This is a genomic window from Bradyrhizobium rifense (genome assembly GCF_008123425.1).
Taxonomy (GTDB): Bacteria; Pseudomonadota; Alphaproteobacteria; order Rhizobiales; family Xanthobacteraceae; genus Bradyrhizobium; species Bradyrhizobium rifense.
The window spans coordinates 56,540-111,471 of the sequence record NZ_VSSS01000015.1; the positions used below are offsets into that span (position 1 = coordinate 56,540).

56 protein-coding genes (2 of these 56 running past the window's edge) are annotated in these 54,932 nt (G+C 63.8%); 21 read left to right on the forward strand and 35 right to left on the reverse strand.

What is annotated here, in order from left to right:
- Together FXB40_RS08725 and FXB40_RS08730 are read left to right on the forward strand one after the other, a co-directional pair.
- Positions 1 to 138, forward strand: the 3' portion of a protein-coding gene (locus FXB40_RS08725; RefSeq protein WP_148771804.1) for an N-acyl-D-amino-acid deacylase family protein. 1,473 nt of this gene lie to the left of the window's left edge; only the last 138 of its 1,611 coding nucleotides appear in the window; the start codon falls outside the window, past its left edge; the stop codon is at positions 136 to 138.
- Positions 139 to 161: 23 nt separating this feature from the next.
- A complete protein-coding gene (locus FXB40_RS08730) occupies positions 162 to 545 on the forward strand; it encodes a RidA family protein (protein WP_148771805.1) in 384 nt (127 codons plus the stop codon).
- Positions 546 to 599: 54 nt separating this feature from the next.
- Here the strand turns inward: FXB40_RS08730 and FXB40_RS08735 are convergent, their stop codons facing one another.
- From FXB40_RS08735 to FXB40_RS08760, 6 genes are all read right to left on the reverse strand, one after another.
- Positions 600 to 2,867: a TonB-dependent receptor gene (locus tag FXB40_RS08735; protein ID WP_148771806.1), complete on the reverse strand. Its 2,268-nt coding sequence runs from the start codon at positions 2,865 to 2,867 to the stop codon at positions 600 to 602.
- Positions 2,868 to 3,009: 142 nt separating this feature from the next.
- Positions 3,010 to 3,408, reverse strand: coding sequence for a DUF2946 domain-containing protein (locus FXB40_RS08740; protein WP_148771807.1), 399 nt, complete (start codon positions 3,406 to 3,408; stop codon positions 3,010 to 3,012).
- A 140-nt stretch (positions 3,409 to 3,548) separates the two neighbouring features.
- A complete protein-coding gene (locus FXB40_RS08745) occupies positions 3,549 to 5,612 on the reverse strand; it encodes a hypothetical protein (RefSeq protein ID WP_148771808.1) in 2,064 nt (687 codons plus the stop codon).
- 7 nt (positions 5,613 to 5,619) lie between these two features.
- Positions 5,620 to 8,433, reverse strand: coding sequence for a DUF4159 domain-containing protein (locus tag FXB40_RS08750; RefSeq protein WP_148771809.1), 2,814 nt, complete (start codon positions 8,431 to 8,433; stop codon positions 5,620 to 5,622).
- Positions 8,430 to 9,374 carry a DUF58 domain-containing protein gene (locus tag FXB40_RS08755; protein WP_148771810.1) on the reverse strand — a complete coding sequence of 315 codons (945 nt, stop codon included), beginning with the start codon at positions 9,372 to 9,374 and terminating at the stop codon, positions 8,430 to 8,432. Before FXB40_RS08755 ends, FXB40_RS08750 begins: the two co-directional genes overlap by 4 nt.
- Positions 9,374 to 10,372: an AAA family ATPase gene (locus FXB40_RS08760; RefSeq protein WP_148771811.1), complete on the reverse strand. Its 999-nt coding sequence runs from the start codon at positions 10,370 to 10,372 to the stop codon at positions 9,374 to 9,376. The genes FXB40_RS08755 and FXB40_RS08760 overlap by 1 nt, the downstream gene beginning before the upstream one ends.
- 279 nt (positions 10,373 to 10,651) lie before the next feature.
- Between FXB40_RS08760 and FXB40_RS08765 the strand changes: the two genes are divergently transcribed.
- Genes FXB40_RS08765 through FXB40_RS08785 form a run of 5 tightly spaced genes read left to right on the forward strand, consistent with a single transcriptional unit; the run spans position 10,652 to position 14,249 of the window.
- A complete protein-coding gene (locus FXB40_RS08765; RefSeq protein ID WP_148771812.1) occupies positions 10,652 to 11,263 on the forward strand; it encodes a DUF1285 domain-containing protein in 612 nt (203 codons plus the stop codon).
- Positions 11,260 to 11,940 carry a CoA pyrophosphatase gene (locus FXB40_RS08770; protein ID WP_148771813.1) on the forward strand — a complete coding sequence of 227 codons (681 nt, stop codon included), beginning with the start codon at positions 11,260 to 11,262 and terminating at the stop codon, positions 11,938 to 11,940. Before FXB40_RS08765 ends, FXB40_RS08770 begins: the two co-directional genes overlap by 4 nt.
- Positions 11,937 to 12,203 (forward strand): DUF6111 family protein, encoded by a 267-nt coding sequence (locus FXB40_RS08775; RefSeq protein ID WP_148771814.1) that lies wholly within the window; start codon positions 11,937 to 11,939, stop codon positions 12,201 to 12,203. Before FXB40_RS08770 ends, FXB40_RS08775 begins: the two co-directional genes overlap by 4 nt.
- 22 nt (positions 12,204 to 12,225) lie before the next feature.
- Positions 12,226 to 13,482, forward strand: coding sequence for a CCA tRNA nucleotidyltransferase (locus tag FXB40_RS08780; RefSeq protein WP_148771815.1), 1,257 nt, complete (start codon positions 12,226 to 12,228; stop codon positions 13,480 to 13,482).
- Positions 13,479 to 14,249 carry a sulfite exporter TauE/SafE family protein gene (locus FXB40_RS08785; RefSeq protein ID WP_148771816.1) on the forward strand — a complete coding sequence of 257 codons (771 nt, stop codon included), beginning with the start codon at positions 13,479 to 13,481 and terminating at the stop codon, positions 14,247 to 14,249. Before FXB40_RS08780 ends, FXB40_RS08785 begins: the two co-directional genes overlap by 4 nt.
- A gap of 647 nt (positions 14,250 to 14,896) precedes the next feature.
- Here the strand turns inward: FXB40_RS08785 and FXB40_RS08790 are convergent.
- The gene (locus FXB40_RS08790) at positions 14,897 to 15,721 is read right to left on the reverse strand and encodes an outer membrane protein (RefSeq protein ID WP_187436740.1); all 825 of its coding nucleotides are present in this window, start codon (positions 15,719 to 15,721) and stop codon (positions 14,897 to 14,899) included.
- A gap of 300 nt (positions 15,722 to 16,021) precedes the next feature.
- Between FXB40_RS08790 and FXB40_RS08795 the strand changes: the two genes are divergently transcribed.
- A complete protein-coding gene (locus tag FXB40_RS08795) occupies positions 16,022 to 16,807 on the forward strand; it encodes a tetratricopeptide repeat protein (RefSeq protein WP_187436741.1) in 786 nt (261 codons plus the stop codon).
- A gap of 1,167 nt (positions 16,808 to 17,974) precedes the next feature.
- Complete coding sequence (locus FXB40_RS08805) at positions 17,975 to 19,048, forward strand: TauD/TfdA family dioxygenase (protein WP_148771927.1); 1,074 nt, start codon at positions 17,975 to 17,977, stop codon at positions 19,046 to 19,048.
- 484 nt (positions 19,049 to 19,532) lie between these two features.
- Here the strand turns inward: FXB40_RS08805 and FXB40_RS08810 are convergent, their stop codons facing one another.
- From FXB40_RS08810 to FXB40_RS08820, 3 genes are all read right to left on the reverse strand, one after another.
- The gene (locus FXB40_RS08810; RefSeq protein ID WP_246207468.1) at positions 19,533 to 19,781 is read right to left on the reverse strand and encodes a DUF3551 domain-containing protein; all 249 of its coding nucleotides are present in this window, start codon (positions 19,779 to 19,781) and stop codon (positions 19,533 to 19,535) included.
- A gap of 157 nt (positions 19,782 to 19,938) precedes the next feature.
- Complete coding sequence (locus FXB40_RS08815; RefSeq protein WP_347339752.1) at positions 19,939 to 20,334, reverse strand: DUF3551 domain-containing protein; 396 nt, start codon at positions 20,332 to 20,334, stop codon at positions 19,939 to 19,941.
- Between the two features lie 35 nt (positions 20,335 to 20,369).
- Positions 20,370 to 20,726, reverse strand: a complete 357-nt coding sequence (locus FXB40_RS08820; protein WP_246207470.1) for a hypothetical protein — start codon at positions 20,724 to 20,726, stop codon at positions 20,370 to 20,372.
- Positions 20,727 to 21,241: 515 nt separating this feature from the next.
- Here FXB40_RS08820 and FXB40_RS08825 point away from each other — a divergent pair.
- The 3 genes from FXB40_RS08825 to FXB40_RS08835 are packed head-to-tail and all read left to right on the forward strand — an operon-like array spanning position 21,242 to position 22,471.
- The gene (locus FXB40_RS08825) at positions 21,242 to 21,619 is read left to right on the forward strand and encodes a hypothetical protein (protein WP_148771822.1); all 378 of its coding nucleotides are present in this window, start codon (positions 21,242 to 21,244) and stop codon (positions 21,617 to 21,619) included.
- A 15-nt stretch (positions 21,620 to 21,634) separates the two neighbouring features.
- Positions 21,635 to 21,880: a hypothetical protein gene (locus FXB40_RS08830; protein ID WP_148771823.1), complete on the forward strand. Its 246-nt coding sequence runs from the start codon at positions 21,635 to 21,637 to the stop codon at positions 21,878 to 21,880.
- Between the two features lie 42 nt (positions 21,881 to 21,922).
- Positions 21,923 to 22,471 carry a methylated-DNA--[protein]-cysteine S-methyltransferase gene (locus FXB40_RS08835; protein ID WP_148771824.1) on the forward strand — a complete coding sequence of 183 codons (549 nt, stop codon included), beginning with the start codon at positions 21,923 to 21,925 and terminating at the stop codon, positions 22,469 to 22,471.
- A gap of 22 nt (positions 22,472 to 22,493) precedes the next feature.
- Here the strand turns inward: FXB40_RS08835 and FXB40_RS08840 are convergent, their stop codons facing one another.
- The 6 genes from FXB40_RS08840 to FXB40_RS50345 all read right to left on the reverse strand — a co-directional run bounded on the left by FXB40_RS08840 (position 22,494) and on the right by FXB40_RS50345 (position 26,422).
- Positions 22,494 to 22,973 (reverse strand): hypothetical protein, encoded by a 480-nt coding sequence (locus FXB40_RS08840; RefSeq protein ID WP_148771825.1) that lies wholly within the window; start codon positions 22,971 to 22,973, stop codon positions 22,494 to 22,496.
- The gene (locus tag FXB40_RS08845) at positions 22,970 to 23,545 is read right to left on the reverse strand and encodes a methylated-DNA--[protein]-cysteine S-methyltransferase (protein WP_148771826.1); all 576 of its coding nucleotides are present in this window, start codon (positions 23,543 to 23,545) and stop codon (positions 22,970 to 22,972) included. Before FXB40_RS08845 ends, FXB40_RS08840 begins: the two co-directional genes overlap by 4 nt.
- A gap of 110 nt (positions 23,546 to 23,655) precedes the next feature.
- Positions 23,656 to 24,747, reverse strand: coding sequence for a bifunctional DNA-binding transcriptional regulator/O6-methylguanine-DNA methyltransferase Ada (gene ada / locus FXB40_RS08850; RefSeq protein ID WP_148771827.1), 1,092 nt, complete (start codon positions 24,745 to 24,747; stop codon positions 23,656 to 23,658).
- Positions 24,748 to 24,891: 144 nt separating this feature from the next.
- The gene (locus FXB40_RS08855; protein WP_148771828.1) at positions 24,892 to 25,344 is read right to left on the reverse strand and encodes an ester cyclase; all 453 of its coding nucleotides are present in this window, start codon (positions 25,342 to 25,344) and stop codon (positions 24,892 to 24,894) included.
- Between the two features lie 518 nt (positions 25,345 to 25,862).
- Positions 25,863 to 26,072, reverse strand: a complete 210-nt coding sequence (locus FXB40_RS08860; protein WP_148771829.1) for a hypothetical protein — start codon at positions 26,070 to 26,072, stop codon at positions 25,863 to 25,865.
- Positions 26,072 to 26,422, reverse strand: coding sequence for a P63C domain-containing protein (locus FXB40_RS50345; protein ID WP_148771830.1), 351 nt, complete (start codon positions 26,420 to 26,422; stop codon positions 26,072 to 26,074). Before FXB40_RS50345 ends, FXB40_RS08860 begins: the two co-directional genes overlap by 1 nt.
- A 337-nt stretch (positions 26,423 to 26,759) precedes the next feature.
- On the opposite strand from FXB40_RS50345, the gene FXB40_RS08870 reads away from it, so the two are divergent.
- On the forward strand, positions 26,760 to 26,957 hold the full coding sequence (locus tag FXB40_RS08870) for a hypothetical protein (RefSeq protein WP_148771831.1): 198 nt from the start codon (positions 26,760 to 26,762) through the stop codon (positions 26,955 to 26,957).
- A 679-nt stretch (positions 26,958 to 27,636) separates the two neighbouring features.
- On the opposite strand, the gene FXB40_RS08875 is transcribed toward FXB40_RS08870, so the two are convergent.
- Positions 27,637 to 28,455: a DUF3658 domain-containing protein gene (locus tag FXB40_RS08875; protein WP_148771832.1), complete on the reverse strand. Its 819-nt coding sequence runs from the start codon at positions 28,453 to 28,455 to the stop codon at positions 27,637 to 27,639.
- Between the two features lie 324 nt (positions 28,456 to 28,779).
- Here FXB40_RS08875 and FXB40_RS08880 point away from each other — a divergent pair, with 324 nt between their 5' ends.
- Entirely contained in the window at positions 28,780 to 29,214 is a 435-nt protein-coding gene (locus FXB40_RS08880) for a GNAT family N-acetyltransferase (RefSeq protein WP_210352145.1), read from the forward strand.
- Positions 29,215 to 29,286: 72 nt separating this feature from the next.
- Here the strand turns inward: FXB40_RS08880 and FXB40_RS08885 are convergent, their stop codons facing one another.
- The 3 genes from FXB40_RS08885 to FXB40_RS08895 all read right to left on the reverse strand — a co-directional run bounded on the left by FXB40_RS08885 (position 29,287) and on the right by FXB40_RS08895 (position 32,237).
- Complete coding sequence (locus FXB40_RS08885) at positions 29,287 to 30,702, reverse strand: MmgE/PrpD family protein (RefSeq protein WP_148771833.1); 1,416 nt, start codon at positions 30,700 to 30,702, stop codon at positions 29,287 to 29,289.
- Between the two features lie 53 nt (positions 30,703 to 30,755).
- Positions 30,756 to 31,649 carry an isocitrate lyase/PEP mutase family protein gene (locus FXB40_RS08890; RefSeq protein ID WP_148771834.1) on the reverse strand — a complete coding sequence of 298 codons (894 nt, stop codon included), beginning with the start codon at positions 31,647 to 31,649 and terminating at the stop codon, positions 30,756 to 30,758.
- 189 nt (positions 31,650 to 31,838) lie between these two features.
- Positions 31,839 to 32,237 carry a nuclear transport factor 2 family protein gene (locus tag FXB40_RS08895; RefSeq protein ID WP_148771835.1) on the reverse strand — a complete coding sequence of 133 codons (399 nt, stop codon included), beginning with the start codon at positions 32,235 to 32,237 and terminating at the stop codon, positions 31,839 to 31,841.
- Positions 32,238 to 32,377: 140 nt separating this feature from the next.
- Between FXB40_RS08895 and FXB40_RS08900 the strand changes: the two genes are divergently transcribed.
- Positions 32,378 to 33,256, forward strand: a complete 879-nt coding sequence (locus tag FXB40_RS08900; protein WP_187436742.1) for a LysR family transcriptional regulator — start codon at positions 32,378 to 32,380, stop codon at positions 33,254 to 33,256.
- Between the two features lie 319 nt (positions 33,257 to 33,575).
- Here the strand turns inward: FXB40_RS08900 and FXB40_RS08905 are convergent, their stop codons facing one another.
- The 6 genes from FXB40_RS08905 to FXB40_RS08930 all read right to left on the reverse strand — a co-directional run bounded on the left by FXB40_RS08905 (position 33,576) and on the right by FXB40_RS08930 (position 37,233).
- Positions 33,576 to 33,788 (reverse strand): YodC family protein, encoded by a 213-nt coding sequence (locus FXB40_RS08905; RefSeq protein WP_148771837.1) that lies wholly within the window; start codon positions 33,786 to 33,788, stop codon positions 33,576 to 33,578.
- 316 nt (positions 33,789 to 34,104) lie between these two features.
- Entirely contained in the window at positions 34,105 to 34,845 is a 741-nt protein-coding gene (locus FXB40_RS08910; RefSeq protein WP_148771838.1) for an HAD family hydrolase, read from the reverse strand.
- Complete coding sequence (gene hemF / locus FXB40_RS08915; protein ID WP_148771839.1) at positions 34,836 to 35,735, reverse strand: oxygen-dependent coproporphyrinogen oxidase; 900 nt, start codon at positions 35,733 to 35,735, stop codon at positions 34,836 to 34,838. The genes FXB40_RS08910 and hemF overlap by 10 nt, the downstream gene beginning before the upstream one ends.
- Positions 35,732 to 36,106, reverse strand: a complete 375-nt coding sequence (locus FXB40_RS08920; protein WP_148771840.1) for a 6-pyruvoyl trahydropterin synthase family protein — start codon at positions 36,104 to 36,106, stop codon at positions 35,732 to 35,734. Before FXB40_RS08920 ends, hemF begins: the two co-directional genes overlap by 4 nt.
- 17 nt (positions 36,107 to 36,123) lie before the next feature.
- Positions 36,124 to 36,756 (reverse strand): 7-carboxy-7-deazaguanine synthase, encoded by a 633-nt coding sequence (gene queE, locus FXB40_RS08925; protein ID WP_148771841.1) that lies wholly within the window; start codon positions 36,754 to 36,756, stop codon positions 36,124 to 36,126.
- Positions 36,757 to 36,774: 18 nt separating this feature from the next.
- Entirely contained in the window at positions 36,775 to 37,233 is a 459-nt protein-coding gene (locus FXB40_RS08930; RefSeq protein WP_148771930.1) for a tRNA (cytidine(34)-2'-O)-methyltransferase, read from the reverse strand.
- Between the two features lie 279 nt (positions 37,234 to 37,512).
- Between FXB40_RS08930 and petA the strand changes: the two genes are divergently transcribed.
- From petA to FXB40_RS08955, 5 genes are all read left to right on the forward strand, one after another.
- On the forward strand, positions 37,513 to 38,043 hold the full coding sequence (gene petA / locus FXB40_RS08935; protein ID WP_027529194.1) for a ubiquinol-cytochrome c reductase iron-sulfur subunit: 531 nt from the start codon (positions 37,513 to 37,515) through the stop codon (positions 38,041 to 38,043).
- Positions 38,044 to 38,105: 62 nt separating this feature from the next.
- The gene (gene fbcH, locus FXB40_RS08940) at positions 38,106 to 40,169 is read left to right on the forward strand and encodes a cytochrome b/c1 (protein WP_148771842.1); all 2,064 of its coding nucleotides are present in this window, start codon (positions 38,106 to 38,108) and stop codon (positions 40,167 to 40,169) included.
- Between the two features lie 149 nt (positions 40,170 to 40,318).
- Positions 40,319 to 40,993 carry a dienelactone hydrolase family protein gene (locus FXB40_RS08945; protein ID WP_007607077.1) on the forward strand — a complete coding sequence of 225 codons (675 nt, stop codon included), beginning with the start codon at positions 40,319 to 40,321 and terminating at the stop codon, positions 40,991 to 40,993.
- A 307-nt stretch (positions 40,994 to 41,300) separates the two neighbouring features.
- Positions 41,301 to 43,466, forward strand: coding sequence for an anthranilate synthase component I (locus FXB40_RS08950; protein WP_148771843.1), 2,166 nt, complete (start codon positions 41,301 to 41,303; stop codon positions 43,464 to 43,466).
- Positions 43,467 to 43,475: 9 nt separating this feature from the next.
- A complete protein-coding gene (locus FXB40_RS08955) occupies positions 43,476 to 44,015 on the forward strand; it encodes an adenine phosphoribosyltransferase (protein ID WP_148771844.1) in 540 nt (179 codons plus the stop codon).
- Positions 44,016 to 44,031: 16 nt separating this feature from the next.
- Here FXB40_RS08955 and FXB40_RS08960 read toward each other — a convergent pair whose 3' ends face one another.
- The 9 genes from FXB40_RS08960 to FXB40_RS09000 form a co-directional block, all read right to left on the reverse strand.
- The gene (locus FXB40_RS08960; protein WP_148771845.1) at positions 44,032 to 44,364 is read right to left on the reverse strand and encodes a GIY-YIG nuclease family protein; all 333 of its coding nucleotides are present in this window, start codon (positions 44,362 to 44,364) and stop codon (positions 44,032 to 44,034) included.
- A 91-nt stretch (positions 44,365 to 44,455) separates the two neighbouring features.
- Positions 44,456 to 45,124: a P-loop NTPase family protein gene (locus tag FXB40_RS08965; protein WP_187436743.1), complete on the reverse strand. Its 669-nt coding sequence runs from the start codon at positions 45,122 to 45,124 to the stop codon at positions 44,456 to 44,458.
- Between the two features lie 62 nt (positions 45,125 to 45,186).
- Positions 45,187 to 45,939 carry a P-loop NTPase family protein gene (locus FXB40_RS08970; RefSeq protein ID WP_148771847.1) on the reverse strand — a complete coding sequence of 251 codons (753 nt, stop codon included), beginning with the start codon at positions 45,937 to 45,939 and terminating at the stop codon, positions 45,187 to 45,189.
- Positions 45,940 to 46,134: 195 nt separating this feature from the next.
- Positions 46,135 to 47,382, reverse strand: coding sequence for a M48 family metallopeptidase (locus tag FXB40_RS08975; protein WP_148771848.1), 1,248 nt, complete (start codon positions 47,380 to 47,382; stop codon positions 46,135 to 46,137).
- Between the two features lie 33 nt (positions 47,383 to 47,415).
- Positions 47,416 to 47,976 carry a LemA family protein gene (locus FXB40_RS08980; RefSeq protein ID WP_148771849.1) on the reverse strand — a complete coding sequence of 187 codons (561 nt, stop codon included), beginning with the start codon at positions 47,974 to 47,976 and terminating at the stop codon, positions 47,416 to 47,418.
- Between the two features lie 134 nt (positions 47,977 to 48,110).
- On the reverse strand, positions 48,111 to 49,088 hold the full coding sequence (locus tag FXB40_RS08985; RefSeq protein ID WP_148771850.1) for a small ribosomal subunit Rsm22 family protein: 978 nt from the start codon (positions 49,086 to 49,088) through the stop codon (positions 48,111 to 48,113).
- 58 nt (positions 49,089 to 49,146) lie between these two features.
- Positions 49,147 to 52,611, reverse strand: coding sequence for a chromosome segregation protein SMC (smc, locus tag FXB40_RS08990; protein ID WP_148771851.1), 3,465 nt, complete (start codon positions 52,609 to 52,611; stop codon positions 49,147 to 49,149).
- Positions 52,612 to 52,828: 217 nt separating this feature from the next.
- On the reverse strand, positions 52,829 to 53,485 hold the full coding sequence (locus FXB40_RS08995) for a DsbA family protein (RefSeq protein WP_148771852.1): 657 nt from the start codon (positions 53,483 to 53,485) through the stop codon (positions 52,829 to 52,831).
- 142 nt (positions 53,486 to 53,627) lie between these two features.
- Positions 53,628 to 54,119 (reverse strand): DUF721 domain-containing protein, encoded by a 492-nt coding sequence (locus tag FXB40_RS09000; RefSeq protein WP_148771853.1) that lies wholly within the window; start codon positions 54,117 to 54,119, stop codon positions 53,628 to 53,630.
- Between the two features lie 122 nt (positions 54,120 to 54,241).
- Here FXB40_RS09000 and mutY point away from each other — a divergent pair, with 122 nt between their 5' ends.
- On the forward strand, positions 54,242 to 54,932 hold the 5' portion of the coding sequence (gene mutY / locus FXB40_RS09005) for an A/G-specific adenine glycosylase (RefSeq protein WP_148771854.1). The gene runs 428 nt beyond the window's last position; the window shows 691 of its 1,119 coding nt (coding positions 1–691); the start codon lies at positions 54,242 to 54,244; its stop codon lies off the right edge, out of view.

Below are 54,932 nucleotides of genomic sequence, written 5' to 3' on the forward strand. Positions count from 1 at the left end.
GAGACCATCATGGACAAGGCGACGTTCGAGACGCCGACGGAAATGCCCGCAGGCATCCGTTCTGTCTTCGTCGCAGGCGAGGCCGTGGTCACAGACGGACGCAGCACCTTCGCGCGGCCCGGCCGGGCCCTGACATAATCACCACACACAGGACGAGACCAATGACGCTGAAACGATACGGCGCGACCGGCGGCACCGGCACCGGCGGCCAGCACCTTCCTTTTGCCCGCGCGGTCGAGGCCGACGGCTGGCTTTACGTGTCGGGGCAGACGCCGATGGAGAACGGCGAGGTGATCGAGGGCGGCATCATTCCCCAATCGCACAAGGCGATCCGCAACCTGCTCGCGATCCTGACTGAAGCCGGCTTCGAGCCGAAGGATGTCGTGCGTTGCGGCGTCTGGCTCGACGATCCCAGAGACTTTCAAAGCTTCAACAAGGTCTTCGCCGAATATTTCGGCGCCAATCCTCCGGCGCGGGCCTGCGTGGTCTCAAGCATGGTGGTGGATTGCAAGGTGGAAATCGACTGTGTCGCCTATCGCAGATGAGCCGCATTCTGCTGCGTCGGGGCCCGCAGGCCCCGACGCATGCAAGCCGCACAGCTAGAACCGCTGCGACATGCCGACATAGAAGCCGCGTCGCGGTCCGTATTGCGGGGCGAACACGCCGATGCCGGAGCCGTCGCGGATCTGGTAGATCGTGTCGAACGCATTGACCACGTCGAAGCGCACCGTCGTCGGCTTGTTCGGCGCGACGATGTTGAAGTCGTGCGACAGGCCGAAATTGACCTGCGTGTAGCCGGGCAGGTGATCGGTGTTGGCAAAGCCCGAGCGCAGGCCGCTTCCGTAGATCATCGACACGCTGAAGCGCGTGCCCTCCCAGAGATAGGAGGCGCCGGCCGATCCCGACAGCATCTGGGCGTGGTCGGTGTAGATGTAATGGCCCGAGATGTAGGCGAGCTCGTCCGCGCCGAACAGATACTGGTTCGAGACGACATTGGTCGCGATCTGCTTGGCCCAGGCGAGATTGGCGTAGGCGCTGAAATTGCCGTTGCGATAGGTCGACTTCAGCTCGACGCCGACATTTTCGGCGCGATCGTAGTTGAAGCCGCTCAGCACATAGGCCGCGCCGAACTGGCCGTCGTCGAGCAGATCGCGCGCCTTCTTGTAATAGGCGTCGGCGCCGACCTCGAGACCGGGGATCGGGTAGATCTTCTGGGTCACGCCGACGTCGAACACGTGCGCGCGCTCCGGCAACACCGGGCTGTTCAGCCCGACCTCGGGCGTCTGCGTGTTGGCCGGTGCACCGGGCGGGGTCACCAGCGCGAGATTGACGGGTGCGGCGATCACCTGTGAGGGCGGGGTGAAGGTACGCGCATAGCCGGCGTGGAACGTTGTGCCCTCGAACGGCTTCCAGGTCAGGCTGGCGCGCGGGCTGAGCTGGTTCGCATCGACATATTGGTACATCTGGTCGAAGCGCAGGCCGGCGTTCAGGGTCAGATTGTTGGTGATCTTCCACTCATCCTGGACATAGGTCCCGATCAGCCAGCCGGTCTTGGCGCTGGAATCGAACACCGAGAACGGCGCGTCGTTCGTTCCCGCCGTCGGGTCGGTGGGATCGGCCAGCGGCAGCACCGTCGTGCCGCTGTTGACCAGTGTCCGCTCCGCGCTCACCGACAGGCCGAAGCGCAGCGTGTGGGCATAGCCGATGCGCCAGGCGGTGTCCTGCTGGATGCCGTTGACCACGCTCTGGCGGTAGACGTCCGAGGAGACGCCGTTGAAGACGAGATCGCCGACCGGGTCGGGATAGAAGTGCAGCTGGCTGTACCGATTGAAGTAGGAGGTCTGGGTGTCGAACTCGCCGTTCGATGTCTGATAGGAGACGACGTTGAACTGGTTGAACTCGTTCTGGTGCTCGCCCAGCCGGGACGAGTCGAAATCCGAGACGCCGAACGCGGTGTTAGCAGGCGTCTGGCCGGGATTGTTCGGGATCTGGAACGTCGCATTCGACACGCCGCTCATGAAGGTGAGACGGCTGTTCGGATCGATCATCGTCGAGAGATAGAGAAATCCCTTTTCCTGGTTGGTGCGGTCGTGAATCGCATTGACCGACGGGGTCGGGTTCTCGATGCCGAGATTGTTCTGGAGAAAGCGGCCCGATAGGAAATACTGCGTCGGCCCGACGGTCCCGCCATACTCCACATTGGTGGAAATGGTGCCGTTGCTGCCGCCATAGACGCCGACGATTCCGGAATTGTTGAAGGCGTCGGCCTTGGTCTGGATGTCGAGCACGCCGGCGGTGCGCTGGCCGTATTGCGCCGGCAGCGCCCCGGTGAGCAGGCTCATGCTGCCGACGATGCCGGTGTCGAGGATCTGTCCGAACGCGCCGACGCCGTCGGGAAGCATGACGCCGTTGATGCGATATTGCAGATTGGCGTGCTCGTTGCGGACATGCAGGTCGCCGCTCGCCGCCGAATCCTGCGTAACGCCGGGGAACTGCAGCAGCACCTTGTCCAGCGAGGCATTGGTGCCCTGCGGCAGCGCCTCGATGGCCTGACGATTGAGCGTGTGGGCCGTGGCGCCGCCGGGCGGAAGCACGGATTGGCGTGCGGCGTCGAGCCGGTCGCTCTGGCCCTCGACGGCGGCTGGCGCCTCGGTCTGCGGCCGCGCCTGCGACGTTGAACGTCGCCTGTCGACGGCGACGCGTACCTTCGGGCGGCGCGGCGCCTGCGTTCGCTTGGGCGCATCGACTTCGACGCTGGGAAGCGTCGTGACGGGAGCCGTCGTCTGCGCCATGGCGCTGCCGCCGGGATAAAACAGCGTGAGTGCGGCGAGGCTCGAGCCCGCCAATATTGCTTTTGAAGACACCATTGTCCTGATTTCCGATCGCGCACCGCAGCTCTCTTCAGAGTTCTTGCAGGCGGTACGCGCCGTCGGCACGCGACGGATCAATTTCGATAGCCTTGCGGGATCGGCGCGCGGCCGATTCCAGAGGCAGCTCAATCGATGGGGATCAGGAGGCGGGAGGGGCGCGTGGCTGGAACGCGGTGGTGGCCGATTCCAGATGGCTGAATTCAGCGTCGGTGGTGCGGTAAAGCAGCTCGACCGCCTGCGGCAGCAACAGCAAAGGCGGCGTCGCGAACGTGACCGTGCCGGCCATCGCGACAAGTGCGCAGATCGCGCAATTGTCGTCGCCCGGCTGTTCGCGATCGGGGTTTGTCGGGGACTGCTTCTGGACCGCCGCGCGGCCGGCCGACGCGATGCTCTTGGCGCTGTCGGTCAGTTGGCCTTGCGCGAGCGGCGCGGCCTGCGCGAACCAGTGACTATGGCCGAAGGTCAGCGCGAACTGCACCAGCATCGCGAACAACGCGAGCCGGGCGCCGTGCCTGATATTCGACCGGAACCACTTCATCTGGAAAACGCCACCCCGCATCGCGAGGCGCCGACCGGGCGTCGCGATGTTATATTGTAACATCGCAGGAACAATGAACGGATGTCAACCGCCGCCGCAACGGCCCATGCGGACCGTTGCTCGATGTGTCGTTCGGGCAACTAACGCCCTTCGCGGACCCAGGTCGCGGCGAAGGCGCCGAGCAGCAGCAACAGGCCGATCAGGCCGGCGAAGATCGGCAGCACGCCGACGCCCTTGACGACGCTGGCGTCGCGCATCCGCACGCCCATCCAGCCATCGCCGGCGAAGGTGCTGGTCGAGCGCACCGGGACGATGCGCGGCAGCTCGACGCTCCCGCCATCGGCGATCCGTACCGCGCTGCCGCCGGTCGCCTGGGTCAGCGGCTTCAATGTCTCGGTGGTGGAGGTGACTTCCGAAAATTCCTTCGGATTGGTCGGGCCGACATTGATCAGCGCCTTCAGGGTGCCGTCGGTCGCCTGCCAGAGGCCGAGCTCGCTCGCGGGAAGGCTGGCGCGCCACTCGCCGGGATCGCCGGGGCTGAGCGTCAGATCACGCGAGACGCCGGAGGGCGAGGTCACGCTCACCGGCTGCACGCTGTCAGCCATGGTCTGGCGCACCACGATGAGATCCTTGCCCTGCACCTGGAGACGCAGCGCTTCTTCGTCGAGATCCGGCTGCTTCATCAGCCAGTGCGACATCCGCCTGAGCAGATCGAGATGCGGACCGCCGCCTTCATAACCGCGTGCCCACAGCCAGATGTGGTCGGACAGCAGCAGCGCGACGCGGCCCTCGCCGAAGCGCGACAGGAACAGCAGCGGCTTGCCGTCCGCGCCTGTCATCACCGGCGGGTTGACCGAATTGCGGGTCTCGACGGTGCGGAAGAAGCGGCTCCAGTGCGGCGGCTCGAACGCCGAGCCCTCCAGCCCGCGCGTCACGGGATGGCGTTTGCCGATGTCGGAGAGATGCGCATAGAACGGCTTCTCGGTGACGCCGACCGGCTCGGCCGGCAGCACCGTGTCGAGCGGCGTGCGCCAGATGCTGGTGTTTGAGGCATAGTCGGGGCCGGCCGACACCAGCACGGCGCCACCTGCGCGCACGTAGCGCGCGATGTTGTCGAAATAGGCGATCGGCAGCACGCCCTGGCGGGCGTAGCGATCGAAGATGATCAGCTGGAATTCGTTGATGTGCTGCTGGAACAGCTCGCGGGTCGGAAACGCGATCAGCGACAATTCGTTGATCGGCGTGCCGTCCTGCTTCTCCGGCGGACGCAGAATGGTGAAATGCACGAGATCGACGCTGGCGTCGGACTTCAACAGGTTGCGCCAGGTGCGCTCGCCGGAATGCGGCTCGCCGGAGACCAACAGCACGCGCAGCTTGTCCCGGACGCCGTCGATGGCAACCACGGCGCGGTTGTTCACCGGCGTCAGCTCGCGCTCGAGGGGCGAAGCCTCGATCTCGACGATGTTCGGTCCGGCATGCTTGATCTCGACATCGACGCTGGCGCTCTGGCCGCTTGCGAGCGTGCGCTCGTTGATGACCTCGCCGTCGCGGCGGACCGTGACCTTGGCGCGCTCGCCGGTGACGCCCTGGTCGTCGAGCTTGTAGGTGATGGTCTGGTTCTGGCCGACGATGCCGAAGCGCGGCGCCGCCGTGATCGCGATGCGGCGATCGCGCTCGTCCTTCTGTCCGGTGATCAGCGCCTGCACCGGCGCCTGGAAACCGAGCGCGGCGGCGTTGGCCGGGATGTCGTGCACGCGGCCGTCCGTGATCAGGAACGCGCCGGCGACGCGGTCGACCGGAACGTCCGACAGCGCGGAGGCCAGCGCGCCGAACAGCTTTGTGCCGTCGGTCTCGCCGTCGGCCTGTCCGGCATCGACGACGCGCACTTCAAGTCCCTTGATCTTCTTCAGGCTGTCGACCAGCGCCTCCTGGGCCTTCGCGGCTTCCTGGTTGCGCTTGCCGAAATTCTGGCTCGGGCTCTTGTCGACGACGACCGCGGCGACCGAGGTGAGGGGATCGCGGTCCTCGCGCGTGAAGGAGGGATTGGCGAGCGCCAGCAGGAACAGCGCCAGCGCAGCCACGCGCACCGCCGCGCCGCGCGCCCGCGCAAGCAGCAGCACGATCGCGATGACCACGATCGCAGCGAGCGCGATCCACAGGACGATCGTGGGAACCAGCGGCGTGAACGCGATGCCGTAATTCATATCGATCCTATTGCCCGAGACGTTCGATCAGGGCGGGTGCGTGCACCTGGTCGGCCTTGTAATTGCCGGTCAGCGTGTACATCACGATGTTGACGCCGGCGCGGTAGGCGAATTCGCGCTGGCGCGGTTCGCCGGGCGTCAGCGGCAGCATCGGCTGGCCGTCGGGACGGAGCGCCCAGGCGCCCGCGAGGTCGTTGGAGGTGATGATGATCGGCGAGACGCCGTCGCCGCCGCGCGCGGGCTTTTGTGCGGTCTCGTCGTCGTCCTCGCGCGGCAGCGCTTCCACCCAGGTCTGGCCCGAATTGAAGCGGCCGGGGAAGTCGCGCAAGAGATAGAAGGTTTTCGTCAGCACATGCTCGCGCGGCACCGGCTCGAGCTCGGGCACGTCGAGCGAGGACAGGATCTCGCGCAAGGCCTGCATGCCCGGCGTCTGCGATGCGCCGTTCTCGCCGGGCAGTGCTTCGACCGCATCGCGGGTGTCGAAGATCACGGTGCCGCCCTGCTTCATATAGGCGTCGATCTTGTTGATGGCGTCCTGCGGCGGTTTTGGCGCGCCCGGCACGATCGGCCAGTAGATCAGCGGGAAGAAGGCGAGCTCGTCGCGCGCGGGATCGATGCCGACGGGGTCGCCGGCCTCGAGCGCGGTGCGCTGCGCCAGGAACAGCGTCAGGCCCGACAGGCCGGCCTTGACGATGGAATCGACGTCGGCATTGCCGGTGACGACATAGGCGAGGCGGGTCTGCGAGGTCGACTTCATCGCGAACTCGTCCGATGCGCTGTCGGCGCGCGACGGCGTCGGCGACAGCACCGCGACGCCTGCGAGCACGAAGCCAAGCAGGATCATGGCAGGCGCAGCGCGACGGCGCACCAGCGCGGCAAGACCACCGCCGAGCAGCGCCACGATGATCGCGTCGACCAGAAACAGCGCGAGCGCAGTCGACAGCAGCCAGCCGCGCAAGTCCCGCGGCTCGGCATTGGTGTAGGTGGCGTGCCGGGCGCGCAGGCCCGCGGTGTTGAGGGCTGCGATGCGGTCGGCGTTGGCGAGCGTGTTCACGGCGAGCGGTCCTTCTGCCGGACCGTAGAAGCCGGGCGGATGATCCGGCGTGGCGCGGTCGCGATAATCAGCCGTCAGCGGCTTGGCGGTGGCCGGCGGCGGCCCGAATGCGCCGAAGCCATCGAGCATGCGCAGCGGCGCCAGCGTCTCGGCGGTCGCCTCAGTGGCAACGCCGGGGCCGGGCTTGGCGGTGTAGCCGGACATGTCGACGACACGCCTCAGCATTTCGACGAAGGTGCCCGACATCGGCAGATCCGACCAGCGCATGTCGGCGCTGACATGGAACAGGCTGACAAGGCCCTTGCCGCGATGCTCGCCGGTCACGAGCGGCGTGCCGTCTTCGAGCGAGGCCCAGCTCTTGGTGGCGAGCACCGCATCGGGCTCGGCCAGCACCTGCCGGCTCACGGTGACGTCCTTGGGCACGACGACGCCGGCAAACGGACCGTCGGCTGCGAAGGTGGCGAGATGCTGCGGCTTCTCCCAGGTCAGGCTGCCGCCGAGCGTGCGGCCGCCCTTGCGGAGCTTGACCGGGACGAGATCGTCTTCGGCCTGCGCCAGCCGGGGGCCGGCGAACCGCACCAGCACGCCGCCCTGGTCGATCCAGGCGTTGAGCCGTTCGCGCAATTCCGGCGCGACGGTGCCGACATCGGCCAAAATGATCATCGGCAGCTTCTGGTCGAGGAATTGGGTGATGCCCTGCTGCGGCGAGCCCTTGTCGGCGAGCCGCACGTCGGCGAACGGCGCCAGCGCGCGCGTCAGATAGAAGGTCGGCGCCAACAGCGGCTGCGCGGTCTCGCTGCTTGCGCCCGAGACGATGCCGATGGCGCGGCGCCGCCAGCGCTTGTCGAGCAGCTGCACCGCGCCGGCCGAACGCTCGCCGGATATCTCGAGCCGCGAGATGTCGTTGCGCAGCTCGACCGGCAGGTCGAACGCCGCCTCGGTTTCCTTGTCCTGCAGCCCAAACGTGAAGCGTGCCTCGCCGATCGGCGACGCTTTCTGGTCCAGCGCCCGCACGGTGCCGGCGGCAATGCCGCTGTCGGTGCGCAGCACCTTCACCGTCATCTTCGCAGCCGCATTTTCCGCCGCGACCAGCGCCAGCGGGGAGGAGGTGCCGCCTTCGAACACCGTCAAGCTGCGATCCCCGATGGTCTTGCCGAGGCCAGCCATGAACTCTTCGCCGCGGCCGGTGTCGACGCCGTCAGACAGCCAGGCGATTTCGCAGTCGCCGGTGGCTTTCAGGAAACGATCGATCGCGGTGAGGGTTTCAACGCGCTCGATCGAATAGGGCTTTGGCACGATCTGCCGCAGCGCAACGCGCGCCGCGCCCGCCGGCATCAGCGTGATGTCGCGGTTCGGCTCGGACAGCGGCACCAGCGCGATGGCGCGGCGGTCATTGTCGGCATTGGCGATCAACTCGTCGGCGGCCCTGATCCTGATGTCCCAGTTCGAGGCGGCGCTCCAGCCGTCGTCGAGCATGATCATCAGCGGCGCCTTGCTGGCGGCAAGGCCCGTCCGCGGATTCCAGATCGGCCCGGCGGCAGCGAAGATCACCAGTGCTGCGGCGAGCAGCCGCAGCGCGGTCAGCCACCACGGCGTCCGCGAGGGGGTCTCTTCCCTGGGGGCGATGTCGAACAGCAGGCGGGTCGGCGGAAACTCGATGCGGCGCGGCCGCGGCGGCATCACGCGCAACAGCCACCACAGCACCGGCAGGCTGATGAGGCCGATCAAGAGCAGCGGTTCGGTGAAGGCGAGCGGCAATCCCATCATGCGGCCGGCCCCGCCTTGATCGAGGTGGTGCGGGCGCCTGACTTGCTCACCTGCATGCCGGCATGGAGGAACAGCAAGAGCTCGGCGGCCGAGCGGTCGGTCGAATGCGTCGTGAACAGCCAGTCGAGCTTGTTGGTCTCAGCGCGAATCTGGTCGCGGTGCAGCGCCAGCCGCGCGGTGTAATCCTCCGCCCAGCTCTCGGCGCGGCCGGCGGTGATCACGCCAAAGCCTTCCGGCTCGACGAACTCGACGCGGCCCGAATAGGGAAACGATTCCTCGGCGGGATCGACGATCTGCACCAGCGTGCCATGCGCGCCGGAGCCGGAGAGCCCTGCCAGCGTGGTTTTGATCTCCGCGATCGGCGACCAGAAATCCGACAGCAGGATGGTTTCGGCCAGCGCCGCAGGCACGAAGGACGGCGGCAGGCTCAGCCGGACGGCATCATCATGCAGCATCGCCTGCGCCATCTTGTCGATGACGCTGCGGCTTGTGGTCGGCGCCATCAATCCGGGAATGCCGACGCGCTCGCCGCCCGCCACCAGCAGTTCGGCCAGCGCGAAGGCGACGATCAGAGTGCGCTCCAATTTGGATTCACGCGCGGTCTTGGAGGCGAAGGCCATCGACGGCGAACGATCGGGCCAGATCCAGACCGTGTGCGACGCTTCCCATTCGAGCTCGCGGACATAGAGATGGTCGTCACGCGCCGAGCGGCGCCAGTCGACATTCTGCGACGGCTCGCCCGAAACGAAGCGACGGTATTGCCAGAAATTCTCGCCGGAGCCGGCGCGGCGCCGGCCATGCAGGCCGTGGATGACGTTGGCGGCGATGCGGCGGGCCTCGAGCACCAGGCGCGGCAGCGAAGCGGCGAGCGTACGGCTTTCGCCATCGGCACGTCGGATCGCTACTGTCTCCTTCGCTGTGTGCCCGGTCTCTGCGGCCATCAACCGATCCGTGTCTTCAATTGCCGGATCACGTCCGGAATCGTGCGGCCTTCGGCGCGCGCCTGGAACGTCAGCGCCATGCGGTGCTTCAGGATCGGCTCGGCGAGGTCGAGCACGTCGTCGATCGAGGGCGCGAGACGTCCGTCGATCAGCGCGCGGGCGCGCACGGCGAGCATCAGCGACTGGCTGGCGCGCGGGCCGGGGCCCCAGGCGATGAACTTGCCGGTCTCGCCGCTGTCCGGACCCGGACGGGCCGCGCGTACCAGCGACAGGATCGCTTCAACGACGGAATCGCCGACCGGCAGGCGGCGAACCAGCCGCTGCGCCGTGATCAGCGCATCCGCGCTCATCGAGCCCTTGGCCAGCGTCTCCTCGGCGCCGGTGGTCTCGAACAGGATGCGGCGTTCGGCGTCGCGATCGGGATAATCGACGTCGATCTCCATCAGGAAGCGGTCGAGCTGCGCTTCGGGCAGCGGATAGGTGCCTTCCTGCTCCAGCGGGTTTTGCGTTGCGAGCACGTGGAACGGTTTTGGCAAATCGTGGCGCGCGCCGGCAACGGTAATGTGCTGCTCCTGCATCGCCTGCAGCAGCGCCGATTGCGTGCGCGGGCTGGCGCGGTTGATCTCGTCGGCCATCAAGAGCTGCGCAAAGACGGGACCGGAGATGAAGCGGAAGGAACGCTTGCCCGCGGTGCTCTCATCTAACACTTCGGCGCCGAGAATATCCGACGGCATCAAATCGGGCGTGAACTGGATGCGCTTGGCATCGAGACCGAGCGTGACGCCGAGCGTCTCGACCAGCTTGGTCTTGGCGAGGCCGGGCACGCCGATCAAGAGCGCGTGGCCGCCGGAGAGGATCGTGACCAGCGTGTTCTCGATCACGCGATCCTGGCCGAAGATGACAGACGCGATCGCGTCCTTCGCCGCACGCACCTGGCTCGACACCTGCTCGGCCGAACGGACGATGCCGTCTTCGAGTTTCTCGACACTTTCCGCCATCCGTTAGCTCCTTAAGCCTGCCACGCGGCTATCTTGCGTCGTCAAATGATCTCATCACGCTGCATCATGGGCCCTATGCTAGACTTGCAGGAAGGCCATGTATTCGTTGAATTAACCTATCCCCACCTTATCGGCTTAGGGTTATGTAGGGCATCACGAAGTGGCGAACTCCACACCGGACTAATCCGGGGGGGTGGAACCGCGCACCGATTTACAACGTAGACCTGCACCAATCGTGCCAAACGACATCCGTGCGAAATGACAAAGTCAGGGCAAACCATGGCGAACCAAGGGCAGAGCGCCGATCGTGGTCTTGAGGGGCTGACTGCCGCCGCCAAAAGTGCTGCCAATACCGAAGGCGCCAAAAAGGGATTGCCTCCGGTGCATCTGTGGAATCCGCCGTTTTGCGGCGATCTCGACATCCGAATCGCTTCCGATGGTACTTGGTTCTACATGGGCACGCCAATCGGGCGCCACGCGCTGGTCCGCCTGTTCTCGACCATCCTCAAGCGCGAAGGCGACAAGCATTTCCTCGTCACGCCGGTGGAGAAGGTTGGCATCCGCGTCGACGACGCACCGTTCATGGCGGTCGAGATGCTCAAGGACGGCGAAGACAACCATCGCGTGCTGAGCTTCCGCACCAATGTCGACGACTGGGTCACCTGCGACGCTGCGCATCGGCTGCGTTTCGAGCAGGCCAGGGACGGCGGGTTGACGCCCTATCTGCATGTCCGCGCCGATCTCTGGGCCAAGGTCACCCGCGCGCTCTATTACGATCTTGTTGACATGGGCGAGGAGCGGATGGTCGATGGCCAGCCGATGTTCGGCGTCGAGTCGGCCGGCGAGTTCTTCGCCATGGCCGACGCGGAGCAGGTGAGGGCCGCGCTTTGAACAAGCCTATCTCCAAAAGCGAGAAGAGCGAGCCGGTTGCTTTCCGTGCGGCGGATTTCTTTGCCCGCTCCAGAGCGAGGCTCGGCTTCGACGTTCCGCCCGGGCTGTTTGATCCGAATATCGTCCCCGCCTCCGGCGATCCCGGCACCGACAAGATGCTCGAGATCGTCGCGCGCGAGCAGCCGGTGCGCCCCGCAGCGGTGCTGATCGCGGTGGTCGATCATCCCGAGCCGACCATCCTGCTGACGCAGCGTTCGGCGAACCTCAACGATCACGCCGGACAGATCGCCTTTCCCGGCGGCAAGATCGACGCAACCGATTCCTCGCCGCTAGACGCCGCGCTGCGCGAGGCGGAGGAGGAGGTAGGGCTGTCCAGAGATTTCGTCGAGCCGATCGGCTATCTCGATCTCTATGGCACCGCGTTCGGCTTCCGCATCCTGCCGACGGTGGCCCGGGTGCGGCCGGGCTTTCAGCTCACCATCAACCATTCCGAGGTTGATGACGCATTCGAAGTGCCGCTATCCTTCCTGATGAATCCGGCGAACCACCAGGTGCACAGCAAGGAATTCCGCGGCATGGAGCGGTTTTACTATGCGATGCCGTTTGCGGAGCGCTACATCTGGGGTGCGACGGCCGGAATGCTGCGTGTGCTGTATGAGCGGATCTACTCATCATGATCCGGCCGGTCCTGACCGAGATCGGAATCTTCCTCATCCCCTTTGCCGTCTATGCGTTGTTCCTGGCCGCCACGCGGTCGGGCCTGTTCGTGCAATCGTCCTGGCCGATCACCGTCGTCGCGCGCCTGGTGCTGGCGGCGCTCGTGCTCGTCATCGCCGGACTGATTGGGTTAGCGCATTTCTCCGGCGCCGCGCCGAACTCGACCTACGTTCCCGCCCATATCGAGAATGGCAGGCTCGTGCCGGGCAGGGAAAAAAGCTGAATGGAAAGATAAGGGCCGGACGATGAGCGCGGAGCCGATACTTGCTGGTGCGCCCTGGCTGACCTCAGGCGGGACGGCGCGCGTCCTGCAACTGCTCAACGCCAATGGCGAGGAAGCGCGCGTGGTCGGCGGCACCGTCCGCAACGCGCTGCTCGGCCTGCCGCCGGGCGACACGGATATCGCGACTACGGCGCGCCCCGACGAGGTGGTGCGGCGCGCGAAAGCTGCCGGCATCAAGAGCGCGCCGACCGGTATCGACCACGGCACCGTCACGCTGGTCATCGACAGCGTGCCTTACGAAGTCACGACGCTGCGCGAGGACACCGAAACTTTTGGCCGCAAGGCCAAGGTCGCCTTCGGCCGCGACTGGGTGAAGGACGCCGAGCGGCGCGATTTTACGATGAACGGCCTGTCGGTCGATGCGAACGGCGTGGTCTACGATTATGTCGGCGGCATCGCGGATGCCAGGGCACGCCGCGTGCGCTTCATCGGCGAGCCTGACCAACGCATCGCCGAAGATTACTTGCGCATCCTGCGCTTCTTCCGCATCCATGCCGCGTTCGGCGCCGGCGAGCCCGATCGCGACGGCTACTTCGCCTGCATCCGCGGCCGCGCCGGCCTCGCGACGCTGTCGGCCGAACGCGTGCGCATGGAGATGCTGAAATTGCTGGTGGCGGGCGGCGCATCCGCAGCCGTGCTTGCCATGGCCGATGCCGGCTTGCTGCAAACGCTGATCGGCGGCGTCGCCTATACCGGTCCGCTGACGGCGATGATTGCGATCGAGCGTGCACTCGATCTGCCGGCAAGCAGCACGCGCCGCCTCGCCACGCTGACAGTGGCCGTGACCGAAGACGCCAAGCGCCTCGCGACCCGTTTGAGGCTCTCCAATGCGGAGGCCAAGGCGCTGGATTCCATGGGGCATCGCTGGTGGCGCTTCGCCACCAAGGACGAAGCCAATGCGCGGCGGCTGCTGTACCGTCTTGGTCCCGAGCGTTATCACGATCGTGTGTTGCTGGCCTGGGCGCGCAACGGCGGCGACGTGACCTCGTCTCGCTGGCGCGAGCTCGCAGAGCTGCCGCAACGCTGGACCGCGCCGAAATTCCCGCTGCGCGCCGCCGACTTCATCGCGCGCGGAATGGCGGAAGGACCCGCGCTCGGACATGTGTTGACACTCGCCGAGGACGCTTGGCTTGCGGCGGATTTTCCACTAGAGGAAACCGCACTCGCTGCCATCGCCGATCAAGCTGCGGCACGCATCAGCCGCGATGAGAAAACGTGACCATCGTTTCAGGCTTCGCCGACATCTCGATTTTTCAGCTGCTGCTGGTCGCGTTGATGGCGTTGTTTGCTTCGATCATCGGTGGTCTCGCCGGCTACGGCACCGGCGCGTTGATGCCGCTGGTGCTGGTGCCGCTGGTCGGTGCCGAGCCGGTGGTGCCGATCATTGCGATCTCCGCGCTCTTCACCAATTCCAGCCGTGCGATTGCCTACCTCCGCTATGCTGATCGCCGCCGTGCGCTGATCGTGCTCGCCTGCGCGGCCTTGACCACCGCGCTCGGCGCCTACGGCTACACGCGCCTCACCAATGCCGGAGCTGCGCTCGTGATCGGCACCATGCTGATCCTGAGCGTGCCGCTGCGCCGCGTGCTGCGGAGCCGCCAGGTCAAGATCGGCGACACCGGCCTCGCCGCGGGATCGGTCGGCTACGGCGTCCTGGTCGGCGGCACATCGGGCTCGGGCGTGATCCTGCTCTCGCTCTTGATGGCCGCAGGCCTCGAAGGCGCCGCCGTGATCGCAACCGACGCGATGGTCTCGCTCGGCACCGGTCTGATCAAGATCTCGGTGTTCGGCCTCGCCGGCGCCGTCACCGCACAGGTGCTCGCCTTCGCGCTGCTGATCGGCGGCATCGCCATCCCCGGCGCGTTCCTCGCCAAAGCCTTCGTCGAGCGGATGCCGGTGCATATCCACACGGCGATCCTCGACGTCGCGGTGATCACCGGCGGGCTGGTGATGATCTCGGCTGCGGCGCGGCAGCTGATCGGGTAGATGGCCCTGGCGTCAAGCGGGGTTGAGGCACCGATGCTATCGCAGCGCAAGCAAAAGCTGGTGCGCGATTCGGAACTTTCGGAAAATTACGAGGTAGACCGGATGGCCAATGGTAGGGAGTGCCGCCTGTAGTGCATTCTGACGTGCCTGGGCTGGTGAAAGCCCGTCAGCCCAGCAAATTGGCCTCAGCTCAGCAGCCCCGAGTTGGGGCCGATTTTTGCTGGCAATTGGCAGTGGGAATGGGCCACCGGTCATGGTGTCAAAGGATCTGCCCGAACAAGATTCCAGCGTGAGGCCTGGGAGGACAACCAATGTTCTGGGTATTTTGGGACACGATGCTCAAGCGTGTCCGTATCCACCACCAGGACTGCGGAGCGTGCCGAAACGGCCAGGGAATGCAGCAGGGAAGTATCCGCGTTGGCCGCGGCAGCACTTATTTCTGGGAGGAGTTTCCCAGCTATCCAGAGGCCCTCCGGAAAACCGAGCAGCTTCGCCGAGCGGGCATGATTGCTCAAGGCTGTCGTGTCAATTGCAGCCTTTGCCATCCAGAACGTGCAAACAAGGATTCGGCTTAAGGCGCATCAAGGACGCCTGTCAGACGCCGGCGTCACGTTCGGCGAGCAGCGGCGACGATGTCCCGTTCATCTCTAGAAATTGTAGTTCAGGCCGACGCGCACCAGATTGCCGTTGTTGTGAAATTTGTACGTGATCGTGTTGTTCGCATCGCCCGGAATCGGGGCGTAATCCAGGGTGAGGTTTCGCCTGCCAAGATCGTAATAGAGGTATTCGACCTTGGCTCTCCAATTGCTGGCAAATGCGTACTCCAGGCCGCCGCCCGCCGTCCACCCGACGCGAACCGACGACGAGCTGGCGCTGATCAGAAATGGGCCCGCGCCGTTCGGCACGCCAATGGTATAGATGCTGTCATCGACCTGGCCATAGGCGAGGCCAGCGGTCGCAAACGCAAGCAACCTGTTGTTCAGGGTCGTAAACCCGAGGCGACCGCGTACGGTCCCAAGCCAGCCCAGCTTCTGGGTCGCGGATTCGGTATTGGCGTCGATGAAGCCGCCGCCGATGAAAGGGGTCACCGGGAAGACGCGCGTGTCGGTCTTCTTCAGACCACTGTAGTTGATGTCGGCTTCAATACCCGCGACCCAATTTGACCCGAACTGGAAATTGTATCCAGCCTGAGCCCCGCCGGTGAAAGCGGTATCACGGACATTGAAGCTCGGGAATTGGCCAACGGCCTGGCGCCCGGAAAAGTCAACGCCGGTGGTCGTAAATGACAGCGGGTCCGCACGTGTGTCGTTCCATATGACGCCCACGTTGCCGCCCAGGTAAAACCCTGTCCAACTGTAGGCGACCGGTGCCGCTACCGCAGGCGCCGCCTTGTAGACGGGTGCAAGATCGGCCGCGTTGACCGATCCAGAGACCACAATCGTGGCGATAGCAGCAGAAATCCACGCCCGCACAGACCATCTCCCGTTAGCCCGTGAGCTTATCTAATCACAAGCACGCGACGATACCTGTGCACTTCAGGCAACACCCTGTGAAATACTGATGGAAAATCGAAGTTCCACTCGGCCATGGTTAACGAACCAGTCGAGCTGCGCCGCCGACCAAGGAGGCGGGGATCAGCGCCCAGGGGAATGGCAAACGGCTATCCCGGCTCCTCCCGTCGATTGCGGAAGCCACATGTGATGCAGATGCGCTCCACACTATGCCGGTTGTTTCCATGGCTGACCGTGATGGCTCTCGCGGGAGGCCCCACGGTGGCTGCCGCAGATGACGTGGACACCTGCGCTAGGCAATCCGGCGACGCGGCCATCGCGGCATGCTCCCGCGCCATTGCGTCGGGTGAGTTCAGCGGCGAGGAGCTTGCGAAAATCTACCTGAACCGCGGCGTCGAACATAGAAGCAAGAGCGAACTCGACAGCGCCATCGCCGACTACAGCGAGGCGATCCGGGTCGACCCCAGGCGCGTCGCTGCCTACTTCAACCGCGGTAACGCCTGGCAGGCCAAGGGCGAATTCGATCGCGCCGCCGCCGATTACAGCGAGACCATCCGGCTCGATCCTGGCCACGCCAGGGCCTACAACAACCGCGGCGTCACCTGGTCGGAGAAGGGGGCGGCCGATCGCGCCATCGCCGACTACAATGAGGCCATTCGCCTGGATCCGAACTACGTCGAAGCCTACAGCAATCGCGGCAACGCCTGGATCGCCAAGGGCGACCGCGAACGCGCCATCGGCGATTACGATTCTGCGCTCCGCCTCGATCCGAAATATGTCGAGGCCTACGACAACCGCGGCGACGCTTTCCTTGCCAAGGGCGATCTCGACAGTGCCATCGCGGATTACGACGAAGCGATCCGGCTCAATCCGAAGTTTGCCAAATCCTATTACAATCGCGGCGTGGCGCGCGAGAAGAAGCGCAGTCTGCCAGAGGCACTGTCCGACTTCGAAGCATATGGGCAACTCGTTCCGTCCGACCCGGATGGCCCGAAGTCCATGGCGCGCGTCAAGACAGAATTGAGCGCGATGACGGGGCGACGCTGAGGCTGGATGTGGCCGACGCGCACGCTGCCGGCACTCTGTCCGACCTGTGCTCACGACCCGAAGCGGGCATTCCGCACGGCTCGAAACGTTCGAGCCATGCTAACCTATGTCTCTGATGCTCCGCCGGGCGACGTGAACTAGCGGCGGCCCGATTGCTTGATTTCGGCTTGCCTGATTTCGGCTTGCTTGATTTCGGCGATGCGCTTTTCGCCGGGCAACTTGCCCCCGGCCAGCAGGCTGGTGCAAAGCCACCGAGATTCTCTGGGTTGCGCGCCAAGGAAAGCCTTGGTCTCTACGCACTCCGCGTAAGTGTTGTAGCTGAGCGTGTCTGTGCACGTTGGCGAGAAAAGACTATTGTCACCCCCTCCGGGATTATTGCTACATCCGACCCAGGGGGCGTTGCCGACCGGGAAACTTGTTTCGCAACCACCGTTGCAGCTGCGGGCTGCTCTCTCCAGCTTGGCAAGCCTCGCCAATGCTGAACCCGGCGCATACGACGGCGTTTGAGCTGATGATGAGCCGGATGTCCGGTGGTGGGAGGTCACGATCCTTGGCCCCTGCCTCGGAACAACAACAGTCGGTCTTGCCTTCGGTGCTTCGACCGAGACGGCGGGAAGCGAGGAGTTTGGTGTGGTTTGCGACATTGCCGTGCCGCTGCAAAGCAAGACAGTTGACAGGGTAACGAGGACTGACGGCACGGCGAAGCCAAATGACGATCGCATAAGGTACCTCCCCAAATCCGGGACGGAACAGCCGTCCCGAGACCAAAAGTTGTATCATAGCATTCCGCTACCAGCAATTCGGAGGGCGCCATGCCATCTGCGCCATCGACATGGCGGCCGACAGAGCGCCGCCCGCTTGCGCCGTTGCGATGTCGGCATCGCGCCCTTCTGTGACCTCCAGTGATGTCCGCTGGTGCGCCGTTGTTGGCAGAGAAGCGGGCGTCGAGTGTATTGCCATGACCGTGCACTCGGCTTGCGGCTGCGCTTCAGCGAGGGGCACGAGTCATTCGTTTGCGTTCCGTCGCAGATCTGATCTCAACGTTATGTGCGACGATTGCCCGGCCCATGCATTGTGCCTGGCCAAGTTGCAAACAAGCAGTCGGCACAATATCGTCGATGGTCCGACGCTCTTTCTGGCGATCAATCTGCTCAGGAAACAAACACCATGAATGTGGTCTCAGCGACCCGCGGGATCAATCGCCCTCCGGGGAAGATCGAAATCCCATCTGCCTGGCTAGGTGCCGAGATGAAGGCCAATACTGATCGATGGTTGATATCGCTTGCGGCCAGTGAGATCGCCGAGCTTGAGAACGCGGCAAAATCCTATCTTGGTCGAAGCAAGAAAATCGCCGACATCACCAGGGACAGCTTTCCGCTTCCTCATTTCGGCGCGCATCTGGAAGGGCTCAGGACAAAGCTGTTGACTGGCCTGGGCTTCGAAGTCATCCGCGGTCTGCCGGTGGCCAATTACAGCCAGGAGTTTGCGGCGACGATATTTTGCGGGGTGGGCGCGCATCTGGGATCGGCGCGGTCCCAGAATGCGGCGGGGCATATTCTCGGTCACGTCCGTGACGTCGGCGCCGATGCGAGAGATCCGAACACCCGGATTTATCAAACGTCGGAACGGCAGACTTTCCACACGGATTCGTCCGACGTGGTTGGGCTGTTATGCATTCGCGAGGCGATGGAGGGAGGCGATTCCCTCCTGGTCAGTACGACGACAATCTACAACGAGATGTTCGACAGGCATCCCGACCTTGCCGCTCTCCTGTTCGACACAATCGCGACAGACCGGCGCGGCGAGGTGCCGGAGAACGAAAAGCCGTATCTTGAAATCCCGGTGCTGAATTGGCACGCGGGATTCCTGACCGGGTTCTATCAGCGCCAGTATATCGATAGCGCACAGCGCTTTCCCGATGCGCCGAGACTGACGCCGGCTCACGTCGAGGCGCTCGATCTCTTCGACGCGCTCGCCAACGACTCCAGCTTGCATTTTGGCATGCGGCTTCAGCCGGGTGACATGCAGTTCGTCTACAATCATGCTCTGCTGCATGATCGGACCGGATTCCGCGATTGGCCCGATGCGAACCAAAAACGCCATCTGCTGCGCCTTTGGCTCAGCATGGAAGGTGACCGGCCGCTGCCTGATTGCTTCAAGCAGCGCTATGGCTCGATCGAGATCGGCAACCGCGGCGGCATTATCACCAAAGGGACCAGTCTCAACGTTCCGCTGGATTGATGGACTGGCTCAAGCGCCTACGGGCTGTGCACGCTGTTCAGAAACCGCTCCTTCTCGCCAGGTGCATAACCCTGACAAGCACCGTAATACGCTTCAGGTTTGTCGCAGTCCGGGGTGCCGGATCGGTCTTGGAGCGGCTGGCGAAGTGGCGCGTAGGCAAAGCTCGACGCGGGAGCCGTGTGCCGGTGACGCGCCGGCGCCGCGTTCGCAACGCCACACAGGGAAATCAATAGGCTCAAGGCCAAAACCGAACGCATCGCTTTTTTCTCCAGCTGCCCTTGTGTCCTTAACTAAGGCTAGGCTGCAGAGTCCCAACGGGTGTCGGCTTCACGACGGGTCACATCCCCGGCATCAGGGACCCGCACGGCGCGAGCGATCATGCGATTTGGCAAATGTCGCTTGCGATATCGCAGGCTGGTTATCCGGCGTATGACCCGCCGGTCCGTATGTGGAAGTCGTCTTTGCCGAGATCCAGCGATGTCAGCTATTGCGCCGTTCGGCGCGTTCGGGGCTGCGGAGCCTGCTGCTGGTTGAACCTCACGCGCGGGTTGATGTCGCAGTAGGTGTTCCACCGGCCGGATGACGAAGCCAGGCACTGTTCTCGCGTCGAATACATGCATTCGCCGGGACGGCCGAGCCCGCCGCCGAAGACGCACCAGGGATAGTCGCGCTCAGCGTGCGCTGCGGGAGCAAGCCCCGCCACCATGAAGACAACCAGCAAGGCGATCCGCATGAGATCCTCCATCATATCAGCCGAACGGCAGGTGCCGGACGCCGGATATCGCTAATGAATTGTGGCCTCAACAGCAAGCATCAACCCGGCGTTACACGACATCGTTCCTGACGAATTGCGAAAGCTCCGCGCGCAATTGCTGCCGCCGCAATCGCACCTATCGGAGACGCAGACCGCGGTCTGGAGGATACGGTGGCTGCGCGGACGGAGGTTGCACGTAAGGGTTCGCCACGCACATGGCGGACAGGCCCGCAGCGGTCGCTCTACACTCGTCCCACGAACTGTACCGGCACGAAATAGAGCTGGAACCGCCCCATTCCCACTTCTGAAGGCAAACCGGATAATTGCCGCCGAACCGTTGAGCTACGGCTGGAGCGGGCGCAGACATTGCGATCCAGATGATCAGGAGAATGGGAAGCGCGCGCATCATGCGACTCCGAGGATTTGCGGATCTCAGGGCACTGCGAACCACAGAGATTTTCGGCTTTCCGGGCACGGCGGCAATACTAGGCCGCGCTCCTCCGCAGCCGCAACAGCAAAAGCAATAACGCATGCACGTCCCTGCCTCCGATGGTTCGTCTGCCGCTCCTATTCGATCGTTGCATTCACCGTCATGACCGACCTGCCTGAGCCGTATGGACCCTTTCCCTCACCATAGATGGCGAACGTATCGTTGCCCTTGTAGCCGGATGCCGCGGTGTACCTGAACGTCGTTACGTTGATCTGTCTCAGCGTCCCGTGCGCGGGCTTCTGGGAGACTCCCGAGTTATGCATCGCTCCCGGAAGTCGCATCGGGAAATTGCACGTTTCGCCCGGCCTGACCGCGAAGTAGGCCGTCATGTCGACGCCAAACACGGATGGATTCCCGGTGACCCGGCACTCGGAGACGGCGAAGGCCGCAACCGGCGTCAGGCTCATGACAGCAGCGACAGCCAACGCCCGCATGCTCGTCTCCCGTGAGGATGAAGTGGCATCCGCGGGCAATTGATCCCGAAGCGTCGGGAGAACCATTGATTTGAATCAACATGCCGACCGGTGTCGACCAGGCGAGACGCGGGTACGATCTCAAGCGCGCCTGCTTATCGTCCTCGTCCGTGTGGCCAACAGACCACAACCGCCGACACCGTCTCCATGCCCGGGGATCTCGGACTTGGGCCCGCCTGGAGCATTCCATCGGCGCGCACCACCACTTCGGAATGTGGCGACACGGCAGCCCGCTCGAGCAGCTCGCGCAGCCTGGGATCCAGACCATCCCCACGCGCGGCCGCAATCGCATTGAAATTGGTCAGTGACATGATGCCTCGGCTCCCTTGCTGATCAAGATGGGAGCTTGGATCGACCGTTGCCGGGGGCCACTCCGGATCCTGCTCTCAAATCGAACTCGCCCGGAATTTGAAGCGAAGAAGCGGAGTGCCGGCGAGGCGCCGGCGCGCTATGCGCCACGGGAGGAGAGGCGCGATATGACGATCGACATCGAGATTCAAAGACTGGTCAATTTCGAGACGGCGACCGATGGAACTGCGGTCAAGCTCATCGTAGCCGACGTCGCGAACCGCGAGATCGGCATCATCCTGAAAATCGAGACGCTGACGGCTTTGCTGATGACGCTGCCCGCGATGGCATCGAGCGCCGTCAAGCGCGCCCATAACGACCCGAGCATGCGGATCACATATCCGCTCCGCGAATTCGAGATCGAGTTCGGGCCCGACAACCTCCGAATTCTGACGATCGGAACGCCTGATGGCTTCGAGGTCTCGTTCAGCCTCACCGAGGATCTCTCGCTGGAGCTCGGCCAGGCCCATCTCAACGGCGCGGGACAGCGCGCCAAAACCCACTAGCAAGACCCATCAGCAATGAGTTTCTCGCCCCTCAATTTCTACACGTTCGCTGCAGCGCGCGGACAATTCCTGAGACCCGATGTCCAGGCGCTCCTCAAGGAGGCGCCGGTTGGCCTCTTCGCCGATCTCCTCGCCCCGCACGACCCGGATGTCCGCCGCGAGGCCGAAGCCCTGAGGACGCGGCTGGATGCGCTCTTGTTTGCGCAGCCCCGGCCCCAGGCGCTCCCGCTCGCCTCCAACGTCGTTCGGCTCCGTCCATAGTTCGCATCGGCCTCGCCGAACCAGCCCCAGGAACTCCCTCACATGTGCAGTGACAACACGTCCGACCTCCATGGCCGCAACGACTACGTCCAGTACGTGTCAGCCAAGTGCTCGCTGGGCTTCGTTCTGACCGCCGTCTCGCCGGATGGGATCTGCTCGATCCTGTTCGGCAACACCCGTGACGAGCTCGACAAGGCGATCCGATCCGAGTTTCCGGACAGAGACCCGACTTACGGCGGCTACGGGCTCGACGGAATCGGCGCCCAGACGGTCAATGCCGTCGAGGCACCTCGCGCGCAGATCAGCGTGCCTCTCCGTCTGGTCGGAACGGCCGCGCAGGTTCGCGTCTGGCAGCTGCTCCAGAGCGTTCCTGCCGGCGATATCATCACCTACGAACAGATCGCGCAGCGGCTGGGTGCGCCGCATACTCCTGAAACGGTCAGTCTCGCGTGTCTCGCAAACAGGATCGCTGTCGCCATTCCCTGCCATCGTGCCGTAGTTAGTCGTTGCGATATCGGCCCGTATCGGTGGGGCGTTGAGCGAAAGCGCGCGCTGCTCGATCGCGAGCTGCGTCTCCCTGTCGAATTATGAATGCGATGGAAAGCGCGCGCGTTTACAAAGGGCGCCGCCGCTGTTCGATAGATGCGAAGTCGATCACCCGAGCGTTCTCATCTGCTTGCGTCTGTGCGGCCTGCTTGCCCGGTGACAGCGCGAACTGCCGTTCCATGGTGCGCCGGCCGGTCGGATCATGGTCTTCCACGCTCTCGATATCCGTCACCTCGATGGCGATGATCGGATTGGCCGCGCTCGCCATGCCGGTGGCGTCGACAAGGGGCTGCAAGACGAGGCGGGGCGTGTCGGGATTCGCCAGGGCGATGCTGAGCAGCTTCTTCAACGGCCAGCGAAGATGGACCCAGTGTTTGACGATGATCGACCAGTCGTGACCGTCCTTCAGCGCGCCGTTGAGAAGGCCGTTCGACAGCGGATCGTGCGGAAAGACGCCGAGACTGTTGGCGATATCGATGGCATAGGCTCCCTTCGGCAGCAGCACGAAGAGACCGATTCTGTCGCCATCCATCCTGACGAGTTTCATGCCTCGGTCTCCTTCCGAAGCAGGTCGCGCTTGCGCGCGATGCCCCAGCGATAGCCTGCGAGCTCGCCATCCGCGCGGATGACCCGGTGGCAGGGAACGGCAAGCGCGATCGGATTGGCGGCGCAGGCGTTCGCCACCACGCGGGCGGCGACCCGCGGATAGACATTGTTGATCAGCCGGGCGAGATGCATGTAGCTCATCGTCTTGCCGACGGGGATTGCGCGGATCTGCTCCCAGATGCGGAGCTGAAGCGGAGTGCCGCGCATGTCGAGCGTCAAGTCGAGGCCCACGGAGGGTGTCCGCGCATAGCGGGCCACCTTCGCGAGATCGTCGTGAACCATGACCTCGTTCGCAACCAGGGTTGCCTCGGGAAAGCGTGTGGCGAGATCCGCTTCGAGCTCGGCCGTGTCGTCGCCGAGCAGAATCGCACAGACGCCCTTTGCGCTGCGGGCGAGCAACACCTTGCCCAAAGCAGTGTCGGCAATCGCGAAGAAGAGAATGTCGGTCGCCGTGTTGGCGGGCTCGACGGTGGCTCGGCGCCGCAAGGCGGCTTCGGATGTCATGAGGTTCATGATGTCGCTCCTGAGTTGTCCTCATGATCGAAGCTACGCGCACGCGCGGCTGTCCAAACTCCGTTGTTTGCTTTCAAATTGAGAAAAGCTCCAACGACCTTGCGCGTGGCTCAGGCGGTTCGCGAGGCTTCCCTGTCCAGCAGGGCGCGCTTGCGGTCCACGCCCCAGGCATATCCGGAGGTCGACCCGTCATTGCGGATCACGCGGTGGCACGGAATCGCGACTGCGATCTTGTTCGCCGCACAGGCGCCGGCGACCGCGCGCACTGCGTTCGGAGACCCGATCCGCTGCGCGAGCTCGGCATAGCAGACCGTCTGGCCTGCGGGGATGTCCTGAAGCGCCTGCCAGACCCGCTGCTGGAAGGCCGTGCCGCGAATATCGAGCGGCAGATCGAGACCGATCTCGGGCTCTTCGACAATGCCGACCACGCGCGCGACCATCGCCTCATAGTCCCGGTCAGCGCCGATCAGACGCGCTTTGGGGAAGCGATCCTGGAGATCGTGGACCAGCTCCTCCGCGTCGTCTCCAAGAAGAATCGCAACGACGCCCTTCCTACTCGATGCGACCAGGATGGGGCCGAGAGAACTTTGACCGACCGCGAACCTGATCTCCTCGTTCGCGCCTCCGGCGCGATATTGCGATGGCGTCATGCCGAGCATCCCTGTCGACTTCTCGTAGAACCGCCCGCTCGAATTGAAGCCGGCGTCATACATCGCCTCGGTCACGGAATTGCAGGACACCAGACCTTCACGAACTTTCCTGGCACGGAATTCGGCGGCATAGCTCTTCGGCGTCAACCCGGTGGCGGCCTTGAAGACTCGATGAAAATAGCCGGGGCTCAAGCCGGCTGTACCGGCCAGCTGCTCCAGCGACGGCTGCTCCTCGCTCGTCTCGATGATGCGGCAAGCCTTGGCGACCAGCGTGGTGTTTTCGGCCTCGATCGAGGGGCCGTCCGGATTGCAGCGCCTGCAGGGTCGAAAGCCGGTCGCCCTCGCACCCGCCAGGCTGTCGTGGAGCTGGACGTTCTTCGGGTTTGCCGTGCGCGAAGGACAGGACGGCCGGCAATAGACCCCCGTCGTCGAAACCGAATACCAGAATTGGCCATCTGCCGCCTTGTCGCGCGCCAGGATGCGGGCCCATCGCGGGTCATCCGCGACCGGCAGGGGCATCTGCTTCCGGAACTGAAGGGTTGCTGCGGTCATAGGCTCCAGTCTCCACGAACCCGCAGACGGTGCCACCCGATTTCCGACGGCACAGTCCGGTGCTCCAAAAGCAGACGAGGCCCGCACGATGTGCGGGCCCCGTTCAACGAGATCGGCTGTGCCGATGGTGCGGACGCGTTCCGATCAGGCTGCCGCCTTGAGCAACCCGAGCTGGGTCAGCGCGGTGACGCCGTCATCGAGACCGATCTCCTCGACGATCCTGCCGTCGATCACCTTGAGCACCGTGGTGCCCGTGAAGCGCATCTTGCGGCCGGTCGCAGCCGGCAGGCCGCCGATCAGGAAATCGCCGAACGCGGGGCCGGTGTGGGTGCCGCCGCCTTCCCATTGACCGACGACATAGTCGCCTTCGGCGATCAGGTCCGCGGTGCCCCAGAAATTGAGATCGGGAAACGCGGCGCGGAAATCCGTCATGAACGCCTTGATGTCTTCACGGCCGCGACGCGGTTCATGCAGCGAATATTTGAGCAGCATGTCGGGCGCGGCGATCTCGTCGATGACGCCGAGATTGACGGTCTTGCCCCAGAATTCGGTGAACCAACGACCGACGACGGCCTTGTTCTCATCTTGCTTGCTCATCGAAAAACACCCTTCATTTGCAGGAATCATCGATCGACTCTCGATCGCTGCAATGTCTAGGCGTTGCTCTCGCGCATCAAACTCCGGTTCTTGCCCTGAAATTCGAAAATGGCCTGATCTTACAGATGACGGCGAACTGATCTCTCGCGCGACCGGCGAGGCGAGCACGATGTTTGCGAGAGAACTCAACGAAAGTCCGCTGTTGCCCATAGCCGACGTACAGCAGGCCATCGGCCGATGTCAGCTTGTGACCCCCGAGCGGGACTTTGACCGTTCTCATTCCGTGCTGGGGACGCCGTTTGTTCCCATCCACGGACGAGTACTGTCGTATTTAACCCTCTGTGTCCTAAGTTGATTTTGTAAGTGTCCTAGTTTGTTCGCAAACCGCCACAACCTGTTCATGCGTGTTTAGGATTAACTCGTTCTGGGGGTAGCGAATAAGAGCCGTGGCGTTCCGCCAGAAGAACACCCTGATTGGCAGTCTCTTTCGGGCGAAGCCTGTTTCCGACCTCAGTGGCCTAGTTTGGATTTGAAGGGGGCCTGTTTTGAGAACGATTGGACCTGATCAACAGCGATATGGGCAGAGCAACCGTCAGAGCTAGTATGGGCAGACCAATCGTCACCACAGCAAAAACCGCCGGGTTGACGGTGCCGAACAGCCACATAAAGAATATTACCAATTCGATCACGGCCAAGCCGATCAAACGGCCCTTCATTGCTGTGTTCATCATTGACCTCCCAAGGCCGCCTCAGTTGGCGGCCTCGCCCTCTGGCGGCTTGTAGTCGTCCGGGAAGGGAAGCACGTAGCCGCCAAATGCTCGCGAAGCTTAGGATGCCCCACGTCCTCAGTGAGTCTCTGGAAAAGCTTGTTCTTATAGTCGCCGCCGGGCGTGCGCGGAGTCAGGCGCTTCAACTCCTCCCACACGCCGGGAGCCAGCCGCTTGTAGACAATATTGTTTGTCCAATGACCGATAACTCCGGGCCTGCCAGAGCTTTCAGTGTAGGGTCCTAATCCGCCTCTGCGAGTGTCCAAATGAGCTTGCCGATCAACAAAGGTCTCGACTTCACGCCAGCGCAATGGATCGCAGCTTGGACCGGGTTTTTCCTAGGGGCTGGCCTCTCTCATATTCTTGTTGTGCAGGGTTACCTTTCTCGGAATTGGGCCATTATCCCGGTCATCATCGGGTTCGGGGCACCCCCCGCTATCGTCAGATGGCTCAAGTCGCGTAAGCGCGACGTGTCCTAATCCGACGGCCAGAGTGTCCTAATTAGGACAGCACCCACGGACGGTGCTATTTAACCCGTGGTGTCCTAAGCTATCCTGAAGTGTCCTAATTTGTTCGGGCAGCTCTCCCTTGCGAAGCTTACCCGCTAAGCATTAGCTTACTCAGTGCCTGACAAAGCAGGAGGTCGCGATGGGATATCTTCTGTTTTCCGTGACGGTCTTCGTGTCACTGTTGATCGTCGACTACCTTGCGCGCAAACGCGGTTGGAACCGGGACCGATGGGGGTTGGCGGCTTTAACGCTCGGGCCACTTGCGATTCCGCTGGTTTACTTGGTGGACGCGGCCAGCGCTCTCAGGAAGATGATGATCAATGCCCTGAGGCCCTAAAGGCGAGAACATCGTTCTTGCTTGGGCGTATAAGGCCGCTTCAGTTGGCGGCCTCTTTCATTTCAGCCCACGTTGACTTCGGCTTTGGTCCATCGCAACGATTGGCGCGGTATGGCGTGATGTCCGGAGTTGGTGGCAAATCGGAAGTAGCTGCCTAACTAACACGTCACGTCATGTGCTATGCACCAGTCCGGGCCATTTTCGGGGGCGGGTCTCCCCTGTATCTTCGTTGTTTGCCATCGATAGCCGCGACCGAGCATGCACTGTTTGAACGCAGCGGTGTCCGCAAGGCCTCGAATGTCACCAGTCTGGCTATAGCAAAAATCGAGCGCGGCTTGTGAGACAGCGGCACTGCGCGGGTGCCCGTGCGGCCTGATGAGATCCCGGTAAACCTCATTTACAACTTGGCCGGCGCTCGCAGTCACGCAGCTTGCGAGCAAAAGGACTAAAATAATCATCGCTCGTCGCATGGCTCGCAACCCCTGCCTTTTTGAATGACCTCGATAGTTGGTCACGTTCAGCGCCGCACTGGTTCGAACCTGTCAATGACAATCTGGAAAGCCAGGCGCGCGACAGGCAACATTCCGAACCGCATCGCATGCCGCCTTTTGGCCCTTAGCGGACTGATCAGAGCCTGTTGGGCTGTGGCGGCTTTTGACACATCAGCGACATGAGCCCGTCAGTCACGGGGGGCCGATTGATCGGGTAACCGCAGTTCGCTATTCTGGATGTCAGATAGGTCTCCCCGAAATTCTAGACGACCAGCGCGGGCAAGTGCGCGGGCACGCGCGCACAAGACTAGATCGCCAGTCTGTAGCACTGACGTCTCCCAAGATTCTGAGAGTACTTCTCCAATGATCCTTGCCGCCTTTTGCCATTCAGGCGTTGCGCACGACAACAGGAGCGGGTCGAAGAATGAAAGCGGCGCGGACGCAAGTTCACCTTCGCTGAGGATGCGCAGTGGTGCATTTTCGGTCCTAAGGCGTCCCCATAATTGTCGATACTGGGCGCGTAGGACCGCAGTGAGTGCTTCAGTGCGGTCAAGCAGTTCGTTTTGGAGGATCTCGTGTGGAGACGATATTCCGAGGCTAATTGCGAGGTGTCGCTCGGTCAGCCTTGCGCTATTTCCTGCCACCATGACGTCGGTGAGATCGACAACCTCGATTGGCTCTTCGTCAAGCCGCCACAGCCACTCAAGGAAGCCCGCATATTCTTGTGCTGATCGTCGCGACAGCCACGCGATCCTTCGACTGCTAGCTGACAGCGCCGCGGGCCAGAAGGAAGTTGCTTCGCTGACGACGTTCTCCCAGCCCGCATAGTCGAGTTCCGTTTCAACCCACTTCCTGCGCAACTCGGGATCGGGTGGGTTGATCGGGCCGAAACTGAGGGAGTCGGAAAGGCCGACCACGCGTTCGTCGCGGCCTGCCTGTCGCAGTGCGTCGCGCAGGCAAGCCGCCGCGGACGAATTGAACACGATATGAAGCGTTGAGGCAGCCATTGCGAGCCTCTCCCGAATGTTGCGGTTCTGCCATTCTAGAATAGCGTGCAGTCACGTGTGCACATTTGCCACAATCTAAAATTGGTAAAGAGAAACAAAAAGCTCATGTCTGCCTTTGCCCATCAGAGAAGTAGCGCCAGCCCGAGCGAACCGTTTAACCGCGGAGGCTGATACGTCTTATTAAGATCTAGTAGGCGCATCTCGAGCCTCAATTTCAATGCGGATCGACGCGCCAAATCGTTAGGCTCGCGGATGAACAACGTCAGCGACCCAAAGCATACTCTGCCCAGCCGCGATGCCAAGTGTGTCAAGAGGAGATGGAAATTGACGACCATAGTTGAGATTCGGGCCACCGATCCGCTCATGTCGGGGGTATATGCCCTGCGACGCGAAGTGTTCGTCCTTGAACAAGGCGTCCCGGAAGAACTTGAAGTCGACGAGAACGACAAACTCGCGGTTCATCTTGCCGCACTTTCTGATGGCCACGTCATTGGGACGCTGCGCATTGTGCGCCATGAGCACACGGCGAAGATCGGCAGGATGGCGGTATCGGCGAATTCACGGAAAAAAGGGATCGGAAGGGAGTTGATGGAGTTCGCCGCGGCCGCCGCCTCCAGCGCCGGCGCCCAGGAAATTATTCTGGCAGCGCAATTCACGGCACGCGAGTTTTATGGACAGCTTGGGTACATACAAGAAGGAGCGATCTTCGACGATGCAGGCATATCGCACGTGATGATGCGCAAGAAACTTCGGCGTTGAGTCCGGGTCACCAGCGGCTCCTCCCGTTCTTCCTAATTGTCTCGGATGCGCGCGCGGAGGCGAGAAATTCGATTAGTCGACGCGATCGAGCAGGTTCATCAGGTCCTTCACGCGAATGCTCTCCAGCGAGCGCACAGCAGCCGCGATTTCCTTGCGCAGTCCTTCGTCCGCGCGATCGGCTGCGAGATCGTCGAGCTTCGCCACGATTTCATCCCAGGTGAATGGCCGCGTCGCGAACCCAGGGTAGTCGTTCACTTCATGGGTGTACGACTTGCCGCTCGTGAGCCGGACGGTGATGCGACTCGGCGTCTCACTCGGGTAGCGAGTGGTGAAGCCTTCGTCCGGTCTAACTTGGACCTTTCGGAGGAGCTTCTGGACGTCCGGTTTCGCAATCCGCTCGGGTGCGAGCTGTGCCGGCTGGACGCTCCCGTCGAGGAGCGCGACGGCCAGAAGGTAGGGGAGACTGTGGTCCGCCTGTTCCTTGGTGTGAACGTCAGTCTTCGGACCGAATCTTCCACCGCCCATGAAATCGTAGGCGTCCTGGAAGGCGTCATTCTCGATGCTCTCGACCTGCGCCGGATCGATTGCGTGGGCGTTACGCAGCTCGAGCATGCAATGGATCGATGCCTGGCCAGGAACCGCGGTGTTGTAGCTCTTCAGGGCGAGTCGATCGAAGGCGTCGAGCTTCACGCAGTCCCAATCGATTCGGATCTGCTCCCCGAGTGCTTGAGCCAAGCCATCCGTTCCTTCGACGACGTACCTCGGGCCCGTCACGCCGCGTGACGCCAACAAGACCCCATGGAAACACCCCAGTGCCAAGTGGGAAGACGAGAGACCCTTCCATTGCGAGATCGGCGTCGTTCGCGCGACGAGCAGTGGAATGAAGTCGCCACAGATCCCGAGGGCCGCTGCCGTCTTTTGGTCGTCGAGGCCGAGCGCTTTGGACAGTCCGGCTGCGAGCGAATACGAAAGTTGTGTGGTGAGGTCGAACCCGTGGGCCATGAACGGCACCGACGCGGTGAGCTGCGCTTCGACTTGATAGGCCACCGCCAACGCGGTCAGGAAATCCTTGCCCGAAAGATCGGCGTGCTCGCCGGCGGCGAGGATCGCCCCCGTATTGTCCGAGGGGTGGCACAGCCCGCCTCGGGCGAGATAGCTGTCCATGAAATCGACGTATCGGATGAGCGCCGTATTGTAGAACGCCGCATAGACGGGGTTGGCACGGCCACCGCCGACCAGCGTGCAGCGGCCGCCTGGACCGCCGAGTTCATCGGCTTGCGCGCGGCACGCTTCGATCGGTGGCGCGCCGAGCGCATTGATGGCGCACGCCACTGCGTCGAGGATGCTCACCTTGAGTCGCTCGCGCCGCTCGGCAGTCAGGTCGTCGTATTTCGCGCGCAAAGCAAAGCGTGCGATGCCATCGGCCTGGCTGGGGCCCGAAATGACCGGCTCCGGTTTGCCCCTCGCAACAGCTTCAATCTGGGTCATGATCCGATTCTCCTTATCGTTAGAACGTTCGGTTGCGCCGCATGAACGACGAACTATGTCCGCCGCTGTCCATTGTCGCGCGCTGCGTGTGCCGCGTAGCGGGCCCCCATGAGGTCGAAGGCCGGCTTGTCCACCAGCCTCTGGCGCTCCGCGAACGATGTGACAGCGCGCTCGTCGAGGACGCCCTTTTCCTTTAACGCCGACAGCGTCGACAGCATGCCATGTACGGCTCCTTGCAAGGCGGCGTTGGCGTAGAGCACCAAGCTGAAGCCCATTTCGGCCGCCGCTTTCTCGTCGATAATGGGTGTCTTGCCGCCGAGCACCAGGTTGACCAGCTGAGGCGCCATCAGGCGACGGGGGACCGCCTTGAGGTCTTCAAGGCTTTCTGGAGCCTCGACGAATGTGACGTCCGCGCCCGCCTCGATGTAGCGACCGGCCCTCTCAATGGCCGCCTCGAAGCCTTCCACGGCACATGCGTCGGTGCGTGCGATGACAACCAGATCCTGCCGCCGGGTGTCGACCGCGGCCCGCACCTTGCCCACCATCTCCTCCAGGGAGATCAACTCCTTGCCGTCGAAATGACCGCACCGTTTTGGCGCATGCTGGTCCTCGATTTGAATGGCGCTGGCACCGGCTTGCTCCAGGATGCGAACCGTGTGGGTGACGTTGACCGCGTTGCCAAAACCCGTGTCGATGTCGACGATCAGCGGCAGATCGATCACACACCGGATGGCCATCACATGATCGGCTACCTGGCTCAGGTCCATGAACCCAAGGTCCGGCAAGCCAAGGTGCATATTGGTGAGTCCAGCCCCAGTCAGATAGACCGCCTTAAAGCCCAGATCAGCAATGATCCGCGCCGCGAGCGCATTTGGCGCGCCAGGCAAAATAACGCCTTTCTCCTCGCGCAGCATCGCTCGAAGCGTCTGGATGTGAGAAGTCGACATCATTTCCCTCCTGCTCTCTAGAACGACCCAGGTCCAGTCCAAATCAGGCCAGCTGTTCGCCGATCGGGGTCTCTACCGAGGCTCTGGTCGGCGAAGTTCTTGCTGCGACGTAAACCATCCCGTATCGGAAGCAGACGCGGGCCTGCCAGCTCATCAGCGACGGAGTGGTGAGACGCCTTGCGCCGATCGCTAGACCGGGTTTTCCGCGAAGAGACGCGCGACCATCGCCGAATCGAGATAGGCCCTTACTCGGTCGATGGTGCCGCCATCGAAGTGGACGACCCAGCAGTACCTGTTGTCGAACCTCAGTCCGTTCTTCGCCGTGGCCAGGGAGTGAAGTTCCACGACAGCCTGATCATCCTTCACGAGCAGATGCTCGACGACGAGTTGAGCTCCGTGGGGCAGAACCTTGGCGAGCTTCGCGAAGGTCCCGGCCACGAAATCGGATTTCGACTTGTAGTGACCGGCGAGGGGGTGTGTGCCTTCGACGATCCAGTCGACCTTATCGTCGACATGCGCGAAGAACTTCGCGCCGTCGCCTTGCTCGAGACCCTTGAAGATCTTCTGGACGTAGTCTTCGGTGATCATGAGTTCCTCCTTTGTAGACGCGAGCGACCTATTCGCTCGACATTGGCTTGGACAGATTGTCCTGTCCCAAGACCTAGACCCGCGCGTCTCATTGGTCCAATATATGATACTAACTAATCTCATCTGTTTTGGAGATGACCTTGGAGCTGCGCCACATCCGATATTTCCTGGCGGTTGCCCAGGAGCGGCATTTCACGAGGGCGGCAGCCAAGGTCGGCATCGGCCAACCGCCGCTCAGCCAGCAAATCAAGGACCTCGAGCGGGAGGTCGGTGCTGCGCTGTTCCATCGTTCGGCCCACGGCGCAGAGCTTACCGAGGCCGGGACAGCGTTCTTGGCAGGCGTGAAGGAGATGCCCTCGATCGCCCAGAGGGCGACGATGGCGGCGCGCCGCGCGGCGCGTGGCGAACTGGGGTCGCTGCGTGTCGGCTTCACCTCAACCGCGACGTTCAGCGTCGTCGTAACGTCCGCGATCCGCAGCTTTCGACGCGCCTATCCCGAAATCTACCTCACGCTCGAGGAAGCCAATACGGCACGTCTCGTTACCGGCTTGCGCGAGGGAACGCTCGACGCCGTCTTCTTGCGGCCAGGCACGCACGATACCGGAGAGCTGCAGGTGCGCCGGCTCTCGGAGGAGCCGATGGTAGTCGCCCTTCCCAAGCGTCACTCTGCTGCCGGCCTGCAAGAGATTGATCTCGCAATGTTGAAGGACGATCCGTTTCTGCTGTTCCCGCGGGAAGTCGCTCCGACGGTTTACGACACGATTGTCGACGCCTGTCGAAAGGCCGGGTTCGAGCCGATTATCGGCCAGGTCGCCCCGCACTTTACATCGATCGTGAATCTCGTGGCCGCAGAGCTTGGCGTATCGATCGTCCCGGCGTCGATGATGCAAGTGCGCGTGACGGGCATCGTTTATCGGCAGATTGCCGGCCGGTCGCCGACGACGCGGCTTGCTCTCGCCTACCGGCGAGGAGAGACGTCGCCCGTGGTGCGCAATTTCATCGTGCGGGCCGGCTCGTAATGCTCGTAGGACCCGGGGCTATCTCCAGCACCATCGTCTTATATCGCGAGCACCTATGCCCGAGCCGGCGCAACTGTGGGGCTATCCCTTTGCTCAAGCTCGGTGTCGAAGGGGCGGCAAGAAACAGAGGGGCTGCGCGGCAGCGAATTCGCTCCTGATCATCACGCGGCTTGATCATCACCCAGTTCGACGGCCGCTTATGGCCCTTCTGCGAACATCCTGCGATGTCCGCTAGTGCGCCGTTGTGGGCGGAGAAGCGGACATCAGATGTGCCGGCGCTGAGCGCGCCGGTCTAACCAGTATGTGGTCCTAGACGCGCCTACTCGTCGTCCTCGTCGTCTTCTTCCTCGTCTTCGTCTTCATCGTCTTCGATTTCGAGGCGCTCGAGCGTGGCGAGCGGCAGCGTCTCGCGGAACAGATCGCCTTCCGAGCCCATCCAGAGGCAGACGATGTCGTCGCCCTTCACCTCTGCGACGGTCAGCGGCTGGCCGCCGGATTTCAGCATGACGACGTCGCCGGTTTTCAATTCCATGGGTGGTCCTTTCGGGTTGATCGATGAGAGCGAAGGCTAGCAAGCCGTCATGACACGCCGATCACGGGCTGCGTGACCCGTGAATTGCGCCGGCTTGCGTGGACTGCGCGTAACGTCGATGGCAGAGGTTCGAGTGGGAGATCGCGCGATGGTCGCTTCAGGAGTATTCCGTCCCAGGCGCGGCGATGGTGGCATCATGCACCTGTTTTGCCCGACGCGTCAAATGATTTCGTAAAATCCGCAGTCACGTTGCGTTCGGCGGCAAGCTGTTGATTTTGCAACAGCCGCCTACTGTGCATGGGGTTGTTTTCGCGATTTAGCCCGGCACGAGCTCAGTCAGCGAGCGGATGATGCGGTCGGGCTTGACGGTCGAGCCTTCGGGCAGGCCGTCGCCGTGCACGTCGATCCAGATCGCGTAGATGCCGAGGCGCTGCGGAGTGACGACTTCCCATTCCAGATTGTCGCCGATCATCCAGGTATCTTCCGCGGTGACGCCGAGCGCTTCCATCGCGTGCAGATAGGCGCGCTCCTCGGGCTTGCCGAAACCGTGCTCGCCCTCGATCTGGATGTGGTCGAAGCGATGGGTCAGCTCGAAGCGCTCGACCTTGGCGCGCTGCATGTCGGCGGCGCCGTTGGTGACCAGCGCGAGCTTGACGCCGTGCGCCTTGAACGCGTCGATCGCATCATGCGCGCCCGGAAAGACGAAGATCGCTTCCTCGCGATAGGTGGTGAAGCGGTCGGCGAGGCGCGCGGCGAGATCGTCGGAGAGGGCGCGGTGGCCGTTTGCGGCGAGCGCGGCAAAGCCGCCGCGCACCGTGAGCCGTCGTGCCTCGCCGAGCTTCATCCGCCACGCGGCTTCCGCGGTCGACCAGAACTGCCGAGCATAGGCGAGCACCGCCGTGGCGACCTCTCGCGGCGGCAGCGGCGCGAGCTCGCCGGCGAATTCTTCCGCGATCGTGTTCCAGGCGATCTCGGGCCGGCCATAGGCCGAGAGGATGGTGTCGTCCATGTCGATCAGCATGGCGCGAGGGAGAGGTTTCACTACGGTCATGGCCATTTCACCTCCGGCGGCAGCGAGGACAGGATCGAATCCACATTGCCGCCGGTCTTGAGCCCGAAGATGGTGCCGCGGTCGTAGAGCAAATTGAACTCGACATAGCGGCCGCGACGGATCAGCTGCTCCTCGCGATCCTCGGTCGTCCAGGCGCTTGCGAAATTGCGCCTGACGATATCAGGGTAGATCTTCAGGAAGGCGCGGCCGACGTCTTGCGTGAAGGCGAGGTCGGCGTCCCAGTCGCCACTGTCATGCCAGTCGTAGAAGATGCCGCCGATGCCGCGCGCCTCTTTCCGGTGCGGCAGATAAAAATACTCGTCGCACCACTTCTTGTACTTGTCGTAATCGGCAACGCCGTTCGGCTTGTCGCAGGCCTCTCTCATCGCGGCGTGGAAGGCGATTGTGTCCGCGTCGTCCTGCGTGCGCCGGCGGTCGAGCACCGGCGTGAGATCGGCGCCGCCGCCGAACCACGCCTTGGTGGTGACGACGAAGCGCGTGTTCATGTGCACCGCGGGCACGTGCGGATTGCGCAGATGCGCGATCAGCGAGATGCCGGAGGCCCAGAACCGCGGATCTTCAGCCGCGCCCGGAATCTGTGCGCGAAATTCTGGCGCGAACTCGCCATGCACGGTCGAGCAATGCACGCCGACCTTCTCGAACAGGCGGCCCGACATCATCGACATCACGCCACCGCCGCCGGCAGCCCCGCTGTGATCGATGCGCTGCCACGGCGTGCGCGCAAAGCGGCCGGCCTCGCCGGAATAGAGGCTCTGCGGCGCGTCGTCCTCGAGCCGTTCGAAGTTTTCGCAGATGTCGTCGCGCAAGCGCTCGAACCAGGCGCGGGCACGGGCCTTGCGGTCTTCGATCTGGTTCGGGTCCAATGTGGATGTCATTTCGTGAGCTCTTGCGGACCGTAATAGGTGCAGCTCTCGTTGCAACTGTCGCGGTGGATGCTGACGCGGGTGAGCTCGCCGATCGGCGCAAGCCGCTCCCAGACGAAGCGCGACAGGTTCTCCAGCGTCGGTGTGCCCAGCGCCTCAATTTTGTTGAGGAACTTGTGGTCGAGCATCACGCGCACATCTTCGATGGCGCGCTGGAGCAGGCCGAGATCGACCACCATGCCGGTCGCAGGGTCGGGCGTGCCGCGCACCGTCACCTCGGCGCGGAAGGAGTGGCCGTGAATTTCCTCGCTGTCCGCGCCAAACGTCGTTCCCGACAGCGAATGCGCCGCCTCGAAGCGGAACGATTTCGTCAATTCCCACATCTGTCCGTCAACCAATCCTATCTGATGCCGAGCGATTTATGCGTCTGCACGCTCAACCGCCATTGCGGATGGCGCAGGCAATAGTCGATCGCGCGCGCGGTGTTTTGGGCGACCTCGGGCCCGTCCATCGGCTGCAGCGAGAAGCGCTCGAAGGCGAGGCTCTCGAAAGTCTCGGGTGCGGCGAGGGCCTGCGGATAGACCAGCTTCAGCTCGTGCCCCTGGCGCAGCACCAGCTCGCTGCCGCCCTTGGGGCTGACGCAGATCCAGTCGAGTCCTTTTGGAGGCGCGACCGTGCCGTTGGTCTCGACGCCGATCTCGAAGCCGCGGGCATGGAGCGCGTCGACCAGGGCGTCATCGACCTGCAGCAGCGGCTCACCGCCGGTCAGCACCACGTAGCGATTGTCGGTGGAGGCCGTCCATTGCGCGGTGATGGTGTCGGCGAGTTCCACGGCGGTGGCGTAGCGGCCGCCAAGCGTGCCGTCGGTGCCGACGAAATCCGTGTCGCAGAACTGACATGTCGCGCCGGCGCGGTCGGCCTCGCGGCCGCTCCAGAGGTTGCAGCCGGCAAAACGGCAGAACACCGATGCGCGCCCGGCATGGGCGCCTTCGCCTTGCAAGGTCAGGAAGATTTCCTTGACCGCGTAACCCACTGCTCTCTCCTCAAACTATCAATCGTGCGGGTTCCGGACCTGCCGGAGCGCTTCGCCTGCGGCCATCGCCGCGGACATGGCGACATTGAGCGACCGCAGCCCCGGGCTGATCGGGATCACCAGCCGCGCATCCGCGGCCTCGACCACCGCGTCGGTGACGCCGGCGCTCTCGCGCCCGAATAGCAGGATGTCCGACGTCTGGTAATGAAAATCGCGGTAATCCGTGGCGGCCTTGGTGGTGAAGAGCAGCAGCCGGTAGCTGTGTGCCGCGCGCCACTCCTCGAATTTCGACCAGGAATCATGTCTGACGATGCTGACATGGTCGAGGTAATCCATTCCCGCCCGGCGGAAATGCCGGTCGGAGACCGGGAAGCCGGCCGGTTCGATGATGTGAGCGGCGATGCCCAGACAGGCGCACAGGCGGAGAATCGTGCCGGTGTTCTGGGGAATGTCGGGTTGGAAAAGTGCGATCTGCATGGGCGGCGGTCGGTCGGTTGTGGGCCGGAAATGTCTCAATAAAACATCGCTGGCCGCGGAATTCGTGCATTGCACGCTCCCGCGCCGTTAGCGGGCTTGCGCTCGTCCTGCAAGGGTGCCAATAGAACGATTCTGGACTGCTGTTTTTCGCCTTGTTTTGGTGGAGACACGCCAAGTTCTGCCGCCGCGGGGGGCCGCGGGCGCCGGCAGACTGTTCCGGGGACCTTGGGGGCTCCTGGAACGGTTCCGTCGGCAGCATAAGAAGAAAGGGTTGGAATCGTGACGACAGCGTCTTCGGCGGACCATCCGACACGCCGTGATTTCTTATTCGTTGCAACGGGGGCAGCTGCAGCAGTAGGGGGCGCAGCTGCGCTCTGGCCCTTTATCTCCCAAATGAATCCGGACGCCTCGACCATCGCCGCCGGTGCGCCGATCGAGGTCGATCTGAGCCCGGTCGCCGAGGGGCAGGACATCAAGGTGTTCTGGCGCGGCAAGCCGATCTACATCAGCCACCGCACCAAGAAGCAGATCGACGAGGCGCGCGCCGTTCCGGTGGCGAGCCTGCCCGATCCGCAGTCCGACGAGGCCCGGGTCAAGGCCGGCCATGACCAGTGGCTGGTCGTGATCGGCATCTGCACCCATCTCGGCTGCATCCCGATCGCTCATGAAGGCAATTACGACGGGTTCTTCTGCCCCTGCCATGGTTCGCAGTACGATTCGTCCGGCCGCATCCGCCAGGGGCCCGCGCCCGCGAACCTGCCGGTGCCGCCGTACCAGTTCGTTTCCGACACCAAAATCCAGATCGGCTGAGCTTCGGATCCGCGTCCGAAGCCTCGAACCGTCTCGTCGTATTATTTCCTCAGGATCGCATCATGAGCGGACCATCCGACTACCAGCCGAGCAATCCGGCCCTGCAATGGATCGAGCGGCGTCTGCCGATCCTGGGTCTCGTGCACTCTTCCTTCGTCGTTTATCCGACCCCGCGTAACCTGAACTACTGGTGGACCTTCGGCGCCATCCTCTCCTTCATGCTGGGGATGCAGATCCTGACCGGCGTGATCCTGGCGATGCACTACACGCCGCATGCCGATCTCGCGTTCAAGTCGGTCGAGCTTCTGGTCCGTGACGTCAATTACGGCTGGCTGCTGCGCAACATGCATGCCTGCGGCGCGTCGATGTTCTTCTTCGCGGTCTACATCCACATGCTGCGCGGCCTCTATTACGGCTCCTACAAGGAGCCGCGCGAGGTGCTCTGGATCCTCGGCGTCATCATTTACCTCCTGATGATGGCGACGGGCTTCATGGGCTACGTGCTGCCGTGGGGCCAGATGAGCTTCTGGGGCGCCACCGTCATCACCAATTTGTTCTCCGCCATTCCCTATGTCGGCGAGAGCATCGTGACGCTGCTGTGGGGCGGCTATTCGGTCGGCAACCCGACGCTGAACCGCTTCTTCTCGCTGCACTACCTGCTGCCGTTCCTGATCGCCGGCGTCGTCGTGCTCCACGTCTGGGCGCTGCATGTCGCCGGCCAGAACAATCCTGACGGCGTCGAGCCGAAGACGGAAAAGGACACGGTGCCGTTCACGCCGCATGCGACCATCAAGGATGGTTTCGGCGTCGCCTGCTTCCTGCTGCTCTACGCCTGGTTCATCTTCTACATGCCGAACTATCTCGGCGACGCCGACAACTACATTCCGGCGAACCCCGGCGTGACGCCGCCGCACATCGTGCCGGAATGGTACTACCTGCCGTTCTACGCGATCCTGCGCTCGATCCCGAACAAGCTCGCGGGCGTGATCGGGATGTTCTCGGCGATCATCATCCTGTGCTTCCTGCCCTGGCTCGATGCCGCCAAGACCAAGTCGTCGAAGTACCGTCCGCTGGCCAAGCAGTTCTTCTGGATCTTCGTCGCGGTCTGCATCCTGCTCGGCTATCTCGGCGCGCAGCCGCCGGAAGGCATCTACGTGATCGCCGGCCGTGTCCTGACGGTCTGCTACTTCGCCTACTTCCTGATCGTGCTGCCGCTGCTCTCGCGCATCGAGACGCCGCGGCCAGTGCCGAACTCGATCTCGGAGGCGATCCTCGCCAAGAGCGGCAAGGCCGTCGCCTCGATCGCGGTCGCGCTCGTCGCCGCCGGCGCGCTGTTCGTCGGCACCTTGGGGGATGCCCGCGCCGAGGAAGGCGGCCCCAAGCCGCCAGGCAACAACTGGTCGTTCGCGGGCCCTTTCGGCAAGTATGACCGCGGTGCGCTCCAGCGCGGTCTGAAGGTCTACAAGGAGGTCTGCTCCAACTGCCACAGCCTGTCCTACATTGCCTTCCGCAATCTCGGCGATCCCGGCGGCCCCGGCTATTCGGTGGCTCAGGTCGCTGCGTTTGCCTCCGACTACAAGATCAAGGACGGTCCGAACGATGCGGGCGACATGTTCGAGCGCCCGGGCCGGGCGGCGGACTACTTCCCCTCGCCGTTCCCGAACGAGCAGGCCGCGCGCGCGGCGAACGGTGGCGCAGCGCCGCCCGATTTGTCGCTGATCACCAAGGCGCGGTCCTACGGCCGCGGCTTCCCGATGTTCCTGGTCGACTTCTTCAGCCAGTACCAGGAGCAGGGCCCGGACTATGTCTCGGCTGTCCTCCAGGGCTTTGAGGACAAGGCGCCGGAAGGCGTGACCATCCCGGAGGGCTCATACTACAACAAGTACTTCCCGGGCCACGCCATCAAGATGCCGAAGCCGCTCAGCGACGGCCAGGTGACCTATGACGACGGCTCGCCGGCGACGGTTGCGCAGTACGCCAAGGACGTCACCACGTTCCTGATGTGGACCGCCGAACCGCACATGGAAGCGCGCAAGCGCATCGGCCTCCAGGTGTTTGTATTCCTGATCATCTTCGCGTTCCTGATGTACTTCACCAAGAAGAAGGTCTGGGCCGACTCGCACTGAGCGGCCTCCGCGAGACGAAAATGAAGAAGCCCCCGCAAGGGGGCTTTTTTGTTGCACACGCGCGTGTGTTGTCCGGCGCGATTGCCTATCGCGCGCGCAGCCGCCAAGATACCTGCAAACCTCTCCCCAGAACATCGTCGGAGGACACCATGGGAACCGCAATCACCTTCAAGCGCCCGGACGGCAAGGATGCATCGGGCTATCTCGCCAACGCCGCACGCGGCAACGCGCCGGGCGTGGTCGTGATTCAGGAATGGTGGGGGCTGTCGGACCAGATCAAGGGCCTGTGCGACCGCTTTGCGCTCGCCGGCTTCGATGCGCTGGCGCCCGATCTCTACAAGGGCAAGGTGGTGCCGTATCACGACACGGATGCGGCCGGCAAAGAGATGAACTCGCTCGACTTCATGGACGCGACCACGCAGACCGTGCGCGGCGCCACGCAATATCTGTCGCGCAACGGTGCCAAGGTCGGCCTGACCGGCTTCTGCCTCGGCGGTGCCGTCACCATCATCGGCTCGGTGCATGTGCCGGAGCTCGCCGCCGGTGTCGTGTTCTACGGCATCCCGCCGGAGCAGGCGGCCAAGCCCGCCGACGTCAAGATCCCGCTGCAGGCCCATTTCGCCAACAAGGACGATTGGTGCACGCCGGAGCTGGTCAACGGTTTCGAAAAGGCCATGAAGGCCGCCGGCAAGTCGCTGGAGCTGTTCCGCTATGACGCCGAACACGCCTTCGTCAACGAGCAGCGCCAGGCCGTGCACGACCGCGAAGCCGCCGAGCTCGCCTGGGGCAGGGCGACGGAGTTTTTCCGGAAGCATTTGGGCTAATCACCTGTAGCCCGGATGGAGCGCAGCGTAATCCAGGGCTGTCTCGTCGTGGCACGAACCCCGGATTGCGCTGCGCTCCATCCGAGCTACGGCACCGGGACCCACCCTTGACGCCGTCCCCGCGCCATGGTGAGTATCCGCCCCATGAGCACCGCAGCCCGCCCATCCCGTCGTTGGTGGCGCACCTCCTAAGAGGTGGCCGGTGCGATTTCTTTCCCCAGAATCGTCGAAGGTCGCCAGCACAGCGCGGCGGCCTGATCGTTTGTCCTGTGTGGCGTTCCCTCGGCAAGTTTCGTAAGAGGACACCATGAACAGGACAGTCTTTGCCCTCCCGGCCAGAAGCGACTACGTCACCCGCGGCGGTCTCGCGATCACGCGCGTGGCCGAACAGTTTACCGGCGGCGCCAACAGGCTCGACGATCTCGTCAGCCTGCTCGACCGCCGCCGCGGCGTGGTGCTGTCTTCGGGCACGACTGTGCCGGGCCGCTACGAGAGCTTTGACCTCGGCTTCTCCGATCCGCCGCTCAAGCTCGAAACCACTGGCGTCAATTTCAAGCTTGAAGCGCTCAACGCGCGTGGCGAGGTGCTGATCGCCTTCCTCGCTGACGTCCTGCGCGAGCCCTGCGTCGTGATCTCCGAGAAGACCGCCACGCGCCTTGCCGGTCACATCATCCGCGGCGATGCGCCGATCGAGGAAGACCAGCGCACGCGGCGCGCCAGCGTGATGTCATTGGTGCGCGATCTCGTTGCTGCCTTCTCCGCCAATGATGACGGGCTGCTCGGCCTGTTCGGCGCCTTCGCCTACGATCTCGTCTTCCAGATCGAGGACCTCGTGCAGAAGCGTCCGCGCGAGAACGATCAGCGCGACATCGTCCTCTACGTTCCCGATCGCCTGCTCGCCTATGACCGCGCCACAGGGCGGGGCGTCGTGCTCAGCTACGATTTCGCCTGGAAGGGCAAATCGACCGAAGGCCTGCCGCGTGAGACGGCCGAAAGCCCGTATCAGAAGACGCCGCGCCAGGGTTTTGCCGATCACGCCCCCGGTGAATATCAGGCGACCGTGGAGACCGCGCGCGCAGCCTTCGCTCGCGGCGATCTCTTTGAGGCCGTGCCGGGCCAGCTCTTCGCCGAGCCCTGCGACCGCTCGCCGGCGGAAGTGTTCCAGCGCCTCTGCGTCATCAACCCGTCGCCCTACGGTGCGCTGATGAATCTTGGCGACGGCGAGTTTCTTGTCTCCGCTTCGCCGGAAATGTTCGTGCGTTCCGACGGGCGCCGCGTCGAGACCTGTCCGATCTCAGGCACGATCGCGCGCGGCACCGATGCGATCGGCGATGCCGAGCAGATCCGCCAGCTCCTGAACTCGGAGAAGGACGAGTTCGAGCTCAACATGTGCACCGACGTCGATCGCAACGACAAGGCGCGCGTCTGCGTCCCCGGCACGATCAAGGTGCTGGCGCGACGGCAGATCGAGACCTACTCAAAGCTGTTCCACACCGTCGATCATGTCGAAGGCATGCTGCGCCCCGGCTTCGATGCGCTCGACGCCTTCCTGACCCACGCCTGGGCGGTGACGGTGACTGGCGCGCCAAAGCTCTGGGCGATGCAGTTCGTCGAGGATCACGAGCGTTCGCCGCGGCGTTGGTATGCCGGCGCGATCGGCGCGGTGAACTTTGACGGCAGCATCAACACCGGCCTCACCATCCGCACCATCCGCATGAAGGATGGTCTCGCCGAGGTCCGCGTCGGCGCCACCTGTCTGTTCGACTCCGATCCCGCCGCGGAAGATCGCGAATGCCAGGTGAAAGCCGCAGCGCTGTTCCAGGCGCTGCGCGGCGATCCGCCGAAGCCGCTGTCGGCGTTTGCGCCCGATGCCACCGGTTCGGGCAAGCGCGTGCTGCTGATCGACCATGACGACAGTTTCGTGCACATGCTCGCCGATTATTTCCGTCAGGTCGGCGCCAGCGTCACCGTGGTCCGCTATGTGCATGCGCTCGACATGCTCAAGCAGAAGAGGTGGGATTTGCTGGTGCTGTCGCCAGGCCCCGGGCGCCCGGAGGATTTCCGGATCAAGACAACCATCGACGCGGCGCTGGAGAACAAGCTGCCGGTGTTCGGCGTCTGCCTCGGCGTGCAGGCGATCGGCGAATATTTTGGCGGCGAGCTCGGCCAGCTCACCCATCCCGCACACGGCCGGCCATCGCGGGTGCAGGTGCGCGGCGGGCGCCTGATGCGCAATCTGCCGAACGAGATCGTGATCGGCCGCTATCATTCGCTCTTCGTCGAGCGCGACAGCATGCCGGAGGTGCTCAACGTCACGGCCAGCACCGAGGACGGTGTCGCCATGGCGCTCGAGCACAAGACCCTGCCGGTCGCCGGCGTGCAATTCCACCCGGAGTCGCTGATGTCGCTCAGCAACGAGGTGGGACTACGTATTGTCGAGAATGCGTTCCGGCTGGATGCGCCGGTCAATTGAGAGGCACCAATGACCTTTGACCACGACCTGAAGGCGAGCGTCCGCACCATTCCCGACTATCCCAAGCCTGGGATCATGTTCCGCGACATCACCACGCTGCTCGCGGATGCGCGCGCCTTTCGCCGCGCGGTCGACGAGCTCGTCAATCCCTGGGCCGGCAACAAGATCGACAAGGTCGCCGGCATGGAAGCGCGCGGCTTCATCATCGGCGGCGCGGTGGCGCATCAGCTCTCGGCCGGCTTCGTGCCGATCCGCAAGAAGGGCAAGCTGCCGCACACCACCGTGCGCATTGCCTATTCGCTCGAGTACGGCATCGACGAGATGGAGATGCATGTCGATGCGATCCAGCCCGGCGAGCGCGTCATCCTGGTCGACGATCTCATCGCCACCGGCGGCACTGCCGAGGGTGCGGTGAAACTGCTTCGGCAGATCGGCGCGAATGTCGTCGCGGCCTGTTTCATCGTCGACCTGCCCGAGCTCGGCGGCGCCGCCAAGCTCCGCGCCATGGATATTCCGGTGCGCACGCTGATGACGTTCGACGGGCACTGAGCGATCGCAGCGATCATCAGATCGCTTCCGCCTTCAGCTCGGCCCGCCAATGCAGCAGGCGCTCCTTCAGGAGCGCGTTCCTGACATAGGCGATCTCCTCATCCTCCAGACGCTCGCATTCGCCGAACGTCAGGCCGGTCTCGCTATGCGCATTCCAGGCGGCCTGGAGGCTGCGGCAGGGGTGGCTGCCCTGGCGCAGGGTGAACCAGATGCGGTTCTGGATCGTCTCCAGGTTCGGCGCCTGGCCGACCCAGGCCTCGCCCGAAGCCGCGCAGCGGACCACATAGATGCCCGCAATGGTCTTCCGCTCCTTGTAGGCGGCGATGGCTGCTTTCCGGTCGGTGCTCACGGGGGATGGCCTTGGCTGGAGGGGACGCCGATCGACGCCTCAATAAGCCCAAGCCGGCTCGCAGTCAATATTATCCGGGTAAAATTATCGACTAGGACCGCTGCAGGATCAGGCTGAGCTCGAGCTCGCGGAAGGCGAGGTAATTCCGCCGGATCCACTGGTGCAGCTCGGTCGAGGAGTCCTTCTCCTGGCGCAAATAGCCGGTGAAGGAGAAGTTCAGCCGGTCGATATAGGTCTTGAGGAAGCCGGGCAGCGCCGGCAGGCGGAACAGCCGACCGCCGGCCATCGCCGGCGGCAGCTCGCCGCGGATGATGAACTCGTTGTCGACGATGATCAGGTTCACCCGTGGGATCTGCTGGCGCAGCATCTCGTGGGCGCGGGCGGAGACACGGTCGGTGTCGGCGACGAACAGGATCATCGGCGCGACATGCCGGCGCGCCGCTTCCTTGAGCAAGCCGATCTCGTCGGTCATTTTGAAGAACTCGTCGAAGGCGTGGAAGCCGAGGTCGATGACCTTGGCGAGCCCGTCGTCGACGATGACGCGGTCCATCAGCTGCATCTTGCCGTAGGTGTCGATCACATCAGCCGTTTCGGTGACCTTTGGCAGATAGTCGAGCAGCGACGGTTCCTTCAGATTGACGTCAAAGGCCGTGACGTTGCCGTTCTTGAGCAGCAAGAATTCGGCAAGCAGCCGCGCCAGCAGCGTCTTGCCGACCTGCGGGCGGGGCGAGCAGATGATGTAGAGGGGCGTCGCTGGCATCACGAGCTATTATCTGAGCGAACTCACCGCCCAATCCAGTCGTATCTGCCCATACTCTGCAACTATTTTTCGCTGCTGCGGCCGCCGGGCTTGGAGCCGACGATGTCGGTCAGGTGGATGCGGTCGAACTCGCTCCAGACGTTCGCCAGCCAGTGCCGGACATAACCGCGCAGCACGAACGAATAGTTCGCGGCCTCGTCGTTGATGCCCTTGTTGGCAACGAATTTCAGGAATGGGACGGAGGAGACCTCGACCTGCTCATAGGCCATTTCGTTGAGCTTGGGGATGGTCAGCTCGGTCGCATCCTTGATGCGGTGGAAGTAGGAATTGTACGTGGCCTGGTCCCACTGGAAGAACTGGGTGTCGTTGATGAAGTTCTTCACCAGGAAATATTTGGCGCCGGTCATGAAACCGGCCGTCTCCGCGATCTCGTCCAGCGAGGCGATCGAGGGTCCCAGGATGTGGAACACCGCGAAGGTGATCTGGCCAGCCTTGGCGGCGTCGAGGAAACCGATGTCGCGCAGCGAGGCCAGAGCCGGCGAGAGCAGGCCGGCGCGGACGTCGATCACGGTCACCGACGGGCTCGTCGCGTTGAGCGTATCGAAAATCTTCATCTGGTCCGACGTCGTCGTCATGTCGACGATCTCGGTGATGTCAGGGTGAAAGCGCTTCAGCGTGCCGCGCGGGGATTCCGTGTCGAAGGCGCGGGTCGGCACGTTGTTGGCGGAAAAATAATCGAGCAGGGTGCGCGATACCGTGGTCTTGCCGACCCCGCCCTTGTCCGCGCCCACCACAACCACTGCCGGCTTTGCCATTGCTGTCCCCTAACGCGCGCCCCCGATCACGATGTCGCAATCGGCCGGGCCCCAAATCGATGTCCCGAGTCTGCTGTTGGGCGCGAACATGGCAGAAACAAGGGAGAATTCAAATCTCTGGCACAGGCCAGCGGCAATTCCCGCAGTTTTTCCCAAACGCATTGAAACCGGCTTGAGGCGCGGCAGATCGCACGCTCAGTGGCGGCCCCATGGACCCATGGGATTGCCGATCGGACTGCCCAACGGATTGCCGCCCGCGGTTCCGGAGGGGCTTGGCGCAGGGACGGGCGGTGGCGTGGCCCGGCCGCCTGCATCGTTCCACGGACCCTGCGGTAGTGCCGGCGGGGCGTCCTGCTGATCGGCCTGTGCCTCGGGCTCGTCCGCGGCGGGCTGTTCCGTCTCGTCGGCCGGTGGTGGCAGCGGACCGGGATCATGGCCGCCGGCGAACTTGACCAACGCGTCGACGCGGGACTGCACCGAGGGGTGGGTCGCGAACAGATCTGAAAAGCCTTCGCGCGGATTGTCCAGGCAAAGCTCCATCACCGCCGACGTCGCGCCCGGCAATTCGCCGCGACCTTCGATCTTGCGCAGCGCCGAGATCATGGCATCAGGATTTTTCGTCAGCTCGACCGAGCCTGCATCCGCCAGATATTCGCGCGAACGCGACAATGCGAGTTTGACCACTTGCGACACCAGCCAGGCCACCACGATCAGCACGACTGCGATGATGATGACCACGATTGCGCCGCCGCCGGAGCTCTTGTTGTCGCTCGATGACGAGGACGACCGCGACGACGAGGAGGAGCCCGATGACCACGATCCGCCGCGGGAGCTCCAGCTCAAATTCGTGAACAGGCGGAAGAACAATTCGCCGAAGAAGCCGACCACGCCGGCGATGATCACGGCGACCACCATCAGCTGGACGTCGCCGTTCTTGATGTGGGTGAGCTCGTGGCCCAGCACAGCCTCGATCTCCTGGTCATTCAGTGCTTTCAGCAGGCCGGTGGTGACGGTGACCGCATATTGCCGCGGGTTGAGGCCGGTCGCGAATGCGTTCAGCGCCGGGCTCTCCATGATCTTCAGCTTCGGCATGGTGATGCCGCGCGAGATGCAGAGATTTTCCAGCAGATTGTAAAGCCGCGGCTCCTCCTGCCGGGTGACGTCATGACCGCCGGTGACGGCGTCGATCATCGACTGGTGGAAGAAATAGGCGATGATGATCCAGGCGACCGCGGCGATCGTCGCGAAGGGCGCTGCCTTGAGCAGATCAGCGAAGGCGCGGTTCAGATAATAGGCGACGGTCTCGTTGCCGTTGATGACGACCTCGGCGACCAGCGCGCCGGCATACACCAGCACATAGACCAGCGCGAACAGGCCGGCGAGCAATAGCATCGAACGAAACTTGTTCGAGGCGATGTGCGTGTAGAGACCATACGCGGCCATGACGCGTTGCCCTGCCGGCCTATCGGCTCAAAATCAGAACTTCACCTGAGGCGCGGCCTCGACCTCGGTACGGCTCACGCCGAGATCGAAGAAGTCCTTCTTGGTGAAGCCGAACATGCCGGCGAACAGAGCGGCAGGCATTTGCTGGATACCGGTGTTGTATTCCTGGACCGCGTTGTTGAAGAAACGGCGGCTCGCCGCGATCTTGTTCTCGAGGTCGGAGAGCTCGGATGCGAGCTGCTGGAAATTGGCGTTGGCCTTGAGGTCGGGATAGGCCTCCGACAGCGCGATCAGCCGGCCGAGCGCGCCGGAGAGCTGGTTCTCGGCGGCGGACACCTGCGTCGGCCCCTGCGCCGACATCGCCGAATTGCGCGCCTTGATGACGTCGTCGAGCGTGCCGCGCTCATGCGACGCATATCCCTTCACGGTCTCGACCAGGTTCGGGACCAGATCGTGGCGCTGCTTGAGCTGCACGTCGACATCGGCAAAGGCCTGGCCAACGCGCTGGCCCAGCGCCACCAGCCGGTTGTAGGCGCTGAAGGCCAAGAACACGAGGACGACGATGACGCCGAGAACGATCCAGCCGGTCGACATGGAGAACTCCTGAAGGGGATTGAGGCGGGCAGCGTAACCCAAAACGGAGCCGGGGGAGAGCCCGGCGCGGAGGAAAGGTAAGACTTGGTCGGATCGGGAGCCATCCGAGTTCAAGGCAAAAGCGCCGAACGGGGTTAACTTTCGGACAGAACGGCATCACCCCAGCGCCAGCGACGGGCGCCCGCATACGCGGCCTTGTCCCGCCGCGGGACCTTCGCGAGTTGGACGTCTTGCTCCGTGCAGAGCTTCGCCGTGATCTCGGCCTTGCCGACATCCGGCGGCGCCAGCACGCGGGCGGCGCGGGCCGTTGGCGGCGCGCGGGTCAGGGCGACGTAAATGAAGCGTTCGTCCTCGAACGGCACCTCGCCGCCCTTGATCTGGCGGTGCGCTTGCGAGCGCGGCAGGCGTTGGTTGAAATGGCACCAGTCGGGCGCGATCAGCGGGCAGGGCTTTTCGTGTGGGCAAGGCGCGGCGACATAAGCACCGGCCGCAATCAGTTGCTGGCGCAGCGCGAGGATGCGGGCGGTGCCGGCAGGCGTGCCGGGCTCGATTACGACCAGCGCGTGGCGCGCTTTTGCCCACATTGTCTCGGCGAGCTTGCGCTGGTCATTCTCGCCAAGCTCGCCGATGACGTAGCTCGCGACGACGAGATCGGCTTGCGCGACCTCGGCGAGATTTGTGGCGGCATCGCCCGGCAGATAACGGCAATCCGAGAGGCGCGAGCTATCCTGCACGAGCTCGAGCGCGAGCCGGCTCAGGGTGGCGTTGGCGTCGAGCAGTGTAAAATCTTGTAACGAGGAGAACGCCTCCGCGGCGGCCCAGCTCGCAGTGCCCGGGCCTGCGCCGACGTCGAGCAATGTTCTGGGAGCAAGGTCCGGCGCGATCTCGGTGAGCGCGCTCAGGCTTGCGGCGACGGCAGCGTAAGTCGCCGGCATGCGCGCCAGCGCATAGGCGAGCGCATCGGCTTCCGACTTGATCGTGCCGGAGCCGCCGCCGGCGCGGTAGGTGGTCGAGATTTTCTGCGACCGCTGTGCCGCGTCGGTACGCGAGAAGCCCTGCAACCTGGCGTCGAGGGCGGCCTTGAGTTCGGCGGGGAGGGTGGGTGAGATCATGGTTGCCTACCGTCATTCCGTGGTCTCGCTCCGCGAGCCCGGAATGACGGCAGAGATATCACGCCACGTTCTGGTCGAGAATGTCCACTGCCTCTTGCAGGTTCACCGAGACGAGCTGCGAGACGCCGCGCTCGGCCATGGTGACGCCGAACAGCCGGTTCATCCGCGCCATGGTGATCGGATTGTGCGTGATGATGACGAAGCGCGTGTCGGTCGAGGCGGTCATCTCGTTCAGCAGGTTGCAATAGCGCTCGACATTGTGGTCGTCGAGCGGTGCGTCGACTTCGTCCAGCACGCAGATCGGCGAGGGGTTCGTCAAGAACACCGCGAAGATCAGTGCCATCGCGGTCAGCGCCTGCTCGCCGCCCGAGAGCAGCGACAGCGTCTGCGGCTTCTTGCCCGGGGGTTTTGCGATGATTTCGAGACCGGCTTCCAGCGGGTCGTCGCTCTCGATCAGGTGCAGGGCTGCTTCGCCGCCGCCGAACAGCTCGACGAACAGGCGCTTGAAGTGGTTGTTGACGACCTCGAACGAGGTCAAGAGGCGCTCGCGTGCTTCCTTGTTGAGGCTCTGGATGCCCTGGCGCAGCCGCTTGATGGCCTCAACCAGGTCGTCGCGCTCGGTGACCAGGCCCGTGTGCTGGGTCTCGACCTCGCGCAGCTCTTCCTCGGCGCGCAGGTTGACGGCGCCCAGGCGCTCGCGATCGCGGCGCATCTTTTCGAGGTCTTCCTCGATGTTGTGCAGCGGCGGCAGCTCCGTGCCGGGCTCAAGCTCGGCGAGGCCGGCGACGGCCTGCGGCTCGACTTCGAGCATGTCGCGGATCTCGCGCTCGATGTCATCGAGCCGGCGCCGCGAACCTTCCATGCGCTCCTCGGCACGCGCAGTGGCTTCGCGGGAGCTCGACAGCGCTTCGAGCGTCAACTTCGCGGCGCGGTCGGTTTCCGCCATCAGGGTTTCGGCGGTGGCGAGCGCGTCGGCGGCCATGCGGCGGTCGTTCTCGGCGTACTCGATCTCGGTGATCAGCGCGCTGCGCTTCTCGGCGAACACGGCCGGCGCGTTTTCGAGATCGCTGCGCTCGATCGAGACCTCGGTGATGCGGGTCTGGATGGTGTCGATATGGGAGGCCGCGCTCTCCTTGCGGTTCTGCCATTCGGTGCGCTCGGCGAGGATCGCCTGGACGCGGCGATCGGCAAGCTCAGCCTCGCGCGCCAGCGCCTGCGCCTCCGCGCGGACCTGGGCGGCCATGCGGCGATGGCCTTCGATGTCGCTGCGGACGGCGGCGAGACGGGTCTCGGTGTCCTCGCTCGACGGCAGCTCGCTGATGCCGGCCTCGGCGTATTCGTACGCGGCTTCGGCCTCGGCGCGGTCGGCGGCGAGACGGCTGTGCGCCTCCGACAGCGTGGCCTTGCGTGCGGCGTGGCGGCTGATCTCGCGCTCGGCGGTGGCATGGCGCTCGCGTGCGACGTTCAGCTCGCGCTGCGCAGCACGCCATGCTTCACGCGAAGCGCCTTCGGTGCTGGCCGCCATCTGCAGCTCGGACTCGGCGTTCTCCAGCGCCTGACGCTTGATCTGCGCGTCGATGCGGGCCTGCTCCAGCTCGTTCTCGATGTCGACGAGGCGGGCGCGCTCGGCGAGGCGCCGCGCGGCGCCGGTCGGGGCGTGAGCGGCGGCGACAAAGCCGTCCCAGCGCCAGACGTCGCCTTCGGGCGAAACCAGACGCTGGCCGGTCTTCAGCTGCGACACCAGCTCGGCACCGCGCTCGCGCGGCACGACGCCGATCTGCGCCAGGCGGCGCGTCAGCTCGGCCGGGGCCTGCACGTGGTTGGCGAGCGGGGTGACGCCTTCGGGCAATTCCGGATCGCCCTCGGTGACACCGGCATTGGTCCAGCGCATCGGCGCCGAGGGATCGACCGGCGCATCGAGGTCGTCGCCGAGCGCGGCACCGATCGCCTTTTCAAAGCCCTTGTCGACGGTGATGCCGTCGATGATCGGCGGCCACAGGTTCTTGGTCTCGCCGTTGACGATTTTTGAGATCGTGCGCGCCTCGGTATCGAGTCGCTGCACGCGCTTGTCGGCTTCATTGAGCGGCGAGCGCGAGGATTCCAGCGTCTGGCGCGCGGCGACATGCGCGGCTTCGCTCGCTTGGGCTGCGGCTTCCGAAGCGGCCAGCGTCTGCTCGGCGGTCTCGACCGTTGCGGTCAGCTCGTCGAGATCGCCGAAGCCGCCGGTCTCGGCGGCGAGCTTCTGCTCTTCCGTGGCGACGTTCGTGATCTCCTGGTCGAGACGCGCAAGCTTGTCGCGGTGGGTGCGGACGTTGGCTTCGAGTTGATTGCGCTTGGCAGTGAGGTCGGCGAGCGCGGTGGTGAGCTCGGCGAACTGCTGCTCGGTTTCGGTCAGCACCGCTTCGGCTTCGCCGACGCGCTCGTCGACGCCGGAGCGCTTCTCGACGCGCGACTTGATCTCTTCCTTCAGCTCGGCATCTTCGGTGTCGAGCCGCTGCAGCGCGACATCGGCGTCCATGGTCTGCTGCTGGGCGCGCGCGATGTCGCCTTCGAACTGGGCGAGGCGGCGCTCGAGCTCGGCGACGCGCTCCTTGGCGCGCTCTTCCTCGCGGTCGAGCAGTTCGCGGGCATTGGTGAGGCGCTGAAGACCCGCCGCAGCGCGTGCTTCGGCATCGCGCAGCGCCGGCATTTCGGCGGCACGGATGGCCTGGATGCGGGCGGCTTCGGCCTGATGCTGGGTGCGCTCGGCCATCTCGCGCACGGCGAGATCGTGGGTCTGGCCGGATTCGTTGACGTCGGCGTGGGCGCCGATCCAGCGCAGGTGGAACAGGGTGGCTTCGGCCTTGCGGACCTTGGCCGCGACTTCGCGATAGCGCACCGCCTGGCGGGCCTGCTTCTTCAGGCCTTCCATCTGGCCTGCGAGCTGGCCGATCACGTCCTCGACGCGGGTGAGGTTGGTTTCGGCTGCCTTCAGCCGCAGCTCGGCCTCGTGGCGACGGGCGTGCAGACCGGCGACACCGGCGGCGTCTTCCAGCACGCGGCGGCGCTGTTCGGGCTTGGCCTGAATGATTTCGCCGATCTTGCCCTGGTGGACGAGGGCCGGCGAGCGCGCGCCGGTGGCGGCGTCCGCAAACAGGATCTGCACGTCACGGGCGCGGACGTCGCGGCCGTTGATGCGATAGACCGAGCCGGCCTCGCGCTCGATGCGGCGGGAGATTTCGAGCAGCTGGCTGTCGTTCATAGCGGCAGGCGCGGTGCGATCGGCATTGTCGATCGTCATCGTCACTTCGGCGTGGTTGCGCGCGGGACGGTTGCCGGAGCCTGCGAAGATCACTGCGTCCATGTCGGCGGCGCGCAAGCTCTTGTACGAGGTCTCACCCATCGCCCAGCGCAGCGCCTCGACGAGATTCGACTTGCCGCAACCGTTGGGGCCGACCACGCCGGTCAAGCCGGGCTCGATGACGAAGTCCGTGGGCTCAACGAAGGACTTGAAGCCGTGTAGGCGCAGGCGGGTGATTTTCATAAGCACGCATCTCTGTTGGCAGGCGCGAATCCCCCTGCCGGGACAATACCATGGAAGGCAGTGTCGCTATCTGGGGCGAGTCGCGCAGGGCGCCTCATGCGGCGGACAATGGCCGCGGTGTGCCGCGAGGGCAACCTGCGAAAGCCGCTTTTCCCAAGGGATTTATGCCGGGAAAGATACGGCTTTCGAGATGCGAATCAGAGTCTTGACGAGCGAATCAGCTCTTCAGCAGCGGATTGATCTTCTTGGCGAACTCCTCGAACGAGGTCTCGCCCTTGATCTTCTCGCCGTTGATGAAGAACGTCGGCGTCGAATCGACCTTCAGAACGTCGCTGGCATATTTCTGGTCGGCGGCGATCTTGTCGAGCAGTGCCTGGTCCTTCAGGCAGGCTTCCACCTGCTGCTGGGTCAGGCCGGCCTGCTTGCCGATCCGCGTCAGCGTCTCGGTGGTGTTCTTCACAACCCAGTCGTTCTGCTGGCGGAACAGCATGTCGGTGACGGCAAAGTATTTCGGCGCGTCGCCATTGGCGATGCAGCGCGACAGCATCGAGCCGGCGGCGGCTTTGATGTCGAGCGGGAACTCGCGGAAGATGTAACGGATCTTGCCGGTGTCGATGTATTCCGACTTGATCTTGGGGAACACCTGCTCGTTGAAGGCCGCGCAATGCGGGCAGGTCATCGAGGCGAATTCGGTGATGGTGACGGCAGCGTCCTGCGGGCCGAGAGCCATGTCGGGCAGCGACACGGGCTTGGCGACATCGCCGGCGGCCTGAGCCATAGCTTCCGAGATGAACCGCAGCGGCGAGAGCCCGGCGAGCGCGGCAAGACCGGTCAGCGACAGCATCGTGGTGAAGGCGCGGCGGGTGATGATCAAGGTCGGCTCCCGAATTGGCGTGGTCTCGCCCCGAGGTTCATATTCATATGAAGGTTCCCGGGCGGCCTGTCGCTAGCTTGAAACATGGTTTGAGGCAATGGCGAGCGGCAGGGGCAGGTCCAGATTGGCCGCGAAATGAGGCTCAATTTCGCTTGATGGCGGCCCCGAGCCGCGCCAGTGCCGTCTTCAATTCTTCATCTTCGATATCCCCCAGGCTCTCCGCCTCCTTGGCGACGGCCTTGGGGTCCGGCGGGGCGGGCCGCACCGGGCGCCGGGGGCGCGACAGCGGGGCCTGGCGGAAGGCGAGCTTGCCGACCGCGCTCCAGCCAAAGAAGCGGTTGACCCGCTCCAGGATCACGTCGGCTGAGTGCTGGATCTCCAGCGCCATCGGGCCTTCGACCCGCAGCACCAGCGTCGCCGGCTCCTGCGGCTGGCCCTCGACCGGCCGCGGCCATTGCATCTTGAGCGGCTCGGCATGGGCGGCGATCTCAGGCCCGGCAATCTGCTCCCACCGCGTCACCAGCTCGCGCGCCGCAAAGCCCTGCTTGGCATAGGCCTCGGCAAAGACGTCGTTGAGCAGGATCCCGAGCGGCTTGGCGCTGATGGGGCCGGGTTTGGGAGGGAATTTGGCCATGCGGCCTTATAGCACTTCGGCGCGCGGGCCGCAGACTCCTCGCAGCGAAGAAAGACGTGGATGCCCGCGACGAGCGCGGGCATGACGTGGAGAGGCCGGTGCATTCTCGTTACAGTAAGGACATGAGTCCCAAATCTGCCCTGAAGGCGAAATCGGAACCCGGTCAATCGGAGATCGTGTCGCGGCCAGTCGCGCTGCTCGCCTGGTACGACCGCCATCGCCGTAGGCTGCCCTGGCGCGCCGCGCCCGGGGAGACGTCGGATCCCTACCGCGTCTGGCTGTCGGAAATCATGCTGCAGCAGACCACGGTGAAGGCGGTCGGACCTTATTTCGAGAAGTTCGTCGCGCGCTGGCCGGATGTCACGGCATTGGGGAACGCCTCGCAGGATGACGTGCTGCGGATGTGGGCCGGGCTCGGCTATTATTCGCGCGCGCGCAATCTCTACGCCTGCGCGGTCGCGGTGACGTGCGAGCATGGCGGCGTCTTCCCCGATACGGAGGAGGGACTGCGTGCGCTTCCGGGCATCGGGCCCTACACAGCCGCGGCGATTGCGGCGATCGCGTTCGATCGCCACACCATGCCGGTCGACGGCAATATCGAGCGCGTGGTGTCGCGCCTGTATGCGGTCGAGGAAGAGTTGCCGCAGGCCAAGCCGCTGATCCAGCAACTGGCAGCGACGCTGCTCGCCAACTCCCGCGCCGGCGATAGTGCCCAGGCGCTGATGGATTTGGGCGCCTCGATCTGCACGCCGAAAAAGCCGGCCTGCTCGCTGTGCCCGCTGAATGAGGATTGCACGGCGCGCGCGCAGGGAA

What these genes read in the sequence shown, in the direction of transcription:
- FXB40_RS08730 (WP_148771805.1), top strand. Translation starts at nt 162, where the DNA reads ATGACGCTGAAACGATACGGCGCGACCGGCGGCACCGGCACCGGCGGC.
- FXB40_RS08735 (WP_148771806.1), bottom strand. Translation starts at nt 2,867, where the DNA reads ATGGTGTCTTCAAAAGCAATATTGGCGGGCTCGAGCCTCGCCGCACTC.
- FXB40_RS08740 (WP_148771807.1), bottom strand. Translation starts at nt 3,408, where the DNA reads ATGAAGTGGTTCCGGTCGAATATCAGGCACGGCGCCCGGCTCGCGTTG.
- FXB40_RS08745 (WP_148771808.1), bottom strand. Translation starts at nt 5,612, where the DNA reads ATGAATTACGGCATCGCGTTCACGCCGCTGGTTCCCACGATCGTCCTG.
- FXB40_RS08750 (WP_148771809.1), bottom strand. Translation starts at nt 8,433, where the DNA reads ATGATGGGATTGCCGCTCGCCTTCACCGAACCGCTGCTCTTGATCGGC.
- FXB40_RS08755 (WP_148771810.1), bottom strand. Translation starts at nt 9,374, where the DNA reads ATGGCCGCAGAGACCGGGCACACAGCGAAGGAGACAGTAGCGATCCGA.
- FXB40_RS08760 (WP_148771811.1), bottom strand. Translation starts at nt 10,372, where the DNA reads ATGGCGGAAAGTGTCGAGAAACTCGAAGACGGCATCGTCCGTTCGGCC.
- FXB40_RS08765 (WP_148771812.1), top strand. Translation starts at nt 10,652, where the DNA reads ATGGCGAACCAAGGGCAGAGCGCCGATCGTGGTCTTGAGGGGCTGACT.
- FXB40_RS08775 (WP_148771814.1), top strand. Translation starts at nt 11,937, where the DNA reads ATGATCCGGCCGGTCCTGACCGAGATCGGAATCTTCCTCATCCCCTTT.
- FXB40_RS08780 (WP_148771815.1), top strand. Translation starts at nt 12,226, where the DNA reads ATGAGCGCGGAGCCGATACTTGCTGGTGCGCCCTGGCTGACCTCAGGC.
- FXB40_RS08805 (WP_148771927.1), top strand. Translation starts at nt 17,975, where the DNA reads ATGAATGTGGTCTCAGCGACCCGCGGGATCAATCGCCCTCCGGGGAAG.
- FXB40_RS08810 (WP_246207468.1), bottom strand. Translation starts at nt 19,781, where the DNA reads ATGCGGATCGCCTTGCTGGTTGTCTTCATGGTGGCGGGGCTTGCTCCC.
- FXB40_RS08815 (WP_347339752.1), bottom strand. Translation starts at nt 20,334, where the DNA reads ATGCGTTATTGCTTTTGCTGTTGCGGCTGCGGAGGAGCGCGGCCTAGT.
- FXB40_RS08820 (WP_246207470.1), bottom strand. Translation starts at nt 20,726, where the DNA reads ATGCGGGCGTTGGCTGTCGCTGCTGTCATGAGCCTGACGCCGGTTGCG.
- FXB40_RS08825 (WP_148771822.1), top strand. Translation starts at nt 21,242, where the DNA reads ATGACGATCGACATCGAGATTCAAAGACTGGTCAATTTCGAGACGGCG.
- FXB40_RS08830 (WP_148771823.1), top strand. Translation starts at nt 21,635, where the DNA reads ATGAGTTTCTCGCCCCTCAATTTCTACACGTTCGCTGCAGCGCGCGGA.
- FXB40_RS08835 (WP_148771824.1), top strand. Translation starts at nt 21,923, where the DNA reads ATGTGCAGTGACAACACGTCCGACCTCCATGGCCGCAACGACTACGTC.
- FXB40_RS08840 (WP_148771825.1), bottom strand. Translation starts at nt 22,973, where the DNA reads ATGAAACTCGTCAGGATGGATGGCGACAGAATCGGTCTCTTCGTGCTG.
- FXB40_RS08845 (WP_148771826.1), bottom strand. Translation starts at nt 23,545, where the DNA reads ATGAACCTCATGACATCCGAAGCCGCCTTGCGGCGCCGAGCCACCGTC.
- ada (WP_148771827.1), bottom strand. Translation starts at nt 24,747, where the DNA reads ATGACCGCAGCAACCCTTCAGTTCCGGAAGCAGATGCCCCTGCCGGTC.
- FXB40_RS08855 (WP_148771828.1), bottom strand. Translation starts at nt 25,344, where the DNA reads ATGAGCAAGCAAGATGAGAACAAGGCCGTCGTCGGTCGTTGGTTCACC.
- FXB40_RS08860 (WP_148771829.1), bottom strand. Translation starts at nt 26,072, where the DNA reads ATGAACACAGCAATGAAGGGCCGTTTGATCGGCTTGGCCGTGATCGAA.
- FXB40_RS08870 (WP_148771831.1), top strand. Translation starts at nt 26,760, where the DNA reads ATGGGATATCTTCTGTTTTCCGTGACGGTCTTCGTGTCACTGTTGATC.
- FXB40_RS08875 (WP_148771832.1), bottom strand. Translation starts at nt 28,455, where the DNA reads ATGGCTGCCTCAACGCTTCATATCGTGTTCAATTCGTCCGCGGCGGCT.
- FXB40_RS08885 (WP_148771833.1), bottom strand. Translation starts at nt 30,702, where the DNA reads ATGACCCAGATTGAAGCTGTTGCGAGGGGCAAACCGGAGCCGGTCATT.
- FXB40_RS08890 (WP_148771834.1), bottom strand. Translation starts at nt 31,649, where the DNA reads ATGTCGACTTCTCACATCCAGACGCTTCGAGCGATGCTGCGCGAGGAG.
- FXB40_RS08895 (WP_148771835.1), bottom strand. Translation starts at nt 32,237, where the DNA reads ATGATCACCGAAGACTACGTCCAGAAGATCTTCAAGGGTCTCGAGCAA.
- FXB40_RS08905 (WP_148771837.1), bottom strand. Translation starts at nt 33,788, where the DNA reads ATGGAATTGAAAACCGGCGACGTCGTCATGCTGAAATCCGGCGGCCAG.
- FXB40_RS08910 (WP_148771838.1), bottom strand. Translation starts at nt 34,845, where the DNA reads ATGGCCATGACCGTAGTGAAACCTCTCCCTCGCGCCATGCTGATCGAC.
- hemF (WP_148771839.1), bottom strand. Translation starts at nt 35,735, where the DNA reads ATGACATCCACATTGGACCCGAACCAGATCGAAGACCGCAAGGCCCGT.
- FXB40_RS08920 (WP_148771840.1), bottom strand. Translation starts at nt 36,106, where the DNA reads ATGTGGGAATTGACGAAATCGTTCCGCTTCGAGGCGGCGCATTCGCTG.
- FXB40_RS08930 (WP_148771930.1), bottom strand. Translation starts at nt 37,233, where the DNA reads ATGCAGATCGCACTTTTCCAACCCGACATTCCCCAGAACACCGGCACG.
- fbcH (WP_148771842.1), top strand. Translation starts at nt 38,106, where the DNA reads ATGAGCGGACCATCCGACTACCAGCCGAGCAATCCGGCCCTGCAATGG.
- FXB40_RS08945 (WP_007607077.1), top strand. Translation starts at nt 40,319, where the DNA reads ATGGGAACCGCAATCACCTTCAAGCGCCCGGACGGCAAGGATGCATCG.
- FXB40_RS08950 (WP_148771843.1), top strand. Translation starts at nt 41,301, where the DNA reads ATGAACAGGACAGTCTTTGCCCTCCCGGCCAGAAGCGACTACGTCACC.
- FXB40_RS08955 (WP_148771844.1), top strand. Translation starts at nt 43,476, where the DNA reads ATGACCTTTGACCACGACCTGAAGGCGAGCGTCCGCACCATTCCCGAC.
- FXB40_RS08965 (WP_187436743.1), bottom strand. Translation starts at nt 45,124, where the DNA reads ATGCCAGCGACGCCCCTCTACATCATCTGCTCGCCCCGCCCGCAGGTC.
- FXB40_RS08970 (WP_148771847.1), bottom strand. Translation starts at nt 45,939, where the DNA reads ATGGCAAAGCCGGCAGTGGTTGTGGTGGGCGCGGACAAGGGCGGGGTC.
- FXB40_RS08975 (WP_148771848.1), bottom strand. Translation starts at nt 47,382, where the DNA reads ATGGCCGCGTATGGTCTCTACACGCACATCGCCTCGAACAAGTTTCGT.
- FXB40_RS08980 (WP_148771849.1), bottom strand. Translation starts at nt 47,976, where the DNA reads ATGTCGACCGGCTGGATCGTTCTCGGCGTCATCGTCGTCCTCGTGTTC.
- FXB40_RS08985 (WP_148771850.1), bottom strand. Translation starts at nt 49,088, where the DNA reads ATGATCTCACCCACCCTCCCCGCCGAACTCAAGGCCGCCCTCGACGCC.
- smc (WP_148771851.1), bottom strand. Translation starts at nt 52,611, where the DNA reads ATGAAAATCACCCGCCTGCGCCTACACGGCTTCAAGTCCTTCGTTGAG.
- FXB40_RS09000 (WP_148771853.1), bottom strand. Translation starts at nt 54,119, where the DNA reads ATGGCCAAATTCCCTCCCAAACCCGGCCCCATCAGCGCCAAGCCGCTC.